Origin of the sequence: Rhodanobacter sp. AS-Z3 (assembly GCF_029224025.1) — a bacterium.
Taxonomy (GTDB): domain Bacteria; phylum Pseudomonadota; class Gammaproteobacteria; order Xanthomonadales; family Rhodanobacteraceae; genus Rhodanobacter.
Window position 1 is genome coordinate 856,372 of sequence record NZ_CP119392.1, and the last position, 57,671, is coordinate 914,042.

44 protein-coding genes, 1 tRNA gene and 2 pseudogenes (2 of these 47 only partly in view) are annotated in these 57,671 nt (G+C 63.8%); 23 read left to right on the forward strand and 24 right to left on the reverse strand.

Annotated elements, in window-relative coordinates:
- A protein-coding gene (locus PY254_RS03615; RefSeq protein WP_281014112.1) for an efflux RND transporter permease subunit crosses the window boundary here: on the forward strand, nt 1-2,176 show its 3' portion. It extends 1,001 nt beyond the left edge of the window; 2,176 of the gene's 3,177 nt are visible here — the last part of the coding sequence; its start codon lies beyond the left edge, outside the window; it ends in the stop codon at nt 2,174-2,176.
- 336 nt (nt 2,177-2,512) lie between these two features.
- Here PY254_RS03615 and bioC read toward each other — a convergent pair whose 3' ends face one another.
- The 5 genes from bioC to bioB are packed head-to-tail and all read right to left on the reverse strand — an operon-like array spanning nt 2,513 to nt 7,246.
- Entirely contained in the window at nt 2,513-3,391 is an 879-nt protein-coding gene (bioC, locus tag PY254_RS03620) for a malonyl-ACP O-methyltransferase BioC (RefSeq protein WP_281014113.1), read from the reverse strand.
- Nucleotides 3,388-4,173 carry a pimeloyl-ACP methyl ester esterase BioH gene (bioH, locus tag PY254_RS03625; RefSeq protein WP_281014114.1) on the reverse strand — a complete coding sequence of 262 codons (786 nt, stop codon included), beginning with the start codon at nt 4,171-4,173 and terminating at the stop codon, nt 3,388-3,390. Before bioH ends, bioC begins: the two co-directional genes overlap by 4 nt.
- Nucleotides 4,170-4,946, reverse strand: a complete 777-nt coding sequence (locus tag PY254_RS03630) for a sulfurtransferase (RefSeq protein ID WP_281014115.1) — start codon at nt 4,944-4,946, stop codon at nt 4,170-4,172. The genes bioH and PY254_RS03630 overlap by 4 nt, the downstream gene beginning before the upstream one ends.
- 28 nt (nt 4,947-4,974) lie before the next feature.
- The gene (bioF, locus tag PY254_RS03635) at nt 4,975-6,180 is read right to left on the reverse strand and encodes an 8-amino-7-oxononanoate synthase (protein WP_281014116.1); all 1,206 of its coding nucleotides are present in this window, start codon (nt 6,178-6,180) and stop codon (nt 4,975-4,977) included.
- 25 nt (nt 6,181-6,205) lie between these two features.
- Entirely contained in the window at nt 6,206-7,246 is a 1,041-nt protein-coding gene (gene bioB / locus PY254_RS03640) for a biotin synthase BioB (RefSeq protein ID WP_281014117.1), read from the reverse strand.
- Nucleotides 7,247-7,395: 149 nt separating this feature from the next.
- Here bioB and PY254_RS03645 point away from each other — a divergent pair, with 149 nt between their 5' ends.
- Nucleotides 7,396-7,602: a hypothetical protein gene (locus PY254_RS03645; RefSeq protein WP_281014118.1), complete on the forward strand. Its 207-nt coding sequence runs from the start codon at nt 7,396-7,398 to the stop codon at nt 7,600-7,602.
- A gap of 12 nt (nt 7,603-7,614) precedes the next feature.
- The gene (locus PY254_RS03650) at nt 7,615-8,331 is read left to right on the forward strand and encodes a ComF family protein (RefSeq protein WP_281014120.1); all 717 of its coding nucleotides are present in this window, start codon (nt 7,615-7,617) and stop codon (nt 8,329-8,331) included.
- A gap of 103 nt (nt 8,332-8,434) precedes the next feature.
- On the opposite strand, the gene ubiA is transcribed toward PY254_RS03650, so the two are convergent.
- On the reverse strand, nt 8,435-9,328 hold the full coding sequence (gene ubiA, locus PY254_RS03655) for a 4-hydroxybenzoate octaprenyltransferase (RefSeq protein WP_281015147.1): 894 nt from the start codon (nt 9,326-9,328) through the stop codon (nt 8,435-8,437).
- A 446-nt stretch (nt 9,329-9,774) separates the two neighbouring features.
- Between ubiA and PY254_RS03660 the strand changes: the two genes are divergently transcribed.
- Nucleotides 9,775-10,863: a GGDEF domain-containing protein gene (locus PY254_RS03660; protein WP_281014121.1), complete on the forward strand. Its 1,089-nt coding sequence runs from the start codon at nt 9,775-9,777 to the stop codon at nt 10,861-10,863.
- Nucleotides 10,864-10,906: 43 nt separating this feature from the next.
- Here the strand turns inward: PY254_RS03660 and ilvA are convergent, their stop codons facing one another.
- The 9 genes from ilvA to PY254_RS03705 form a co-directional block, all read right to left on the reverse strand.
- Complete coding sequence (ilvA, locus tag PY254_RS03665) at nt 10,907-12,460, reverse strand: threonine ammonia-lyase, biosynthetic (protein WP_281014122.1); 1,554 nt, start codon at nt 12,458-12,460, stop codon at nt 10,907-10,909.
- Nucleotides 12,457-12,705 (reverse strand): acetolactate synthase small subunit, encoded by a 249-nt coding sequence (gene ilvN / locus PY254_RS03670; RefSeq protein ID WP_281014123.1) that lies wholly within the window; start codon nt 12,703-12,705, stop codon nt 12,457-12,459. The genes ilvA and ilvN overlap by 4 nt, the downstream gene beginning before the upstream one ends.
- Before the next feature lie 23 nt (nt 12,706-12,728).
- The gene (gene ilvB, locus PY254_RS03675; protein WP_281014124.1) at nt 12,729-14,585 is read right to left on the reverse strand and encodes a biosynthetic-type acetolactate synthase large subunit; all 1,857 of its coding nucleotides are present in this window, start codon (nt 14,583-14,585) and stop codon (nt 12,729-12,731) included.
- Nucleotides 14,586-14,650: 65 nt separating this feature from the next.
- Nucleotides 14,651-15,655 (reverse strand): ketol-acid reductoisomerase, encoded by a 1,005-nt coding sequence (gene ilvC / locus PY254_RS03680; protein ID WP_281014125.1) that lies wholly within the window; start codon nt 15,653-15,655, stop codon nt 14,651-14,653.
- Nucleotides 15,656-15,869: 214 nt separating this feature from the next.
- Nucleotides 15,870-16,967 (reverse strand): 3-isopropylmalate dehydrogenase, encoded by a 1,098-nt coding sequence (gene leuB / locus PY254_RS03685; RefSeq protein WP_281014126.1) that lies wholly within the window; start codon nt 16,965-16,967, stop codon nt 15,870-15,872.
- Complete coding sequence (leuD, locus tag PY254_RS03690) at nt 16,964-17,608, reverse strand: 3-isopropylmalate dehydratase small subunit (RefSeq protein ID WP_281014127.1); 645 nt, start codon at nt 17,606-17,608, stop codon at nt 16,964-16,966. Before leuD ends, leuB begins: the two co-directional genes overlap by 4 nt.
- On the reverse strand, nt 17,605-19,035 hold the full coding sequence (gene leuC / locus PY254_RS03695; RefSeq protein WP_281014128.1) for a 3-isopropylmalate dehydratase large subunit: 1,431 nt from the start codon (nt 19,033-19,035) through the stop codon (nt 17,605-17,607). The genes leuD and leuC overlap by 4 nt, the downstream gene beginning before the upstream one ends.
- Nucleotides 19,032-20,030: a branched-chain amino acid transaminase gene (locus PY254_RS03700; protein ID WP_281014129.1), complete on the reverse strand. Its 999-nt coding sequence runs from the start codon at nt 20,028-20,030 to the stop codon at nt 19,032-19,034. Before PY254_RS03700 ends, leuC begins: the two co-directional genes overlap by 4 nt.
- Entirely contained in the window at nt 20,027-21,691 is a 1,665-nt protein-coding gene (locus PY254_RS03705; protein WP_281014130.1) for a 2-isopropylmalate synthase, read from the reverse strand. Before PY254_RS03705 ends, PY254_RS03700 begins: the two co-directional genes overlap by 4 nt.
- A gap of 104 nt (nt 21,692-21,795) precedes the next feature.
- Between PY254_RS03705 and PY254_RS03710 the strand changes: the two genes are divergently transcribed.
- Entirely contained in the window at nt 21,796-22,095 is a 300-nt protein-coding gene (locus PY254_RS03710) for a hypothetical protein (RefSeq protein WP_281014131.1), read from the forward strand.
- Nucleotides 22,096-22,135: 40 nt separating this feature from the next.
- Here the strand turns inward: PY254_RS03710 and PY254_RS03715 are convergent, their stop codons facing one another.
- The 6 genes from PY254_RS03715 to PY254_RS03740 all read right to left on the reverse strand — a co-directional run bounded on the left by PY254_RS03715 (nt 22,136) and on the right by PY254_RS03740 (nt 27,599).
- Nucleotides 22,136-22,582 (reverse strand): hypothetical protein, encoded by a 447-nt coding sequence (locus tag PY254_RS03715; protein WP_281014132.1) that lies wholly within the window; start codon nt 22,580-22,582, stop codon nt 22,136-22,138.
- A gap of 88 nt (nt 22,583-22,670) precedes the next feature.
- Nucleotides 22,671-23,321 carry a hypothetical protein gene (locus PY254_RS03720; protein WP_281014133.1) on the reverse strand — a complete coding sequence of 217 codons (651 nt, stop codon included), beginning with the start codon at nt 23,319-23,321 and terminating at the stop codon, nt 22,671-22,673.
- Nucleotides 23,322-23,504: 183 nt separating this feature from the next.
- On the reverse strand, nt 23,505-23,987 hold the full coding sequence (locus PY254_RS03725) for a hypothetical protein (protein ID WP_281014134.1): 483 nt from the start codon (nt 23,985-23,987) through the stop codon (nt 23,505-23,507).
- Nucleotides 23,988-24,193: 206 nt separating this feature from the next.
- The gene (gene thrC, locus PY254_RS03730; protein WP_281014135.1) at nt 24,194-25,516 is read right to left on the reverse strand and encodes a threonine synthase; all 1,323 of its coding nucleotides are present in this window, start codon (nt 25,514-25,516) and stop codon (nt 24,194-24,196) included.
- Nucleotides 25,513-26,505, reverse strand: coding sequence for a homoserine kinase (locus tag PY254_RS03735; RefSeq protein WP_281014136.1), 993 nt, complete (start codon nt 26,503-26,505; stop codon nt 25,513-25,515). Before PY254_RS03735 ends, thrC begins: the two co-directional genes overlap by 4 nt.
- Nucleotides 26,502-27,599: a homoserine dehydrogenase family protein gene (locus tag PY254_RS03740; RefSeq protein WP_281014137.1), complete on the reverse strand. Its 1,098-nt coding sequence runs from the start codon at nt 27,597-27,599 to the stop codon at nt 26,502-26,504. Before PY254_RS03740 ends, PY254_RS03735 begins: the two co-directional genes overlap by 4 nt.
- Nucleotides 27,600-27,620: 21 nt before the next feature.
- Here PY254_RS03740 and PY254_RS03745 point away from each other — a divergent pair, with 21 nt between their 5' ends.
- The 3 genes from PY254_RS03745 to PY254_RS03755 are packed head-to-tail and all read left to right on the forward strand — an operon-like array spanning nt 27,621 to nt 30,094.
- Entirely contained in the window at nt 27,621-28,025 is a 405-nt protein-coding gene (locus PY254_RS03745; protein ID WP_281014138.1) for a hypothetical protein, read from the forward strand.
- 27 nt (nt 28,026-28,052) lie between these two features.
- Nucleotides 28,053-28,808: a c-type cytochrome gene (locus PY254_RS03750; protein WP_281014139.1), complete on the forward strand. Its 756-nt coding sequence runs from the start codon at nt 28,053-28,055 to the stop codon at nt 28,806-28,808.
- Complete coding sequence (locus tag PY254_RS03755; protein ID WP_281014140.1) at nt 28,805-30,094, forward strand: cytochrome c; 1,290 nt, start codon at nt 28,805-28,807, stop codon at nt 30,092-30,094. The genes PY254_RS03750 and PY254_RS03755 overlap by 4 nt, the downstream gene beginning before the upstream one ends.
- 148 nt (nt 30,095-30,242) lie before the next feature.
- On the opposite strand, the gene PY254_RS03760 is transcribed toward PY254_RS03755, so the two are convergent.
- Nucleotides 30,243-32,240, reverse strand: coding sequence for a bifunctional 2',3'-cyclic-nucleotide 2'-phosphodiesterase/3'-nucleotidase (locus PY254_RS03760; RefSeq protein WP_281014141.1), 1,998 nt, complete (start codon nt 32,238-32,240; stop codon nt 30,243-30,245).
- 216 nt (nt 32,241-32,456) lie between these two features.
- On the opposite strand from PY254_RS03760, the gene PY254_RS03765 reads away from it, so the two are divergent.
- The 4 genes from PY254_RS03765 to PY254_RS03780 all read left to right on the forward strand — a co-directional run bounded on the left by PY254_RS03765 (nt 32,457) and on the right by PY254_RS03780 (nt 37,905).
- Complete coding sequence (locus PY254_RS03765) at nt 32,457-34,124, forward strand: sulfatase-like hydrolase/transferase (RefSeq protein ID WP_345781825.1); 1,668 nt, start codon at nt 32,457-32,459, stop codon at nt 34,122-34,124.
- A 78-nt stretch (nt 34,125-34,202) separates the two neighbouring features.
- Nucleotides 34,203-34,946: a lysoplasmalogenase gene (locus PY254_RS03770; RefSeq protein WP_281014142.1), complete on the forward strand. Its 744-nt coding sequence runs from the start codon at nt 34,203-34,205 to the stop codon at nt 34,944-34,946.
- The gene (locus tag PY254_RS03775; RefSeq protein WP_281014143.1) at nt 34,943-36,205 is read left to right on the forward strand and encodes a sterol desaturase family protein; all 1,263 of its coding nucleotides are present in this window, start codon (nt 34,943-34,945) and stop codon (nt 36,203-36,205) included. The genes PY254_RS03770 and PY254_RS03775 overlap by 4 nt, the downstream gene beginning before the upstream one ends.
- 194 nt (nt 36,206-36,399) lie before the next feature.
- On the forward strand, nt 36,400-37,905 hold the full coding sequence (locus tag PY254_RS03780; protein ID WP_281014144.1) for an amino acid permease: 1,506 nt from the start codon (nt 36,400-36,402) through the stop codon (nt 37,903-37,905).
- A gap of 26 nt (nt 37,906-37,931) precedes the next feature.
- Here PY254_RS03780 and PY254_RS03785 read toward each other — a convergent pair whose 3' ends face one another.
- Nucleotides 37,932-39,008, reverse strand: coding sequence for a GGDEF domain-containing protein (locus PY254_RS03785; RefSeq protein ID WP_281014145.1), 1,077 nt, complete (start codon nt 39,006-39,008; stop codon nt 37,932-37,934).
- Nucleotides 39,009-39,290: 282 nt separating this feature from the next.
- Here PY254_RS03785 and PY254_RS03790 point away from each other — a divergent pair, with 282 nt between their 5' ends.
- The 10 genes and pseudogenes from PY254_RS03790 to recD all read left to right on the forward strand — a co-directional run bounded on the left by PY254_RS03790 (nt 39,291) and on the right by recD (nt 56,804).
- Nucleotides 39,291-41,189, forward strand: a complete 1,899-nt coding sequence (locus PY254_RS03790) for a M61 family metallopeptidase (protein WP_281014146.1) — start codon at nt 39,291-39,293, stop codon at nt 41,187-41,189.
- 152 nt (nt 41,190-41,341) lie between these two features.
- Nucleotides 41,342-41,418 (forward strand) — tRNA-Arg (locus PY254_RS03795).
- Nucleotides 41,419-41,775: 357 nt separating this feature from the next.
- A complete protein-coding gene (locus tag PY254_RS03800) occupies nt 41,776-42,219 on the forward strand; it encodes a hypothetical protein (RefSeq protein ID WP_281014147.1) in 444 nt (147 codons plus the stop codon).
- A complete protein-coding gene (locus PY254_RS03805; protein ID WP_281014148.1) occupies nt 42,212-43,531 on the forward strand; it encodes a PQQ-dependent sugar dehydrogenase in 1,320 nt (439 codons plus the stop codon). Before PY254_RS03800 ends, PY254_RS03805 begins: the two co-directional genes overlap by 8 nt.
- A gap of 42 nt (nt 43,532-43,573) precedes the next feature.
- Entirely contained in the window at nt 43,574-45,694 is a 2,121-nt protein-coding gene (locus tag PY254_RS03810) for a TonB-dependent receptor family protein (protein WP_281014149.1), read from the forward strand.
- A gap of 33 nt (nt 45,695-45,727) precedes the next feature.
- Nucleotides 45,728-45,874: pseudogene (locus PY254_RS03815) on the forward strand (IS30 family transposase); the annotation flags it as partial.
- 68 nt (nt 45,875-45,942) lie between these two features.
- Nucleotides 45,943-47,025 carry a hypothetical protein gene (locus PY254_RS03820; RefSeq protein WP_281014150.1) on the forward strand — a complete coding sequence of 361 codons (1,083 nt, stop codon included), beginning with the start codon at nt 45,943-45,945 and terminating at the stop codon, nt 47,023-47,025.
- A 505-nt stretch (nt 47,026-47,530) separates the two neighbouring features.
- Nucleotides 47,531-51,283 (forward strand): exodeoxyribonuclease V subunit gamma, encoded by a 3,753-nt coding sequence (gene recC / locus PY254_RS03825; RefSeq protein ID WP_281014151.1) that lies wholly within the window; start codon nt 47,531-47,533, stop codon nt 51,281-51,283.
- Nucleotides 51,280-54,939 carry a UvrD-helicase domain-containing protein gene (locus PY254_RS03830; RefSeq protein WP_281014152.1) on the forward strand — a complete coding sequence of 1,220 codons (3,660 nt, stop codon included), beginning with the start codon at nt 51,280-51,282 and terminating at the stop codon, nt 54,937-54,939. The genes recC and PY254_RS03830 overlap by 4 nt, the downstream gene beginning before the upstream one ends.
- Nucleotides 54,936-56,804: an exodeoxyribonuclease V subunit alpha gene (gene recD, locus PY254_RS03835; RefSeq protein WP_281014153.1), complete on the forward strand. Its 1,869-nt coding sequence runs from the start codon at nt 54,936-54,938 to the stop codon at nt 56,802-56,804. Before PY254_RS03830 ends, recD begins: the two co-directional genes overlap by 4 nt.
- Before the next feature lie 28 nt (nt 56,805-56,832).
- Here the strand turns inward: recD and PY254_RS03840 are convergent, their stop codons facing one another.
- On the reverse strand, nt 56,833-56,985 hold the full coding sequence (locus PY254_RS03840; RefSeq protein ID WP_345781833.1) for a DUF3309 family protein: 153 nt from the start codon (nt 56,983-56,985) through the stop codon (nt 56,833-56,835).
- Between the two features lie 203 nt (nt 56,986-57,188).
- On the opposite strand from PY254_RS03840, the pseudogene PY254_RS03845 reads away from it, so the two are divergent.
- Nucleotides 57,189-57,671, forward strand: a pseudogene (locus tag PY254_RS03845) (type 1 glutamine amidotransferase domain-containing protein); its annotated part runs 54 nt beyond the window's last position; the annotation flags it as partial.

Genomic DNA, 57,671 nt, shown 5'->3' on the forward strand with positions numbered 1-57,671 from the left:
GGTGGAGAATCTGTGGGGCAAGCTGCTTGAAGAGTTCCTGATCGTTGCGTTGGTCTGCGTGTTGTTCCTTGGCCATTTGCGTTCGGCACTGGTAGCCGTCGTTACCCTGCCGCTGGGCGTACTGACGGCGTTCATCGCGCTGCACCTGCAAGGCGTGTCGGCCAATCTGATGTCGCTGGGCGGTATTGCCATTGCGATTGGTGCGATGGTCGATGCCGCGGTGGTGATGATCGAGAATACGCACAAACATCTGGAGCATTGGCGCGACGCGCATGCCGGTAACGAGCCCCAAGGCACGGCACGCTGGTCGCTGATCGGGGAGGCCGCTGCCGAGGTGGGGCCGGCGCTGTTCGTCAGTCTGCTGATCATCGCGCTGTCGTTCATTCCGGTGTTTGCGCTGGAAGGGCAGGAGGGAAAACTGTTCAAGCCGCTGGCCTTCACCAAGACCTACGCGATGGCGGCGGCCGCCGGCCTGGCAGTGACTTTGGTGCCAGTGTTGATGGGCTATCTGGTGCGCGGACGCATTCGAGCGGAACACGAAAACCCGCTCAACCGAGGCTTGATCGCGATCTATCGACCGGTTCTGGAAGCGGTGTTGCGCTACCCGAAGGCAACCTTGGTGCTGGCCGGTTTGTTGATGCTCACCGCGCTGGTTCCGCTCAGCCGGCTTGGCAGCGAGTTCATGCCGGCCATGGATGAAGGTAGCTTGCTGTACATGCCCACCGCCTTGCCCGGACTTTCCGCCGGCAAGGCAGCGCAGCTGCTGCAGCTGACCGATCGCATGATCAAGACCGTACCCGAGGTCGATCACGTGTTTGGCAAGGCCGGCCGCGCCGATACCGCCACGGACCCCGCGCCGATGGAGATGTTTGAGACCACCATCACCTTCAAGCCGAAAGACCAGTGGCGGGCAGGCATGACCATGGACAAGCTGAAGGTCGAACTCAACAACGCCGTACGGGTACCCGGCCTGACCAACCTGTTCGTGCCGCCGATCCGCAACCGCATCGACATGCTGGCGACCGGTATCAAGAGTCCGATCGGCATCAAGGTGCTGGGTGCGAATGTCGACGCGTTGCAGGCGGTGGCCGACCAGATCGAAGTGGTGGCGCGCAAGGTGCCGGGCGTGAGTACGGCGATTGCCGAACGCGCGGCCAACGGACGCTACGTCGACGTGCATATCCGCCGTGCCGACGTGGCGCGTTACGGCTTGTCCCAGCAACAGGTGCAGGAGCTGATTGCTACGGTTGTCGGTGGAGACCCGATCGGACAAACGCTGGAAGGGCGCGAGCGCTATCCGATCGTGTTGCGCTATCCGCGTGCCGAGCGTGATTCGGTGGCCGCTCTGCGTGCGTTGCCGATCGTGGCAGCCAACGGTGCGCAGCTGACCCTGGCGCAAGCTGCCGATATCCGAGTGGTAGCCGGGCCGCCGATGCTCAAGAGCGAGAATGGGCAGCTGGCGACCTACGTCTACGTCGACACCGCCGGCCGCGATCTGGGCGCGGTGGTGACCGATCTGCAACACGCCGTGGCGCAGCAGGTGAAATTGCCCGCGGGGGTCACCGTGGCGTGGTCGGGCCAATTTGAATATCTGGCGCAGGCCATGCGTCGTCTGACATTGGTGGTACCCGTGGTCCTGCTTTTCGTCTTTCTACTGATCTACGCCGTGTTCCGGCGCATGAGCGAAGCGGCGCTGATCATGGCCAGTGTGCCGCTGGCCCTGGTTGGCGGGCTCTGGCTGATCTGGTTGCTGGGACACGCCGTGTCAGTGGCGACAATGATTGGCTTCATCGCCTTGGCGGGCGTGGCTGCCGAGTTCGGCGTGGTGATGATGCTGTATTTGCGCCACGCGTGGGATCGCCAATTGACCCTGGACCCACGTTCAGGTGTTGCCGAACTCGACGATGCGATCCGCGAAGGTGCGGTGCAGCGCGTAAGGCCGAAGGCGATGACCGTTGCCGTCATCATGGCCGGACTGCTGCCGATCCTGCTCGGTCACGGCGCTGGCTCCGAAGTCATGCAACGTATCGCCGCGCCGATGGTCGGCGGCATGCTCACGGCACCACTGCTGTCGATGCTGGTACTCCCGGCAGCGTTTCGTCTGTTGATGCTTCGCCGGCTGCGCGCACAGGCAAGACAGAACATCGTTCCTCAATCTCAATGGCAAGGAAACTGACTGATGAAGGTGGTCCACGCTGCTTCTGGTACTCACTGGTACTCACTGGTACTCACTGGTACTCAGTGGTACTCAGTAGTGCGCTGATGGTGATGCAGGCCCCGTTGGGTGCGCGGCAGCGAGATCGAAACGCGCCTGGTCTGCAAGACGCCGCCCCGGCCGCCGGGGTGCAAGCCAGCGGTGTCGCGAGGGCGATCGCAGTGGCGAAGCCACCATCACGCCGCGGCACGGGACGACCGTTGCCGTGGGCTGGACGCGGCAGACCGGTGCGGTCCTCAAGGTCGCCAGCGGCCGCTTGCCTGCACAAACCTTGTGGCGAGATCTATTTGACGGGATCTACTTTCGCCGTGACCCACGCAGTGAATCAAGCGAGAACGTCGCCACTTCGCCGCCGGGCACGCGGCGTGGCTGGCCCACGGGCGGCCCCCACGCATGTGCGCTGACGACTTCCCAGGTCGCCGGGATACGGCCGTCCATACGCATCGCTTCGTAGGTAGCCAGCATGCGCTGGTAGCGCGCACGACCGGTGAGGCCGCGTGAGCGGGCGCGGTCGGCGTTGGTGGCGCCGAGGCCTTGCAGCTCTTCCAGCAACTTGCGTGGTTCGCTGTAGGTGAGGGTGTAGCGGAACACGTCGAGCACCGGGTCGCGCAGCCCAGCCGTGAGCATGGCGTCGCCGACGTCGTGCATGTCGAGGAAGCGCGCCACGTGTGCTTGCTGGTCGGCTTCGGCCCACGCCGCGCGCAGTTCCATCAAGGTGTCCGGGCCGAAGCTGGAGAACGCCAGGAAGCCGCCGGGTTTCAGCACGCGCATGCATTCACCGAACAGCGCGGGCAAGTCGTCGACCCACTGGAAGCACAGGTTGGAGAACAGCACGTCGACGCTGTGATCAGCCAGCGGCAGCGCGGTGGCTTCGGCGCAGACGCGACGGAATGGCTTGCGCCAACTGCTGTGCTGCTTCGCCGCGCGCAACATCGGCAGGGCGAGGTCGATGGCGATGACTTCAGCCTGGGGATATTTCTGCTTCAACAAGGCGGTGCCGCGGCCGGTCCCGGCACCAACATCGACGACACGCATTGGCGAGTCGAGATAGAAGCTTAGCCGTTCGATCAGCGCGTCACTGACTTCGCGCTGCAGCGCATCGTGCTGTTCATAGCTGTTGGCAGCGTGGCCAAAGTTGCGGCGCACGCGTTGCTGGTCAAGTTGAAAATCGCTCATCGAACCTGCTCAAGGGAGGAAGCAGCCAGCAACGGCTGCAGCGCCTGCACGACGGCGTCGGCATGGCCAAAAAACGGCGCGTGGCCGGCTTGCTGGATCTCAGTGTATTTACCGCCACACTGGCTGGCGGACCATGCCATCGCCTGTGGCGGCACCAGTCGGTCGCGTCTGCCACTGATCCACGCACTGCGTACGCCCAGGTCAGGCAGCGCGGCGCGGCGGTCGCTGGTTTCCAGAATCCGGATGCCTTCCTGCAGCACGCGCAGATCGGGCTCGCCGCGGGCGAACACCAGTTCGCGCAGATGGCGCAACTCAGCGCGTGGGTCGGCGCTGCCCATCGCTTCCAGCGTCAGGAAGCGTTCGAGCGTGGCGTGATAATCGGCTTCCAGATCACTGGCGAGCTGATGCACCAGTGGCGCATCACTGCCGTTCGGCCAGCTCGCATCGCGCACGAATTTCGGCGTGGCACACAGCATGACCAGGCCGCGTACCTGGCGTGGCAATTCCAGTGCGGCGGTGAGCGCGATCAGTCCACCCAGCGACCAGCCCAGCCAGATCGCCGGCGGGGTTTGCGCGGCAATGGCGGCAGCGCAGGCGCGCGGTTCCAGCGGCAGGCCGCAGTCGCGTGAATAGCCATGGCCGGGCAGGTCGACCACATGCATCGTGCACTGATCTTCCAGTGCCTCGACCAGCGGTTCCAGCACGCCGCCGTGCATTGCCCAGCCATGCAGCATCACCAACTGGGTCGGGCCCTGCCCGCGCTTGTCGATGTACAGACTCACGGCGTGATTTCCTTGCCGTCGCGGCGCGGCGCGGGCATCGGCACGTCAGTCGGCGCCAGCTTGCTGTCTACCGCAACACGCCCATCAAACACGAAGCAGTCACCTTGCCAGTGCGTGCCGTCGGTGTCTTCCAGATATTTCAGGATGCCGCCTTCCAGCTGATAGACGTGCTGCATGCCCAGTTCCTGCATGTGCAACACCGCCTTCTCGCAGCGGATGCCGCCGGTGCAATACGACACCAGGGTCTTGCCTTCGTAACGCGCGCTGTCGGCGGCGATGGCGGCAGGGAAGGCGGTGAAGCTGGCAATGCGATAGTCGACGGCCTGGGCGAACTTGCCAAGATCGGTTTCGTAATCGTTGCGCGTATCCAGCAACACCACTTCACGGCCATCGTCGTCGTGACCCTGATCCAGCCAGCGTTGCAGGGTTGGTGCATCCACGGCAGGCGCGCGGCCACCTTCGGGGCGGATCGCGGGCGCTTGCATGGTGATGATCTCGCGCTTCAGGCGCACCCGCATGCGACCGAACGGCACGCTGTCGGAAAGCGATTCCTTCGGCGCGATATCGGCGAAGCGCGGGTCCTCGTGCAGACTGGCCATGAAGCCGTCGATCTGCTCGCGGCTGCCGGCGAGGAACAGGTTGATGCCTTCCGGCGCCAGCAGGATGGTGCCCTTCAAGGCCAACACCTCGCAACGCTCGAGCAGTCGCTCGCGCAGCGCCGGCAGGTCGTCCAGGCTGATGAACTTGTAGGCGGAGATATTGACGATCGACATGTGCGGGAGTCGGCAGAGCAGCCGCTGATTATACGGCTTCGCCGGGGCCGACCCTGGACGGCGGGTCGAGCTTCAGCGTTTCCAGTACCTGCAACAGGCGCTCCACATGTGCCTCTTCGTGTGCCGCCGACAGCGTGATACGCAGCCGCGACTGACCGGCGGGTACGCTGGGCGGGCGGATCGCGGTGACCAGCAAGCCTTGTTGTTCCAGTGATTGCGCGGCCGCCAGCGCGGCTTCGGCGCTGCCCAGCAGCAGCGGTTGGATGGGGCTTTTCGATGCCGCCAACGGCAGGCCCAGTTCGCTGGCGCCGCGGCGAAATTGGCTGATCAAGGCCGTCAGTTTCTCGCGCCGCCAGTCTTCGCGCCGGGCTAGTTGCACTGATTCCAGTGCGGCCGCCGCCAGTGCCGGTGGCATCGCGGTGGTGTAGATGTAGGGACGCGCGAATTGGATCAGGCCTTCGACCAAACCGCCCGAGCCCGCAACGAAGGCGCCACTGCAACCCAGCGCCTTGCCCAGCGTGGCCATCAATAGCGGTACCTCCTGCTGGCCGAGCCCGGCCGCGCTGACGCTGCCCGCGCCGTCGGCACCGAGCACGCCGAAACCGTGCGCATCGTCGACCATCAAGCTGGCGCCTTCAGTGGCGCACAAGGCCGCCAGTTCGGGCAAGGGCGCCACGTCGCCATCCATGCTGAACACGCCATCGGTGGCGAGCAGGGCCGCGGCATCCGGGTTGGCGGCCAACTGGCGGGCGGCAGCTGGCACGTCGCCATGCGGATAGCGTTTCAGTTCGGCGCCGCTGAGCTTTGCACCGTCGAGCAGGCAGGCATGATTGAGCTTGTCCTGCACGCACACGTCGCCCTCTTTGAGCAGCGCCTGCAACACGCCGAGGTTGGCCATGTAGCCGGTGGAAAACAGCAGGGCGCGCTCGCGCCCGGTCCACGCGGCCAGCGCTTCTTCCAGTTCGGCATGTTCCCGCCGATGGCCGCAGATCAGGTGCGCCGAAGTACTGCCGACACCCAGTTCGCGGGCGGCGCGGGACAGCGCTGCGACCAATTGTGGATGTTGTGCGAGACCGAGGTAGTCGTTGCTGCAGAACGACAGCAGACGCCGATTGCCACTCTCCAGCCAAGGTCCATCGGCATGCTCGATGATGCGCAGGCGGCGCAACAGCCTGGCGTGCTCACGTGCGGCCGTGTGCGCGGCAAGGCGTTGCAACAGGTCGGTGCGGGCCATGCTCAGGCTATCGCGGGCTGCGCGCTCACGCCGCCGCGCTGCAGCCGCAGCCACTTCCACAGGTGGTTGAGCTGTCACTGATATCGGCGTGGACCGTACCGGTGGATTCGTGCACTTCCATCGGATGCAGGTCGAGCCGGCGGAACAGGGCACGATCCGCTTCCACATCCGGGTTGCCGGTAGTCAGCAGTTTTTCGCCGTAGAAAATCGAACCGGCACCGGCGAAGAAGCACAGCGCCTGCACCGCATCGTCCATTTGCTGACGGCCGGCAGACAGCCGCACGATCGACAATGGCATCAGGATGCGCGCCACCGCAATCGCGCGCACGAACTCGAACGGGTCCAGCGGTTCAGCATTCGCCAGTGGCGTGCCGGGCACCGGCACCAGCTGGTTGATCGGCACTGATTGCGGATGCTCGGGCAGGTTGGCCAATGCCTGCAGCAGGCCGGCGCGCTGCTCGCGCGTTTCACCCATGCCGATGATGCCGCCGCAGCAGGTTTTCAGGCCGGCGCCGCGCACTTGTTCCAGGGTGACCAGCCGGTCCTGATATTCACGGGTGTGGATGATTTCGCCGTAGAACTCCGGCGCCGTGTCGATGTTGTGGTTGTAGTAGTCGAGGCCGGCATCCTTCAGTGCTTGCGCGTGACCGTCGCCAAGCAGGCCGAGGGTGGCGCAGGTTTCCAGGCCCAGGTCTTTCACCGCGCGCACGATCGCAGCGACCCTGGGAATGTCGCGATCCTTCGGTCCGCGCCATGCCGCGCCCATGCAGAAGCGGCTGGCACCGGCGTCCTTCGCGGCGCGTGCGCGCTGCAGCACGTCATCGATTTCCAGCAGCTTTTGCGCTGCCACCCCGGTGTCATAGCGCGCTGCCTGCGGGCAGTACGCGCAATCCTCCGGGCAGCCGCCCGTCTTGATCGACAACAAAGTCGACACCTGCACGGCGTTCGGATCGTGGTGCTCGCGATGCACGGTGTGCGCGCGGTGCAGCAGTTCGTTGAACGGCAAGGCGAACAGCGCGGTGACCTCGGCGCGGCTCCAGTCGTGGCGGACGGCGGTTTCAGCCATGGAAGGGCAACTCGCTTCAGGGGCAAGCGCGAGAGTTTGGAAGTCGCCCTTGATCGTGTCAACCAGATGAACGGTTTAGGAGTTGACGAGACGCGAGCGCCTGCCTGCCGCTACCATCGGCCTACGCCAGAAAAATCGGGAGTCGTCGGATGAGTGAGGGCCAGGGAAGTACGGGCAACGTGCTCGCGGCGATCTGCAGTTTTTTCATTCCGGGCCTTGGCCAGCTGGTGCAGGGGCGATTGCTCAAGGCCTTCATCATGTTCGTGCTGGCGGCCTTGCTGTGGATCGTGCTGCTCGGCTGGCTGGTCCACCTGTGGTCGATTCTTGACGCGGCGATGTACAAGCCAGCGCGCTGATTTTCGATAGACATGGGCTTTCTGGCCATACCATGGCGTCGATTTCGGCGCTTCGTGCTGCCGCTGCGTTGCCTGTTGTGCAACGCGTCTGGCGAGCACGATATCGATTTGTGCAGCGCCTGCGCCGCCGAGCTCCCACGCAACAGCAGTTGTTGTGCGCGTTGTGCGCTACCGCTGGCGGTGCCGGCGGCACTGTGTGGCGAGTGTCTGCGCAGCCAGCCGCCATGGGACGCCGCCTGGGCGCCATTCCGCTACGGCTGGCCGCTGGATCGACTGGAATCGCGCTACAAGTTTTCCAGCGATCTTGCCGCCGGTCGGGTTCTGTCCACCCTGTGGCAGCGCGAGCGGCCCCCGCTGAACCTGCCGCAATTACTGTTGACGGTGCCGCTGCATCGCAGCCGTCTGCGTCGTCGGGGTTACAACCAGGCACTGGAACTGGCGCGGCCACTGGCACGTTCGCTTGGCCTGCCGCTGCGACATGACGCGTTGCTGCGTCGTCGTTCCACTACCGCGCAAACCGAACTGGATGCGATCGCGCGTCGTCGCAACGTGCACGGCGCCTTTGTGCTGCGCGAAGGCGTTGCACTGCCGGCGCATGTGGCGATCCTCGATGACGTAATGACTACCGGCGCCACGCTCGCTGAGTGCGCGAGGGTATTGCGCCGTGGCGGTGTTCAGCGGATCGACGTGTGGGCGCTGGCGCGGGCGCCGTCGAGGAGGAACGAGTAGAGGAGCGAGAAGTGAGAAACGAGCAGTGAGAAACGAGAGAGCTGCGCGTTGCACTGAAACTACTCGTTTCTCGTTTCTCGTTTCTCGTTTCTCGCTTCTGCTATCAGCGCACCGCCAGTGCCAACACGATGCCAATCCACACCGTCAGGCCGAGCCAGTTGTTGTGGCGGAATGCGGCGAGACAGGCTTCACGGATGCGGTCGCGGATCAGCCAGTGCTGGTAGCCGAACAGGCCGGCAGCCGCCAGCAAGCCCAGCCAATACGGCCAGCCCAGTGCCGCGCGCTGGCCGACAAAGACCATGGTCAGCAGGAAGGTGCCCATCAATACGCCAAGAATCGGCAGGTCGGCATCGCCGAACAGGATCGCGGTGGATTTCGCCCCGGCCTTGAGATCGTCCTCGCGATCCACCATGGCGTATTCCGTGTCGTAGATCACCGACCACAGGATATTGCCGATGAACAGCAGCCAGCCCAGCGGCGGCACCGTGTTCGTTACCGCAGCGAATGCCATCGGAATCGACCAGCCAAACGCCGCGCCCAGCACCACTTGCGGCATGTAGGTGAAACGCTTGGTGAACGGATACAGCGCGGCCAGCGCCGCGCCGGCGAACGATAGCTCGATGGTCAGCTTGTTGGTGAACAACACCAGTACGACCGCCACGGCGAGCAGGGCGCCAAACACGATCAAGGCCTCGTTCGGTGTCACCCGTCCGCTGGCGATCGGTCGGCCCGCCGTGCGTGCCACCAGCGGATCAAGCTTGCGGTCGGCATAGTCATTGATCGCGCAACCTGCCGCACGCATCACGAAGACGCCCAAGGTGAAGATGATCAACGGCTTCCACGGAGGGAAGTCGCCAGCCGCCAGCCATAGCGCCCACCACGTCGGCCACAGCAGCAGCAATGCACCGATCGGCCGGTCCATGCGGGTCAGCACCAGGTAATCGAGTGCCTTCTCGCGCTGTTTTGCGGGCAGCTTCTGCAACAGCCATTTCAGCACCCGGGTCGCGCGGGTCGAGCTGTCTGCTGGTTGCGCGGCCGGCTTGCGTGTCGGCCGGGCTGTGCCGGGGCGTGGTCGCACCGCCGGGGACGGCGAGGCGGCTTTTCCGGATTTTCGCTTGCGGGAAGTCGGTGCCATCTGCGCAGTTTAGCGTGGCTCGCGCCCCCGGGTTGCGGCATGGCGCACGCAGACGCAGTGGCAGCCGAGCCAGCATGGATTGTGTGAGCTGCGGCCACGCACGCTTGTTGTACTCTCGATACTTTAAAGCTGGCCACTTTTGTGCCGATAACCGTCACGAAGCGGCCACACCTTGACGGTCGCCAGCGCGCAACTGCCGGGTGCGCAGAATCTCGGCGTGGGTGAGGTCGATGGTTGCCAGACAGCATAATGATGCAGATGTCACGTCGGATCACGCTGGCGCACCAGCCAACGCCGTGAAGGCGGGCATGGGCGACGTGGGATTGGCTGATGCCCCGACGGCGGGCCCCATTCCGCCTGCGCGCCTGTTCGATGCCATGGCGGCGCTCACCCGGCCACGTGAGGCGGACGCGCTGGATTGCAGCCTGGTGCTTTCACTGGCCGAGCTGACGTCCGCGCAGCATGTCGTGCTGGCTCGCCAGGCTGCCGAAGGCGCTTATGTGGAAACCATCGTGCACTGCAGGCCCGATCCCACGGGTGGCTACAGCGTGCAGTTGATGGACGTGAATGAAAGCGATCCCGCTTTGAAACTGCTTTATCGATGCCTGCATCAACATGAACCGCAGACGGCCTTGATCCAGGGGCTGCACCGCCTGGTCGTGCCGATCCTGTGCGACGACAAGGTGATCGGTGCGATGCAGGTGGACAGTGCCGTGTCGCCGCAGTCGAGTCGTCCGCTGATTGACGGCTTTGCCCGCGTTTACGCGAACTATTCAGCGCTGCTCCACGAGAGCGAGCGCGACAAGCTCACTGGCTTGTACAACCGGCGCAGCCTTGATCGGCAGTTGCATCGGATGCTGCAAAAACTTGCCGCCGCGGTACCGGAGCCGCCGCTGCCGCCGACCGTGAGCGTGGAACACCGCCATGCGGCAACGCCGGATCGGCAGCAGGTCTGGATCGCGATTCTCGACATCGATCACTTCAAGCGGATCAATGACAACTACGGGCACATCTACGGTGATGAAGTGATCCTGCTGCTCGCCCAGCAGATGCGCGCGTGCTTCCGTCGTTCCGATGTGTTGTGCCGTTTTGGCGGCGAAGAATTCGTCATTCTGTTCAATGCCTCGGATGAGACGGTGGTCAAGGCGACGCTTGAGCGTTTTCGCCAGCGCATGGCCAACTATGTGTTTCCCCAGGTTGGTACCGTCACGGTCAGCATCGGCTACGCCAGCGTAGGTCAGCAGGACTATCCCGCCGGTGCGCTGGATCGCGCCGACAAGGCGCTGTACTACGCCAAGCAAAATGGTCGGAATTGCATTCATGGCTATGAGGCGCTGCTCGCCCGCAACCTGCTGGTGGAGGACGTCGTGACAGCGGGCAGCATTGACCTGTTCTAGGTCATGCCAGCAGCGCAGTTCGTTGCCACATCGCTGGCCACCCTCAGTGGCGCAACAGCAATCGATAAGCAGGGTGCGTGCTTTCGTCCACATGCGGATAGCCAAGCGTGGACAGAAAGCGCTGAAATAGCGGCTGCTCGGCGGCAGGCACCTGGATGCCGACCAGAATGCGGCCGTGGTCGGCGCCGTGGTTGCGGTAGTGGAACAGGCTGATGTTCCAGTCCGGATGCAGCTTGCCCAGAAAATGAGTGAGCGCACCGGGACGTTCGGGGAATTCGAAGCGGTACAGCAGTTCGTCCCGCGCCAGCGCGGAGCGGCCACCGATCATGTGGCGCAGGTGCAGCTTGGCCAGTTCGTCATCGGTGAGGTCAAGCACCTCGAAGCCCTGTGCATGGAACGATGCAGCCAGTGCCTCGCGTTCGGCGCGGTCGTTGATCCGCACGCCGACAAAGATATGCGCCGCATGCGCGTCGCTGATGCGGTAGTTGAATTCGGTGATGTTGCGTTGGCCAAGTGTGGCGCAGAAGCGGCGGAAGCTGCCGCGTTCCTCCGGAATCGTCACCGCAAATACTGCCTCGCGCTGCTCGCCGACTTCAGCGCGCTCGGCGACAAAACGCAGGCGATCGAAATTCATGTTGGCGCCGGAGACAATCGCCACCAGTGCGCCACTGCCCGGCCCCCGCGTAGCCACGTATTGCTTCAGCCCCGCGAGTGCCAGCGCACCGGATGGCTCGGCGACGCTGCGGGTGTCGTCGTAAAGGTCGCGGATCGCCGCGCAGATCGCGTCGGCATCAACACGCAGCATCGCATCGACATGCTGCTGGCATAGCGCAAAAGTGAGTTCGCCGACCTGCTTCACCGCGGTGCCGTCGGCGAACAGGCCAACCTCGTCCAGCGTGATGCGCCGGCCGGCATGCAGCGAACGGGTCATCGCATCCGAATCGGTCGCCTGCACGCCGATCACCCGCACCTCCGGCCGCAGTGCCTTGATGCAGGCGGCCACACCGGCCAGCAGCCCGCCACCGCCCACCGGCACGAACACCGCCTGCAACGGGCCAGGATGCTGGCGCAGGATTTCCAGTGCGATGGTGCCCTGACCGGCGATGACTGCCGGGTCGTCGAACGGATGCACGAACACCGCGCCACTGTCGGCCTGCAGGCGCGCCGCGGCAAATTGCGCGTCGCTATAGGAATCGCCGACTAACACCACCTCGACCCATGCGCCGCCGAAGCGGCGTACCGCGTCGATCTTCACTTGCGGCGCCGTCACCGGCATCACGATGGTCGCGCGGATGCCCAGTTTCGCCGCCGCCAGCGCCACGCCCTGTGCGTGGTTGCCGGCCGAGGCGGCGATGACCCCACGTGCACGTTGCGCGGCATCCAGTTGCACCATCCGGTTGTACGCACCACGCAGCTTGAACGAGAACACCGGCTGCTGGTCCTCGCGTTTCAGCAGTACCTGCTGGCCGAGTCGCGCAGCCAGCAACGGTGCCGCTTCCAGCGCGGACTCGTGCGCTACCTCGTAGACGCGCGCCGCCCGGATCTGCGCCAGCAGGTCGCTTCCCACCTCGACACGAGCTGGCGCAAGTGCATTCACGCGGCGAGCGCCGTCGCTGGATGTGCCACTTGCACCACATCGACCAGCTTGCGGGTCTGCTGCAGGATCTGCCGGAGTGCGGCGTCGTCGCATTGCAGGCTAAGCGTCAGCCGCGAGACGGACGGATCGTGGGTGGCCGCTACGGTCAGCGTGTCGATGTTGTAGCCGCGCGCGGCGAACAAACCGGCCACGCGCACCAGCGCGCCGGCTTCGTTTTGCAACAGGATGGACAAGGTGTGATGCATGACGGAACCCTCGATGATGTTGCTCAGAACATGTCGGATGGCGAGGCCTCGCCGGCGGCGGGCTGCGTGCGCGAGGCAATGAAATCGCCGGTGATCATCTGCGCGTAACTCGCACCGGGACCGACCATCGGATACACGCCGGCATCGGGATCGATCATCACTTCGAGGAAGGCCGGTCCTTCGAAGGCGAGGAACGCGGCGATGGTGGCTTCCAGGTCCTCGTTTCGTTCCAGTCGACGTGCCCAGCGGAAACCATCGGCTTGCGCGGCGAGCACGAAATCCTTCTTGTGCAGGCTCTTGTCGGACGAGGCGAAGCGGCCTTTGAAATACAGCTTCTGCCACTGCCGCACCATGCCGTCGCCGACATTGTTGAGCACCACAACCTTCAGGGGAAGATCGTACGTGGTGACGGTTTCCAGCTCGCCGATGTTCATGCGAATGCTGGCGTCGCCATCGATATCGATGACCAACTTGTCGCGATGGGCGAACTGCGCGCCGATCGCCGCCGGCAAGCCAAAGCCCATCGTGCCCATCGAGCCGGAGGTGAGCCAGTGGCGCGGCGAACAAAAATCGAAGTACTGTGCCGCCCACATCTGGTGCTGGCCTACGCCGGTACTGACGATGGCGCGGCCCTGGGTATGGCGGTTGATCGCCTCGATCACCGCATAGGGTTGCACCAGCGCGCTGGCGCGGTCGTAGTTCATCGCATGCACGCGCTTCAGTTCGGCCACGTGTGCGTGCCAGGAGTCGAGCTGCGGACGGAAGTCGTGGGCTTTGCCGTAGGCGGTCAGCCGTTCCAGCGCGCGCGTGAGCGGGCCGACGTGGTGCCAGTCAACCTGCCTGACCTTGCCGATCTCGGCCGGGTCGATGTCGACCTGCGCGATGTACTTCGCGCGTGGCGCAAACTTATCCGGCACGCCGGCCACGCGGTCATCGAAGCGTGCACCGAGCGTCAGCACGAAGTCACAATCTTCCACGGCATAGTTGGCGTACGCCGTACCGTGCATGCCGAGCAGATGCAGCGCGAGTGGATTGGTACTGTCGAAGGCGCCCAGGCCCATCAGCGTGGTGGTGACCGGCAGGCCGAACGCGTCGACGAACGCGCGCAGCGCATCCGCTGCCGTCGCGGCAATCACGCCGCCGCCGGCATAGATCAGCGGACGCTTTGCCTGCATCAGCGCGGCGAAAAACGCCGCGCAGTCGGCATCGGCGAGGGTCGACTGTTCCACCGCGCGCAGACGGGCACGGTAACCGGCCAGCGCCAACTCGCCACTGCCGTGCCAGCTCAACGCGGTGTTCTGCACATCCTTCGGCACGTCGACCACCACCGGGCCGGGGCGGCCACTGCGCGCCAGCGTGAATGCTGCACGCACGGTGGATTCCAGCTGGGTCGCATCGGTCACCAGGAAGACGTGCTTGGCACACGCACCCATGATGTTGCTGACCGGCGCTTCCTGGAACGCATCGCTACCAATCGCTGCCGTTCCGACCTGACCGCAGATCACCACCAGCGGAATCGAATCGGCCATCGAGTCGCGCACCGGAGTGACCATGTTGGTGGCACCCGGTCCGGAAGTGACCACGGCCACGCCGACCCGTCCCGAGGCACGCGAATAGCCGGCTGCCATGAAGCCCGCACCCTGTTCGTTGGCCGGCACCACCAGTGGCATCGGTTCACTGCCATCGGCGCGCAAGTGTTCTGCGTTGTAGCGAAAAACGGCGTCATACACCGGCAGAATCGCGCCGCCGGAATAGCCGAACATCACGTCCACGCCTTCATCGGCGAGTACCTGCACGATCACTTCGGCGCCGCTCATGCTCTGGCCGGCAAGCGGGTGCCGGTCGTGGGTGGTGTCGGCTTTCAGTGCTTGTGCATTCACGAATACATTCCCCAAAAGTGTGTCTTGCGCCGGTGCCTGTGTCGCAGGCAGCGGCGCAATGAACATCAGCCGGCTTTTTTCAGCGGCGTGGTGGTGGCAGCAGCCGGCTGCAGCCATGGCATTTGCGCGCGCAATTTCGCGCCAACCTGCTCGATCGGATGCTCGAGATCGGCCTTCTTGAACTTCTTGTAGTTCGGCAGGCCGGCGGCGTATTCAGCCGTCCAGTTGCGTGCGAACGTGCCGTTCTGGATGTCGGTGAGCACGTCCTTCATGCGGGCCTTGACGCCGGCATCGATCACGCGCGGCCCGCTGACGTAGTCGCCGTACTGCGCGGTCTCGGAGACGAATTCCAGCATCTTGCTCAGGCCGCCCTCGTAGAACAGGTCGACGATCAACTTCAGCTCGTGCATCACTTCGTAATAGGCGATCTCCGGCTGATAGCCCGCCTCGGTCAACGTTTCGAAGCCGGCGATCACCAGTTCGCTGGCGCCGCCGCACAGCACCGCCTGCTCACCGAACAAGTCGGTCTCGGTCTCTTCCTTGAAGTCGGTCTTGATGATCATCGCGCGACCGCCACCGATACCGTCGGCATAGGCCTTGGTCTTAGCCTCGGCATGGCCGCTGGCGTCCTGGTGCACGGCCCAGATGCACGGCACGCCGCGACCACGCTCGTACTCGGTGCGGACAAGTGCTCCCGGACCTTTCGGTGCGACCAGAATCACGTCGATGTCGCTGCGCGGATTGATCTGCTTGAAGTGCACGTTGAAGCCGTGCGCGAAAAGCAGGGCGGCGCCGGACTTGATGTTCGGTTCGATCGCCTCGCGATACAGCGCGGGCTGCACCATGTCCGGGGTCAATACGGCGACCAGATCGGCGCCGCGCACGGCGTCGGCCGGCTCCAATACGGTGAAGCCGTCAGCGCGAGCCTTCAGCGAGGTGGGCCCGTTCGGGCGCAGGCCGATCACGACGTCGAGACCGGAGTCACGCAGGTTGAGGGCGTGCGCGCGGCCCTGGCTGCCATAGCCGAGCACGGCGATGCGGGACGAGGCGAGGGTGTTGTTGCTGCTCATGCGATAGCTCCTTCGATGGATGTTTTGATACGTGTGAGTACGTGGATGTTGGAATGACAGAAAGGAAACGCCCCCGGCACGCCGAGGAGGGTGAGCAGGGCGGAGCAACGTGCGACGCCATCACGGCGACCACGAAGCGACCGAGCCGCTGGCGCGCAGGAGGCCACAGAAAAGGCGAACACATCCGTGTGTCCGCTGGGGAAAACGGGCGGGTTCAACCGCATGCGCGGGCTCCGCAGAAAAAGGCGGCGGCGCTGTCCGCGTGCTCTTCGATCGCTGCCAGCACGGCATCGCGTACCTCTTCAGTACCGGCGTTGCCACCGATGTCGCGACTGCGCGGACCATGGCGCAGCACTTTCTCGACCGCGGCTTCCACGGCAATGGCTTCGGCGTCCAGCCCCAGCGAGTGCCGCAGCAACAGCGCGACCGAGAGGACCGCGCCGATCGGATTGGCGATGCCCTGGCCAGCGATATCCGGTGCGGAGCCGTGGATCGGTTCGTACAGCCCGGTCTTGCCATCGCCGAGTGAAGCCGACGGCAACAGTCCCAGTGAACCGGCCAGTGCGGCGGCCTCGTCGGTGAGAATGTCGCCAAACAAGTTCTCGGTAACCACCACGTCGTAGCGGTTCGGACGAGTCAGCAACAACATCGCCATCGAGTCGACCAACTGGTGTTCAACGGTCACGTCGGGATAGTCGGCGGCGAGGCGTTGGACGGTACTGCGCCACAGCCGCGAGGTTTCCAGCACGTTCGCCTTGTCGACCGAAGTGAGGTGCTGGCGTCGTTCGCGTGCCAGTTCGAACGCACGGCGCACGACGCGCTCGATCTCGGCCACGGTGTATTTGCATTCGTCGGTGGCGGTGTCGGCGGTGCGCGTCTTTGCACCGAAATAGGCGCCGCCGGTGAGTTCGCGCACGAACAGCACGTCGACATGCTTCAGCCGGTCATTCTTCAGCGGCGACAGATTCGCCAGCGAGGGATGCACCTGCAGTGGACGCAGGTTGGCATAGACGCCAAGCGCCGCCCGCAGCGCCAGAAGGCCTTGTTCGGGCCGCACGGGCGCATTCGGGTCGGACCACTTTGGCCCGCCGACAGCGCCGAGCAATACCGCGTCGGCAGCCTGACAGGCACCCAGTGATGCAGCGGGCAGCGCTTCGCCGGTGGCATCGATCGCGATGCCGCCGATCAGCTGCTCGTCGAAGCTGAAGTCATGCTCATAGTGCGCCGCCACAGCTTTCAACACGGCAACGGCTGCAGCGGTGACTTCGGGGCCGACGCCATCGCCGGGCAGGGTAACGATATGCGCCTTCATGGGTTTACTCCGTTTGATCGCAGCCGGTTTTGTTGAAAAGTGTGGCCATGGATGGCCGCTTCTTGACGTTCGCGTTCACGGACGAACGCATCAATTTGATCGGCCTGCTGCAGCAGATAGCCCAGTTGATCGACGCCGTTGAGCAGGCAATGCCGCGCGAATGCTTCCAGCCGGAACGGAATGCGTCCGCCGTCGGGCAGGGCGATGAACTGCTCACGCACGTCAATGGTCAGTTCGATACCGGGGTGATCGAGCAGCCACTGGTGTTCGGGTGCGCTGACCACGATCGCCAACAGGCCGTTCTTCAGCGCATTGCCGCGGAAGATGTCCGCGATCTCGCTGCACAGCACCGCGTGGATGCCGTAATCGAGCAATGCCCACGGCGCGTGTTCGCGTGATGAGCCACAACCGAAGTTGCGCCCGGCGACGAGGATCGCGCAGCCGTGTGCTTCCGGTCGATTCAACGGGAATGCCGGGTTGTCGCTGCCGTCAGCCTGGTAGCGCCAGTCGTGGAAACACAACTTGCCCAGCCCGTCACGGGTGGTGGTGGTGAGGAAGCGCGCCGGGATGATCCGATCGGTGTCGATGTTTTCATCGGCCAGTACGGCGGTGCGGGAATGGAGGCGGGTCACGGGCTTCATGCGACTTGCTCCTGGCGGTTGTTGTCATGCGCGGCGTATTCGCGTGGATCCGCAATACGCCCGGCGATCGCCGACGCAGCCGCCGTGGCGGGACTGGCCAGCACGGTGCGCGCACCCTTGCCCTGGCGACCTTCGAAGTTGCGGTTGGAGGTACTGACGACCAGTTGTCCCGGCTGTGCCAGGTCGCCATTCATGGCAATGCACATCGAGCAACCCGGCTCGCGCCACTCGGCGCCGGCGGTGGTGAACACGTGATGCAGGCCTTCGCGTTCGGCATCGCGGCGCACCGCTTCGGAACCGGGCACCACCAGCATGCGAACGCCGTTGGCAATCTTCCGGCCATGCAATACGCGCGCAGCTTCGCGCAGGTCGGACAGGCGCGAATTGGTGCAGCTGCCGATGAACACCACATCGACCGGCGTACCCTGCATCGGTTGGCCGGCGCGGCTCTGCATGTAGTCGAGTGCGCGGCGCTCCTGTGCGTTGGTAGCGGCCGGCACCGGTGCATCCATCGCGATCGCCATGCCCGGATGGGTGCCGTAGGTGACGGTGGGCTTCACCGCTGTGGCGTCGATGCGGACTTCGCGGTCATAGCTTGCGCCGTCATCGCTGCGCAGCGCGCGCCAGGTTTTCACCGCGGTATCCCATGCGGCGCCTTGCGGCACGCGTGGACGATCTTTCAGCCAGTCGAACGTGATGTCGTCCGGCGCAATCAGGCCGGCGCGTGCGCCCGCTTCGATCGACATGTTGCAGACGGTCATGCGCTCGTCCATCGACAGCGCTTCGATCGCCGCGCCGCGATACTCCAGCACGTAGCCGGTGCCGCCATCGACACCGATGCTGCCGATGATGTGCAGGATCAGATCCTTGGCGCTGATGCCCGCAGGCAATTGGCCGTCCACATGGATTGCCATGGTCTTCGGCTTGCGTTGCAGCAGGCACTGGGTCGCCATCACATGGCCGACCTCGGTCGTGCCGATGCCGAACGCGAGTGCACCGAACGCGCCGTGGGTCGAGGTGTGGCTGTCGCCGCAGACAATCGTCATGCCTGGCTGCGTGGCGCCCAGTTCCGGGCCGATCACATGCACGATACCGCGATCGGCACTGTCCCAGCCGTGCAGCTCGACACCGAACTCGCGGCAGTTGGATTCCAGCTGCACCACCTGTGCCTGTGCTTCGGCATTCGCATAGGGATGGCTGCCGTCCGCATTCTTCGGCAGGGTCGGGGTGGAATGATCCAGTGTGGCCAGCATCCGGTCGGGCCGGCGCAACTGCAGCCCACGCTCACGCAATTCGCTGAATGCCTGTGGCGAGGTGACTTCGTGCACCAGGTGCAAGTCGACATAGATCACCGCCGGTGTGTCAGCCGTTTCGGTGGTGACGACGTGGGCGTCCCAGACTTTCTCGAACAAGGTCTTTGCACTCATGCCGAAGCCCTCATTGCTTCCTGCGCGGGTCCGTGAGCGCGCGAATCATCATTCGATGAAGCGTGATGGCAGGTTTGCGCATCAACAAACTCCAACCAGCCCCAGCGGTCTTCGGTACGGCCATCGAACAAGCCGAAAAACGCCTGTTGCAACGCCTTGGTGATCGGACCGGGTGCGCCTTTGCCAATCGCCTTGCGATCCACCGAACGCACCGGGGTGATTTCTGCGGCGGTGCCGGTCATGAACACTTCGTCCGCCGAATACAGCGCCTCGCGCGGCAGGTCACGTTCCTCCACCGCGATGCCCAGGTCGGCGGCCAGGGTGATCACGCTGTCGCGGGTGATGCCGGCCAGGATGCCGGCGCTCGACGGCGGGGTGAACAACTTGCCGCGCTTGACCACGAAGATGTTCTCGCCCGCGCCTTCGCTCAGCAGGCCGTTGTGGCCCAGCGCGATGCCTTCGTCGTAGCCGTTGCGACGTGCTTCCAGCCCAACCAACTGGCTGTTGAGATAATTGCCGCCGGCCTTGGCCCAGCTGGGAATGGTGTTCGCCGCAGGGCGATTCCACGAGGAGACGCAGACATCGGCCCCGTGCTCCATCGCGTCACCCAGGTAGGCGCCCCAGTTCAGCGCGATCAGTGCCACTTCGACGGGCGCACCCGGCTTGGCCAGCACGCCGAGACCACCGGCGCCACGAAATACGATCGGTCGCACATAAGCGGACGGCATCGCGTTGGCGCGGATCAACTCCACGCAGGCGGCGTTGATCTCGTCCTCGCTGTAACCGACTTCGATCTCGTACACGCTGGCCGATTCGAACAGGCGACGGGTGTGGTCTTCCAGACGGAAAAATGCCGGTCCATTCGGCGTGGCGTAGACGCGCTCGCCCTCGAATACCGATGAACCGTAATGCAGCGCATGCGCACTGACGTGGACGTTGGCCTCGGCCCAGGGCTTGATCTGCCCGTTGTGCCAGAGAAAAGGTGTATTGCTCATGCAGTAGTCCCCTTGTGCGCGCGTCCGTGCGCGCGAGAATCAATACGCGGCCCTCCATGGCCGCACTGTTCAGTAAGAGCCGTCGACAAAGGGTCCGACGCAGACTGGCGGTCGATACGGTTGACGATGACCAGCGCGGCGAGCGCGGCGGCCTCGACGATGTCGGTACTGCTGCCGTGACCGCGCCATGTGCGTTCGGCATGGCGGGCGCTCAACTGCGCATGGCCCAGCGCGTCGGCGCCTTCACCCATGGCGTCAATCTGGAAGCGAGTCAGTTCCAGTGGCGTGCCTGTAGCCCGTTCGATCGCACGCAGCACCGCATCCACCGGGCCGTCACCGATCGCCGCTTCGGCGGCCTGGCGACCGTCGTCATGGCTCAGCTTCACCGACGCCGATGCGCTGCCACCGAAATGGGAGTTGGCGTGTAGCTGCAGCAGATGCCACGGGCCGCTGGCGTTTGGATCGTGGCCCAGGGCCAACGCTTCCAGATCTTCATCGTGCAATTCGCGACCGTGGTCGGCGAGGATCTTGAAGCGGCTAAAGATGTCGTCCAGCGCGGCATCGTCCGGCGTATAGCCCATCGCTTGCAGCCGTTGGCGCAGCGCGGCGCGGCCAGAATGTTTGCCCATCACCAGGCTGGTCGCGGCAATGCCGACGTCCTGCGGCAGCATGATTTCGTAGGTGCCGCGATGCTTCAGCATGCCGTGCTGATGAATGCCTGATTCATGGGCGAACGCGTTGGCACCGACGATCGCCTTGTTGCGCGGCACCGACTGCCCGGTCAGTTCGGTGAGCAGGCGCGAGGTGGGATACAACTGGCGGGTGTCGATGCCGGTGTCGACGCCGAAGTGCGCTGCGCGCACCTTCAGCGCCATCACGACTTCTTCCAGCGCGGCGTTGCCGGCGCGCTCGCCAATGCCGTTGATGGTGCACTCCACCTGACGTGCGCCGGCGCTCACGGCGGCCAGACTGTTGGCCACGGCCATGCCCAGATCGTCGTGGCAATGGCTGGAGAAGATCACCCGTTCCGCACCGACTACATGGCGGCGCAGGTACTCGAACAACGCGACGATTTCCGACGGCGTGGTGTAACCGACCGTGTCCGGCGCGTTCAGCGTGGTGGCACCGGCGGCAACCGCGGCACTGAACACTTCGGCAAGAAACTCCGGTTCCGTGCGCAGCGCATCCTCGGCGGAAAATTCCACTTCATGGCACTGCTCACGTGCCTTCTCGATCGCGCGCACTGCCGTGTCCAGCACCTGTGCCTTGCTCATGCCCAACTTGTGCTCGCGGTGCAACGGGCTGGTCGACAGGAACAGGTGGATGCGCGAATGTCGGGCCGATTGCAGCGCACGGGCGGCGCTGTCGATATCGCCGTCCTGGCAACGTGCAAGACCGCAAACGGTGGTGTTCTTCAGCGCGGCAGCGATTTCCGCAACTGCAGCAAAATCATCGGGCGAAGCCTGCGGAAAGCCAGCTTCAAGCACGTCCACGCCAAGCGCTTCCAACTGCTGCGCCATGCGCAACTTGGCGCGCCGGTCCATCGAGAAACCGGGCGCCTGTTCGCCATCGCGCAAGCTGGTATCGAAGATCCGCACGCGTTCGGCGACTACGTCGTCGTCGCTGGCGGGGGAGTGGTGCTGATCAGGGTTTTTCATCATGGCTCCGCTGTGTGGGCGTCGCCGAAGGCATAAAAAAACCCCGCATCCGTTTCCGGGTGCGGGGTTCTTTGGGTGTTTTCAGGTTTTTCTAGCTACCTGGACACATGCCCTCAGCCCGCACCTCCGTTGGTAATAAGGAGTACGAGTACAAGGATAATAACCAGCGTGCCGCGAGCCTGCAGCAGGCCGGCAACCGTCAGAAGACGGTTTCCATTGGCGATGCTGCGGTGGCTGTTGCGCTGCGACATGAGATCGAAACTACGGCAGTTCGGTTGGCGCTGTCAACACTTTTTTCGGCTTATGCCAAATTCCGCATCAAATGGACGTACAGACGTCCGGATGTCCAGATGAAATTTCGGGTCCTGTCATCACGAAAAGGCTCGCTCGATGGATGGGTAGCGTAGTTTTACCGCCTATTTGCCCGGAATCTATGCGGCGATCAGCTTAGTGGTGTCCGTCTCGGCGCACATTTGATTTCATGTGCAACTGTTCGCCCTCGTAATCTATCAACGTCTGGTTGGCCAGCATGTAGTCCTTCTTGGCCAAAGCGTTCTGGAGCAGGGCAGCGATCTCCTGATCACTCTTTCCGCTCAAGGGTTCGTGATGGGCAGTTGCCACAAGATTTGGCTTGTACGCGTTAGCTACAGCCTTGGCGGCGTGCGGTGACAAGCCAAGGCTTTGCCATTCCAGGGTGAGGCTGTCACGAAGCCTGGTCAGGTCGGTCAGGGACTTGACGTAGTTTTGGCGATAGCGTTGTTGAAAGTCGTCATTCACCGACTGATAAGTACTCATTGTGTTCTGCTGAACGTCGTAGGTTGCCTGGGTGTTCTGTGCATAAACAGAAGAGCACGCCAGCGCACAAAGCATGGCAATGATGGTCGTTTTTTTCACAATGAACTCCTTAGTCGCCGGGTTGCTTCTTGGATTGAGGGCTGGACACGCGGAAGACGTGCTTCCCTGGTTGGTTGCCGGCTAGATCTCAGTGACGGCCAGTCGGAGACGTGTTTGTTCCCATGTGCAACTGCTCGCGCTGATAGTCGATGAGTGTCTGGTTGGCCAGCATGTAATCCTTCTTGGCCAGCGCAGCCTGGAGCATGGCCGCGACCTCTTGCCCGCTCTTGCCATGCAAATCGGCGTGGTGAACGTTTCCGGCAAGATTCGGTTTGTAGGCGTTCGCGACGGCCTGGGCAGCCTCGGGCTTCATGCCCAGGCTTTGCCATGCTTCGGCGAGTTTGCTGCGAAGTTTGTTCGTATTCGCCACCGAGTTGACGAAAGCCTGACGATCTTGTTGGCGGAAGTCGTGGTCCACGCTCTGCTGATTGCGCATCGTGTTTTGCTGCTGGTCGTACGCCGAGTGCGAAGGCGTCTCGGTGGTCTGCGCATGCAGGGAGGCGAAGCCCATTGCGGCGACGATGCAAATCGAGGTCGTTCGGATCATGAAGTTGTTCCCCTTGTTGAACTGTTGATTTCGGAATGAAAGACGCGGTGCCCCCGGGTTTAGCACCTTTTGTCTGGCCGGTGCAGCAACCTGCGCGCAGCGCGGCCAGTCAATTTTCGAAACGTAATGCCGGCAGACCAGCGGTGCAAGTGAGTCGGGTGCGTCGGATTGCTCTGTACGAGCCATGGCCATGGCACATCTTCTGATGGCTGCGGAGTACCGCACGATCGAAAAATCTCGCCCTTCGCACCGTCAAGACGGGGTCGGCATTGTCAGCCATCGGCGCTTACTGCCCAGCCCTAAAAGACAGGCCTGCCCACATCGAAGGTGCAGGCAGGCCTGGGTTCTGATGCAGCCGCATCACCATGCAACGGATCAGTGCATTCCGTCCGGCGACGTGTCTGTTCCCAGTCGAGTTCTCTTGGTCTGGAAATCGATGAGCGTCTGATTGGCCAGCAAATAGTCTTTCTTGGCCAATGAAGACTGGATCATCGCGGCGATTTCGGCGTCCGTCTTGCCTTGCAAAGAGGCGCGCCTCGAGTTCAACGAGAAGTTCGGGTTGTAAGCCGCCGCCACCGCCTTGGCCGCTGGAGCCGATAGGCCGAGTGATTGCCACGCCTCGGCGAGCTTTACCCGGAGCTTGGTCAGGTTGGCCAAGGAATTGACGGCGGTCAGATGGTCGTTGCGTTGCAGATCGTTGAACAAGTTTGCCCGCATGCGGGCTTCATTCTGGTCGATGTTGTGCGCGGAGTTATCGAGCCTGCTGGCGTCAGTGCCCTTTTGCGCATCCGATTCCTGCGCGTGCAGTGCGGGCGCGGCCAAGGCGGCCAGCGCAAAAGCGATTATCAACTTGTTCATGTGGTGATCCCTCCATAGAAGTGCAAACGTAGCCGGCGAGACCGGCACCAAGCGATTTACCCCTGCTGTCAGTCTGCGTGGGTTCCGATCGGGAGCCGCTACGCAAGCTGCGTTAAAAAACTAAACCCGCAAGTACTCAAATGCAAGTGCCGTGGACTGCAGCAAGGCTGGCTTCGTTGTTATTGGGGTCTGAACGGCTGAATCACTTATCTGTCTGCGTGTTGCCGCAACCATCGCTTCAGCCTCTCGTCGTCGGCGGGAATGCTTTTCGCCGTCGCCGACCTTTCCAGCATCGTCGCCAGCGCGGAGGGGACCGCAATCGGCTGGCCAAGCAGCGGTTCCAGTACGGTCTCGAACTTGGCCGGATGAGCCGTGGCAACCACAGCCCACGGGCGGTCGTCACTTGCCGGGTGGCGGTCGAGCAGGGCGAACGCGGTGGCCGTATGCGGGCAGACGACTTCACCGTGTTCGTGGGCATGGCGCAGTAACGCGGCGCGGATGGTCTCGTCATCCACGCTTTGCGCGTGCAACAGGGCGCGTAGTTGCGCTTCGTCGGGGAAGGTCCAGCGCAGGCGCTCGAAGTTGCTTGGGGCGCCCACATCCATCGCATTGGCAATCGTCGCCACCGCTTCGCGTGGCTGATATGCCGCGCCGGCGAAGAACTCGGGCAGGGTGGCGTTGGCGTTGCAGGCCAGTTGCACGTCGCCGATCGGCAGGCCCATCCCACGTGCCCACAGGCAAGCCATGGCATTACCGAGGTTGCCGGTGGGCACAATGAAGTTGAGTGGCGTGCCGTGTTCGCGCCACCAGTTCAGCGACGCGTGGGCGTAGTAACTCATCTGTGGCAGTAGTCGGCCGAGGCTGATGCTGTTGGCGGAGGACAGTGGCACGTCTGCTTGCAGCGCGGTGTCGTTGAGCGCGGCCTTGACCATCCGCTGGCAATCATCGAAGCGCCCGGCCACGCGCAAGGCCTGCACGTTGTCACCGAAGCAGCCGAGTTGATGGGCCTGGCGCGGTGAGACCAGTCCGTCGGGATACAGGATCACCACGCGCAGGTTGGGCTGGCGGTGGAATGCCGCCGCCACCGCGGCGCCAGTGTCACCGGAGGTGGCAACCAGGATCGTCAGCGCGCGCGTGTCATCGCGCGGCAGTCGGCGCAGGCAGGCGGCGAGGAAACGCGCGCCGAAATCCTTGAAGGCCGAGGTCGGACCGTGGAACAGCTCCAGCATCAGCGTATGCGGGTGTGCCGGCAACGGCCGCAGCGGCGCATCGAAGGTGAATGCCTCGGCGCAAATCGCCGGAAGTTCGTCGGTCAGCGCATCACCGGCAAAGAACGGGGCCAGCAGGGTGGCGGCAGTATCGGCCAGCGAGCCGTGCGGGTCGAAGGCAGCCAGGTCGATCGATGGCAGTGCTGCGGGCACGTACAAACCACCGTCCGGCGCAAGACCGGCGGCGATGGCCTGGCTGATCAGTACAGTCGGTGTGGCGCTGCGAGTGCTGTGGTAACGCAACGGTTCGAGCGCGCTCATGCAGCTGCCTCAAGAGAATCGATCAGTGCAGCGGCCGGTCCGTTGATCGGCGATACCCACACATCGCTGTCCAGTCCGCCGTCGGCGAACGCGGACTGCATCGCCAGGCTGGCGGCTTCGGCGTCGTGCCGGTTGTCGTACCAACCAAACACGCTGGGACCGGCGCCGGAGATGCTGGCGCCGAGTGCGTGATGCTCGAGTGCGGCCTGCTTCACCTGGGCGAAGTGCGGGATCAGCGGTGCGCGGCGTGGTTCCACCAGCACGTCTTTCAGGCCCTCGCGTACCAGCGAGGCGTCGCCGCGGTAGCAACCGGCCAGTACCAGCGCGAGATTGGTGCTCTGTGCCACGAACTCGCCCAGCGCGTAGTTGCCGACCAGGGCGGCGCGCGCGCGGCGCGTTTCCAGCACCACGTGGGGATGCACCAGCGCGCAATGCCACGCGTCCGGCACATCGATGCGCAGCAGCCGGTCGTGCGTGGCCAGCACCAGCCCGCCGAGCAGCATTGAGCCAAGGTTGTCGCCATGTCGGCTGCCGCTGGCCACCGCCTCACCATCGAGCGCGAACGCATACAGCGCCTCGCGTGAAAGCGGCTGGTCGAGCAGCGCGTTGGCAGCGACCAGTGCGGCCACGCACGACGCGGCCGAGCCGCCCATGCCCGAGCCCAGCGCGATGCCTTTGTGCAGGATCAGCTCGAAACCGTAGGGCAAGTTCAGCGCGGCTTGAAGCGATAGCAGGGCGGTGCCGGCGGTGTTTGCCTGCGGGTCGGTCGGCAGTCCGCTGACGCAGCCGTGGATGGCGGCGATGCGCACCACCGGTTCGTCGATGCGACGCACTTCGGCGCGATCGCCAGCGCCGCTCAGGCTGTGTCCGAGCAGGTCGAAGCCCACGCCGACGTTGCCGACGCTGGCGGGCGCGAAAGCGCAGGCAACTTGGGGACGAGCAGGATGATTCGATGAAGCCATGACGGGTTCCAGCAAGGAGGAGTTCATGCGCGCGCTTCCAGTGACTCGGCGATGCGCAGCAGGTCGGTGAACACGCCGGCGGCGGTCACTTCCGGACCGGCGCCGGGGCCTTGCACCGACAGCGGATTATCGCAGTAGCGGCGGGTGGTGAACTGCACGATGTTGTCGGTCAGTCGGGTATGCGCGAACGCGTGCTGCGCGGGCAGCACGACCAGCTTCACCCGCGCACGGCCCTGGCGATCGAGGCTGGCAACATGGCGCAGCACACCGCCGGTGGCGCGCGCCTCGGCCAGTTTGGCGGCCATCGTCGCATCCAGTTCGTCCAGTCGCAGCATGAATTCGTCACGCGGCAGCGCGGCCAGTGCAGCGGGCACCAGACTCTCCACGGCCACATCTTCCAGCGACAGTGGCCAACCCGCTTCGCGCGCAAGGATCACCAGCTTGCGTGCCACATCGATGCCGGAAAGATCATCGCGCGGATCGGGCTCGGTATAACCCAGTGCATGCGCTTCGCGGATCAGGGCGGAGAACGGCTGGTGGCCGTCGTGACGGTTGCACAGCCACGCCAACGTGCCGGAGAACATGCCTTCCACACTGAGCAGTTCGTCGCCGGTATCGAGCAGGTCGCGCAGTGTCTGCACCACCGGCAGGCCGGCGCAGACGGTGGCTTCGTAGCGGAAACGCGCGCCATCGGCGCAGGCGGCGCGGATCGCCTGCCAGCGTGCCAACGGTCCGCTGCCGGCCAGCTTGTTCGGGGTGACCACGTGCAGGCCCGCGGCCAGCCAGCGCGGATAGTGCGCGGCCACTTCGTCATTGGCGCTGCAGTCGATCAGCAGTGCGTGGCGGCCATCATTGCCGCGTACATGCTCGGCGAACGCGTGCAGATCATTCGGTCGCCAGATTTGCGCGCCATCGTGGCGGCCGTTGAGTTCGGCGTCATCGCAGTCCAGCCACATCTGCTTGCGCGCCACCACGCCGCACAACCTCAGGTCGAGGCCGCTGTCGCGTGCCAGGCGTGGCTGGGCGGCGCGCAATTGTTCCAGCAGTGCACTGCCCACCCGGCCCGGACCGATCACGCCAATCGCCAGCTCGCGCCGCCGACGAGTACCGATGCGCGGCATCGACAGCGGAGGTAATTTGAAATGCTGGACTTGCTCTGGTGCACAGGTAATCACGACAGCCTCTCCGGTGGAGGCCCGTTCTCGCTGGCGCGTCGGTGTGAGCCGGCCCGCCTCTTCGAGGGCGGGCCGTTGTATGTAGAAGACTACCTACGCACGACAACCCGCCCGGAACCCGTGGTACCGGTGCCGGTGGTAATCGTGGTGGTCGTGGTAATCGCAGTGATGACGCTTGCGCCCAACGGCATGCGACCGGTGCGGACCGGTGCGAAGTGCATGCGTGCGAGTGCGGAAATGGGCGACATGGATTCGACCATACGGGCAATGTTGCGCCGCGGTCAACAGATTCATTTGCAACTGTTTCGCGCCACAAACGCCATCAGGCAGCGGCTTGCTGCCCTGCGGCAGGTTGTCGCGAGGGCCAAGTGATGCGCCGCGCGGGCCTACAATCGCCGGATGAATCGATCTCTTCCCCTGCGCACGCTGCTCCGCGCGGCCGTCGTGCTGTTCGCGTTTGGCGTGTGTATTTCAGCGTCTGCCACGCCGCCGCAGAATGCCGCGCCCGCGGTACCCGATACGACCGAACAGCGGCTTGTCGCCTGCACCAGTTGCCACGGTGCGCATGGCGGGGGCGCCGTCGACAACGTGTTGATCCCGCGCCTGGCCGGCAAGCCAGCCGGCTATCTGTTGCAGCAGCTCGAGTACTTCCAGACCGGTCAACGCCAGCACGCGCCGATGGAATACGTGGTGCGTCAGCTCAGTCCGGCTTACCTGCGCCAGATCGCGGAATACTTTGCGCAGCAGGACGTGCCGTATGAAAAACTGCCGGTACCGCCGGTTTCAGTGGAAGGCATGCGGCGCGGCGAGCAACTGGTATTGCGCGGTGATTCCACCCGCGGCGTGCCGTCGTGTGTCAGTTGCCACGGTGCCAAACTCACCGGCGTGCAGCCAATGATTCCCGGCCTGATGGGTCTGTCGTATGACTATCTCAGCGCGCAACTGGTGTCGTGGCGCACGCACACTCGGGCCGCCGAAGGCCCGTATTGCATGGGCGTGGTGGCCAACCGCATGCGTGAATCCGATATCACCGCGGTATCCGCCTCGCTGGCCAGTCAACCGTTGCCAACCGACCTGCATCCGGCGCCCGCCAGCGCGCAGACCGAACCGCTACCCGGCTGGTGTGTCATGGGTCACAGCGAGGTGACGCCATGAGCGGGTTGCGACGTTGGTGGTGGCTGCCGGTGTTGCTGCTCGCTGGCGTGATCGGTTGGTGGTGGTTTTCTCATGGCAGCGTTGCTCCATCGACCCCCGCCCAGCGTGATGCCGATACCGCGGCGCTGAGCGATCCGGCCTTGATCAAGCGCGGCGAATACCTGGCCACCGTCGGTGATTGCGCCGCCTGCCATACCGCCCGTGACGGCAAGCGTTACGCCGGCGGTCGCTCGCTGGCCACGCCGTTCGGTAATGTGCCGGCGCCGAACATCACCCCCGATCCGGCCACCGGTATCGGCGAGTGGGACTTCGACGACTTCTGGCGTGCGCTGCACGACGGCAAGGGCCGGCAAGGACAGCTGCTGTACCCGGTGTTCTCCTACACCTCGTTCACCAAGGTCAATCGCGAAGACACGCTGGCGATCTTCGCCTATCTGAAGTCGCTGCCGCCGGTGCATCGCGAGGATGACGAGCCGGGGCTCGACTTCCCGTATAACCTGCGCAGCAGTCTGCTGGCGTGGCGCGCGCTTTATTTCAAGCCGGGTGTGTTCCAGCCCGACTCGGCCAAGTCCGCCGAATGGAATCGTGGCGCCTATCTGGTGCAGGGACTTGGCCACTGCAACGAGTGCCACACCACGCGCGATTCGCTGGGTGGCATGGACAAGGATCGTCATCTCGCTGGCGGTCAGATTCCGGCAATGAACTGGTATGCGCCTGACCTCAGCACGCAGGCCGGTGGTGGCCTTGCCGGCTGGCGCGCGCAGGACATCGTTGACCTGCTGAAGACGGGTCAGTCGGCCAAGGGTGCCGCCTTCGGACCGATGGCCGACGTAGTGCGCCTTAGCACCCAGCACCTGACCGACGCCGACCTGCAATCGGTAGCCGTCTATCTGCAATCCCTGCCGCCACGTGCGCCGATCATCCCTGCCGTGCCGTTCAAACAGGCGGCCAGTCACGAGCAAGGCGGCAAGCTCTACGCGCAGCGCTGCGCCGATTGCCACGGCGACAACGGACAAGGTGTAGCCGGCGTTTATCCACCACTGGATGGCAATACTTCGGTCACCGAACCGACCGGCATCAATGCGATCCGCAGTGTGTTGCTCGGCGGTTTCGCGCCGGTCACGGCAGGCAATCCGCAGCCGTATTCGATGCCGCCGTTCGCGCAGCAATTGAATGACGAGGATGTCGCTGCGGTGGTGGGCTATATCCGCCAGTCGTGGTCGAACAAGGCGGGCGCGGTGAAGCCGGCGGATGTGAGTACGTATCGGCATACGCCGATCGATTGAGCTACGCCTGTATCCCTCCCCTGCGTGCCCCTAAAGGGACTTCCTTCGGTCGCAGAAAGGGTCGGGGTGGGGTCAGCTCTTGATCTAATCGGCGAACGCTAAAACGGTCAGAGCGGCGGGCAGTTCCCGCCCTAAAAAACCGCGTCACTCAATGCGACAAATCAATCGCGTAAATCGCGGTGCCATCGCCGTTGTCCTTCACCAGACGAACGTTGATCAGCCCGGCAGCCTTTGCCACATCGAGCTTGTTCGCGGCGCCGGTGAACACGATGGGGCCGCGCACTTTCAGCGGCGCGAAGTTCCAGGATGCGGGTTCGAGGTCGGCGACGCTGATCTGCTTCTTGTGCTCGATCCACTTCGCCAGAATTTCGCGCGTGCCATCCGGTGCGGCGAGCACGATGTTGCTGCCATCCAGACCGGGGAAGTGCCCGCCGCCGCTGGCGCGGTAGTTGTTGGTGACGATGATGAACGGGTCGCTCGGGGTGACCGGCTTGCCCTGGTAGGTCAGCGTGGTGATGCGCTGGCCGACCGGTTTGGAGATGTCGATGACGTAGTGGATGCCGCCCTGGATCTGGTCGAAGTTGTAGCCGACGTAGTGGCTGTTGATCAGTTCCTGCTGGCCGGTTTTTGTCGGGTCGATGCGGTTGAAGCGTCCGGCGGATTTTTCCAGCCACGCCTTGAGGCCGGCGCCGTCGGTTTTCACCGCGGCGAGTGTGTTCGGATAGAAGTACAGGTCGGCAGCGCTGCGCAAGGTGAGCGGGCCGGCGGCAACATCGGTGTAGTCATCGGGACCGCCGAAGCCGGTGCGGAACGCAGCGGCGGCGGATAGCACCGGCACGTTCGCCAGTTCCGGATGCGAGCGCGGCAATTCGGTGCGCACATAGTCGGCCTGGGCGGCGTTGACGGGCGCCAGCGCGCTCATGTCGCCCTCGTCGGCGAAGTAGCTGCTCATGTGCACGTGGCTGCTGCCGATCGGCGTATTGACGTAGGCGATCGCGGCTTCATGGATCGGCTGCACCAACGGTGCGATGGCCGGATCAGCCGGCACGCACTGGTCTTTCTTCGGGCAGATCGGGCGCACTTCGCTGTGGCTTTCGTCGTGGTCAACCACCCAGTGGCCGTCGCGGCGATCAAGCACCAGCTGGATCACGCCAAGATCCTTGCCGAAGAAGCCGCCCATCACGGCGGGCACGCCGCGTACCAGGCCCCGCTTCGCGTCAACATCCTTCATGCCGGCGTAATGCGGACCGGGGAATTCGGTATGCGAATGACCGAGCAGCAGCGCATCGATGCCGGGCACGCCGGCGAGATACCAGCCGGCGTTCTCCATCTGCGGTGTGTACGGCGCAGTGTTCAGTCCGCCGTGCAGGATCGCCACGATCAGGTCCGGGTGCTGCGCCTGCAGCTCGGGCAGGTATTTGCGTGCCGCTTCCACCACACCTGTCACGGTGACCTTGCCGGCGAGGTTGCGCTGGTCCCAGTCCATGATTGGCGGCGGGGTGAAGCCGATGATGCCGACCTTCAGTGGCACCTCGATCTTGCTGCCATCGGCGGTATACGCGGTGATGGTTTTCGTTACCACCGTCCACGGCTTGAAGATCGGTTTGCCGTCGCGCGCGCTGTCGACGTTCGCCAGCACCAGCGGGAAATGCGGGCCGGCGCAACGGTTGCTGTGGCCGCCGTCCACGTTCATCGGCGTGCCGGTGACTTGCGACAGGAAGCCCAGACCGTAGTTGAATTCGTGGTTGCCGGCGGTGCCGCCGTCGTAGCCCATCGCATCCATCGCCTTGTAGACGCCCAGTTCCTGGTCGCAGGCAACCGGCTTCACCAGTGCCTGGTAGTCGGCCAGCACGCTGCCCTGGATGGTGTCGCCACTGTCGAACAGAAAGGTATTCGGAAACTCCGTGCGAGCGCGGCGGATCAACGTGGCGGTACGTTCGTAGCCCAGCGTCTGGTCCGGCTTCAGCTTGTAGTAGTCGTAGCTGAGCACGTTCGAATGGATGTCGGTGGTTTCCAGAATGGCTACGTTGGCGCGCGACCCGTCAGGTGCCGCGCTGCCGTGTCCGGGCATGCCGGCACAACCGGCGAGCAGGGCGGCAGCGAGGGCGAGCAGCGGGGTGGCGCGGGGCAGCAGACGTGACGACATGGGAATTCCGGAGCGAAAGCGTGGGTCAGGCGCAGAAATTAGCAGATCGGCGCATGCCAGCGCGATGAATGGCGTTCGTCTGCCCGTGCGGCGGCGCCCGGCAGCAGGTCACGCAAGAACGTAAGATGGCACCCGGTGACAAAGGTTCTTGCAGGGGGAACTGACCAGGCCATGCGTCGAATATCGTTGCGCCCATCACGAACAGGTTGGCTGATCTTGTGCGCACTCGCATGCTTCGCGGTGGCCGTCGCGCTGACCGCGTGGCAGGAGCCGCTGCCGCTGCAGCGGGTCTTCATCACCGCGTTGATGCTGTGCGCCTGCGGTGCACTCGTGCTTGCCTTCGGACGATTCGCCACGGGCGTGCTGGTGGGTGCCGGTTTGTTTGCGTTGCTCAAGGCGGTGGCTGTGTTGAAGCTGCGCTACCTCGACTCGCAGCTGATGCCGGCAGACTTTATCTACTATCTGCGCAGCAGCCTGTTCGACACCTTGCGCCACTATCCGCACCTGTATTCGGTGGGGATCGGCTTGTGCCTGCTGCTACCGCCGCTGTTCTATTTCGTGTGGCGTTGGGATTGGCGCGTGCTGGCTGCGCCGCCACCACGGCGTGCTGCCGGCATGCGACTGGGCGGCATCGCGTTGTGCGCGCTGGTGTTCTGGATTTGCATGCTGCCCACCGGGCCGTTCGCGCAGGCACACTCGCGCAACGCATGGGAGGAAATGTCCGACGATGCACAGCTGACCAACTTCTTCGTCAACTTGCACGACGCCGACGTGCAGTTGCCGTCGATGGCCAGCGCGGCGGTGGCCCAACATGACTGGGGTACGACCGCAGCGGGCAGCCCGGGCAGTCGCCCGGCACCGTATCCGGACATCGTGCAGGTGCTGGAAGAAAGCACCTTTGATCCCTCGAACTACACCAGCTGCAACGTGCCGCAGTGCCGGGTGGCGATGTTTCAGCCGGACGCCCGCAGCCGTGGCCACGGCGTATTGCGCGTGCATACGTTTGGTGGCGGCACCTGGGTCAGCGAGTTCGCGGCGTTGACCGGCATGCCACAGGACATCTTCGGGCCGGGCGGCATGTACGCGCCTTATGTGCTGGCGCCGAATGTGCACGACGCGCTGGCGCTGCAGTTGCGCCGGCTCGGCTACACCACCATTGGCGTGTATCCCACAGCGAGTACCTTCATCAACGGCAACAATGCGTATCAGGCCTACGGCTTCGATCATTTGTACGGAGCGGCGGAACTGGGTCTGGACGAGTGGGAAGAAAGCGACGCACAGATGTTCGCTGCAGCGAAGCGCGCCTACGACAAGGTGAAGAAGCCGGGGCAACCGGTATTCGTGATGATTCTCACGCTGAACCAGCACGGCCCACACGACGACGATCCGATGACGACGCTGCCCAAGCCTTACCGCAACCTGCTCGGTGGAATGTCATCGGTCGCCGCGCTGAACTTCGACACCTATTTGTCGCGACTGCACGACTCCGACGTGGCCATGCGTGGTCTGGAGCACACCTTTCTGGATCGACCGCAGCCAACCATACTGGTGCACTTCGGCGATCACCAGCCGTCCTTCAGCGGGCGCATTCGTGACCTTGATCGCAGCACGCCGGCGGCCCTGACGCCCTATCGTGACTACCTCACTTATTACATGGTGAAGAGTAATTTCGCCGGCCCCGCGTTGCCGACGTACCCGATGCTGGACATCGCCTTCCTGCCCAGCATGGTGTTGCAGGCCGCGGGTTTGCCCACCGATGCGTATTTCACTGCCGCCACCGAATTGCGCCAGCGTTGCAACGGTTTGTACGACGACTGCAAGGTTCCCGATCTGCTGGATTCCTACCACGCCTGGACGATTGGTCAGCTGCACGTCTACCAGTGAATTTCAGCGCGTTTCGCGACGAGTCTGGCCGTTGCCGACGTCCAGCTATGATCGGCGGCGTCGCCATCGGAAACACGCATGTCCGCCGCTTTTGAGACCACCCCGGAAACATCATCGCGCGCTCTGCTGCTGGCGGTCCTGCTTGCCGCTGTTTCCGCGGTGGCGGGCGCGCTGCTGATGGCCTCTCATCCACAGCAGGGCTGGCAATGGCTGCACTGGATCGGCAAACCGTTGACGACCGCCTTGATCTTCGTGCTCGCATGGCGCGCGCAGCCGGCGCAGTCGTCGCGCTACCGACGCCGGATTCTCGCCGGCATCGTCTGCTCACTGGCCGGCGACGTGCTGCTGATGTTGCCGGGGGACCGGTTCGTGCCGGGCCTGCTCGCCTTTCTGTGCGCCCATCTGTGTTTCATCCGTGCGTTTGCGGATGACTGCCGCCTCGGCGCGCGTCCGGCATGGTTGCTGGTCGCGCTCGGTGTCGGCGCGCTGAACCTGTTTCTGTTGTGGGATTGGATCAGCGTGCCGCTGCGGATTCCGGTGATCGTCTACGTGGTGGTGCTCGCCAGCATGGCTGGACAGGCGCTGGTGCGCGCCCAGGCGTTTGCTCAGCACGGCGATTTGCGTGCTGTGCCTGCGCGATTGGCCGCCGTTGGCGCGCTGGTTTTCATGTTCAGTGACAGCGTACTGGCGTGGGATCGTTTTCGCGGGCCGCTACCGCTAGCCAGTCTGTGGGTGCTGTCGGCGTACTATCTCGCGATGGGATTGATTGCGCGCTCGGTGCAGTGCGCCGGCTCGGTTGGCAAGGCAGGTACGGCAAGGTGAATACGCAGGAACTCATCATCACGTGGGCGACGCCGGTGTTCTTCCTGTTGATCGGGATTGAACTGCTGGTGGCGCGGCTGCGCGGGCGCAAGGCGTATGCCAGCAGCGATGCAATCAACAGCATCGGGCTGGGCGTGATCTCGCAGGTCGTTGGCGTGTTCAGCAAGTTGCTGACGTTCGGCATCTATGCGTGGTGCGTGCAGCACCTTGCCTTGTTCGTGTTGCCGGAAGACAGCCTGTGGGTGTGGGCCGGCGCGTTGCTGTTCTACGACTTCTGCTACTACTGGCTGCACCGGCTGGGGCACGAAGTGAACATCCTGTGGGCTGCTCATGTGGTGCATCACCAGAGCGAGCATTACAACCTTTCCACTGCGCTGCGCCAGACGGGCAGCGGCGTGTTGCTGAGCTGGCTGTTCTACCTGCCGATGGCGATTGCCGGCGTGCCATTGAAGGTGTTCGTGGTGGTGGCGCTGATCGATCTGCTGTACCAGTTCTGGGTGCATACCGAACAGATCGACCGGCTCGGCTGGTTCGACCGGGTGTTCTGTTCGCCGTCCAATCATCGCGCGCATCACGCGGTGAACGACCGCTACCTGGACCGTAACTACGGGGGCGTCCTGATTTTGTGGGACCGCTTGTTCGGTACCTTCGTCGAGGAAAATGACAACGACCGGCCAGTCTATGGCACGCGCTCGCCGTTGCGCAGCTGGAACCCGCTGTGGGCGAATGCCGAGGTGTATTGGAAAACTGCGCAGGATGCGTGGCATGCCAGGCGCTGGCGCGACAAGGTGCTGGTCTGGCTGAAGCCGCCAGGCTGGCGGCCGGCCGATGTGGCAGCACGCTTTCCGAAGCCCGACTTCGTCATGCCGAGCGAGCGTTTTGATCCACCTGTGCCGTGGCCGCAGAAGCTCTACGTGCTGCTGCAATTTTCCTTGCTGCTGGGCATGGTCACCCAGTTCCTCGGCATGGCCGCTACCGCGAGTCTTGCGGCGCTGCTGGCCTATGCGGTTTATCTGGTGGGCAGCCTGAGCATTTTGGGTGGCTTGATGGAACGCCGCCGTTGGGCACTGTGGCTGGAGATGACCCGCGTGCTGGGTACGGCGTTGCTGCCGGCGTTGAGCGAGCGCTGGTTTGGCATTGGCCATCTGGACGGCCGGGTGGTGCTGGCGATCGGGCTGATTTTCGGGTTCAGTGCAGCCGCGCTCGCTTGGCTCGCGATACGCGAACAGCAGGAACACACCTTTGCCGGCATCGGCTGACCGACATCGCTGTCCATGCTATGCGGCGGTTGCCGTGACCTGCTCTCAGCCCGCACCGCGCCAGACCGTTGACCCCAACCAGTTGCGTCGAATCGTGCCGATCCGGGCTGGTCCTTGCAGATGGATGTTGCACCGCGCTGGGGTTGGCGCTCCGCTTTCGCTATGCTCGTCGCTCGTTTCAAAGGGGGTTCTTCATGGGTTTTTTCAGCAAGCTGGTGCGCCACAAGACGATCGAGCAGTTGCAGTCGGAGGCCGGTACGCGTGGCGACTTCCGCCGGGTTCTGGGCTTGTGGCAGCTCACGGCGATCGGCATCGGCGGCATCATTGGTGTCGGCATCTTCGTGCTGGCCGGGCAGCAGGCAGCGGCCAATGCCGGCCCGGCGGTGGCGATCAGCTTCCTGATTGCCGGCATTGGCAGCGCCTGTGCGGCGCTGTGCTACGCCGAGTTTGCGGGACTGATTCCAGTTACCGGCAGCGCCTATACCTACGGCTACGCGGTGCTTGGCGAGTTCGCCGCGTGGATCATCGGCTGGGATCTGCTGCTGGAATACGCGCTGGTGGTCGCGGTGGTGGCGATCGGCTGGTCCGGCTATGTGCAGGTACTGCTGCATTCGGCCGGCGTGCATCTGCCGGAATGGGCGCAAAAAAGCATGAGCGCGCAGACCATGGAGTACTACCTGCAACAGATCTTCGGCGTGCATGGCTCGACGCCGATTGCCGGGCCCAGCGATGGTCACCGCTTCAACGTGATCGCGGCCGCGGTGTCGGTCGGTGTGGCGATCCTGCTGACCGTGCGTACCGAATGGGGTGCGCGCTTCAATACGCTGGTGGTGGCGATCAAGGTGATCGGCGTGTTGCTGGTGGTCGGCGTGGGCGTGTTCTACATCAATACGGCGAACTGGCATCCGTTCGTGCCGGCGCGGGTGGTTGACGCCGCGACGGGACTGGGCCATTTCGGCTGGCAGGGCGTGCTGACCGGCGCCAGCGTGGTGTTCTTTGCAGTGTTCGGCTACGACACGCTGACCACGGCGGCCGAGGAAGCGAAACATCCGCAGCGCGACCTGCCGCGCGCGGTGCTGCTGTCGCTGGCGATCGCGATGGTGTTGTATATCGCTGTGTCGCTGGTGCTCACCGGCATCGTGCCTTACAGCACGCTCAGCGGTGAGGCGTCGGTGTCCGATGCGTTTGAATCGATCGGTCTGCACTGGCTCAGCATCATCATTGCGGTGGCGGCAGTCGTCGGCGTCACCAGCGTGCTGTTTGCCTTCATGTTGGGTGCGGCGCGGATCTGGTTTGCGCTGGCCCGCGACGGCTTGCTGCCGGGCTGGTTCGCCAAGGTCAGTCCGCGCTTCGGCACGCCGGCGCGACCGACCCTGATCATCGGCGTGTTCACCGCACTGGTGGCCGGCCTGCTGCCGATCGGCGAAGTGGCCGAGCTGGTCAACATTGGTACGCTCAGCGCCTTCATCATCATCTGCGCCTCGATCATGCTGCTGCGTGTGCGCCGGCCGGATCTGCAGCGCAACTTCCGCACCCCGGCGGTGTGGTTTACCGCGCCACTGGGTATCCTGTTTTCGCTCGCGCTGATCTATGGCTTGCCATGGATCACCTACGAGCGTTTCATCATCTGGATGGCGCTCGGGTGCGTGATCTATTTCGCTTACGGCATCCGTCGCAGCAAGATGGCGCTGGAAGGCTGAGCACGCCCGGCTGAAGGCTCGCGCACTCAGTGGACCGTGCTGACCACGCGGTCGCGACCGGCTGACTTGGCTTGCCGCATGGCAAGGTCGGCGCGGATCAGCAGCAACTCGATGGCCTCGGCGTCGGGTCCGCATTCGACCAGACCGATGCTGACGCCAAGCTGCCCGTCAGGCCGCGCGATTGCGTGGACGGCCAGCCGCACTTGTTCGGCGCGCTGGCTGGCCTGGGCCAGGTTGAGACCGGGCAGCAACATGGCAAATTCTTCCCCGCCTATGCGGCCGATCAGGTCGCCCGGACGTGTCTGCACGCGCAAGGTGTCGGCCAGCGAGACCAGCACCGCATCGCCGGCATCGTGGCCAAAATCGTCATTCAAGGTTTTGAAGTGATCGACGTCCAGGTACAGCACGCAAGCGGGGAGCTGGCGGTGGCGGATGTCGGACAGTGCCAGCCGGGAAAGCTGCAGGAAGCGGTTGCGCAACAGCAGGCCGGTCAGGCCGTCGGTACTGGCTTGCTCGCGCAAGCGTCGTTCCAGCCGGAACTGTTCGTACAGCGTGCGTGACATGAAGGTGCGCAATACCGCCGCCAGGGTGATGGCGATGGCCATGTAAACCAGATACTGGATGATCTGCACACGGTCGCTGTTGCCGACCAGCAGCATCGGCAGCGGCCCTAGCGCGCAGACCAGCATGCCGGTGATGAAGTCCTGTCGACGCAACCAGATCACCGATGAAACCACCGGCAGCAACAAGCCGGGCAGGATCATCGTCTGCCGATGCAGGTAGCCGGCGTTGTTGAGGTTGATGCCAAACTCCAGCAACGCCACGAACAACAAGGTCAGCATGCCGAGTGACTCGGGCGCGCACAGCCGGCGGGTCGATCGTGCCACCAGCCACAGCGGGATCAATGGCGTTGCCCGCAACCACCAGGGCAACGGTGGCTGTTGCAGGAAGCTGCTGGCGACCACGGCAACGAGGTAAACCAGGGTCGCCACCAGCATCAGCCCATGGATCATCGGGCCCAGTCGCCGCGCCAGATACCTCTGGTAGTCGCGCCGTGAGCTGGGCTCGTCGATGTGCTGTCGATGGTCGAACAAATGATGCATGCAGCTTCCGCGAGGCCTGTCGTCTTCTGAGCAAAAGGTCAGCAAGATGGATGCCAGAACCATGCTGCGGCGCGCATGACATCGTGGGTGGGGGCGATCGTGACCTTCGGCAGGGGTGAACGCGGCCTTGCCCGTTCTAGCATCGGCGCACTGGAATCCAGTCGTGGCGACATCGCATGGCCTGAATTCCCGGGCCCCGTCTGGCCCGAGCCGTGCCATGTGGCGATGTTTGCCGGGTGCGCCAGCGTTCGCCAGGCTCTTCCCTTTTACCCGGAGAACGTATTGAAAGCTTCACGTCTTGCCTCAGCTCTTGCCGCCGCCAGCCTTGGCCTGGTCAGCCTCACCGCGCTTGCCGATGTCCCTGCGCCGCAGGATGTGCCGTATCAGGGCACCTTGAAGGTCAGTGTGGATGCTACCGACCTTGCCCACCGCATCTTCCGCGTGCACGAGGTGATTCCGGCCCAGCCCGGCGCGCTGACCCTGCTGTATCCGCAGTGGTTGCCCGGCAACCATTCGCCCAGTGGCCCGATCGACAAGCTGGCCGGCCTGGTGGTGACGGCCAATGGCAAGACCCTGACCTGGAAGCGCGACACGCTGAATGTCTATGCCTTCCACGTCGATGTGCCCGACGGTGCCAGCAGCGTCGAAGTGTCGTTCCAGTTCCTGTCGCCGCAGAACATGCGCCAGGGCCGCGTGGTGATGACGCCGGAAATGCTGAACCTGCAGTGGAATGCCAACACGCTGTATCCGGCGGGTTATTTCTCCAAGCGCATCATGGCCGAAACCAGCGTGACCTTCCCCGCGGGTTGGCAGTTCGGCACCGCGCTGGAAGTGGCTTCGCGCGATGGCGATACGGTGCACTTCAAGCCGATTGCGTACAACGATCTGGTCGACTCGCCGATCTACGCCGGCAAATATTTCAAGCGCATTGACCTGGACCCGGGCGCCAAGACACCGGTGCATCTGAATATCGTGGCGGATGCGGCGAAGTATCTGGAAATCACCCCCGAACAGATCAAGGTGCACCAGAACCTGGTGCAGCAGATGTACAAGATGTACGGCGCGCACCACTACAACCACTACGATTTCCTGCTCTCGCTCAGCGACAAGATGAGCGGCAACGGGTTGGAGCATCACCGTTCCAGCGAGAACGGCGTCGGCACTGGCTATTTCACCGAGTGGAAAAAGAACGCACTGCGCCGCGATCTGCTGGCGCACGAATTCAACCACTCGTGGGACGGCAAATACCGCCGCGGCGCCGACCTCACCACGCCGAACTTCAACGTGCCGATGCAGGATTCGCTGCTGTGGGTATACGAAGGCCAGACCCAGTTCTGGGGCTATGTGATGGCCGCCCGTTCGGGTCTGTGGAAGGAAGATCAGGCGCGCGACATGCTGGCTTACGTGGCCGCCACCTACGACAAGGGCCGTCCGGGCCTGGCCAGCTGGCGCAACGTGCAGGACACCACCAACGACCCGATCATCGCCCAGCGCGCCCCGCTGCCGTATCGCAACTACCAGAGCAGCGAGGACTATTACTCCGCCGGCCAGATGATCTGGCTCGACGTCGACGCCAAGCTGCGTGATCTGAGCAAGGGCAAGCATTCGATTGATGATTTCGGCAAGGCGTTTTTCGGCATGGATAGCGGCCAGTGGGCCGTCAACACCTACACCTTCGAAGACGTGGTGAAGACGCTCAACACCCTCCAGCCGTTCGACTGGAGCAGCTTCCTGCGCACGCGACTGGACGGTCACGGCTCGCTGATCGGCGGCATCGAAGGCCACGGCTGGAAGCTGGAGTACACCGACAAGCCGTCCGATGCGGCCAAGGCCATGGAAGCGATGCGCCATTCCGCCGACCTCACCTATTCGCTGGGCTTGTCGGTAGGCAAGGACGGCAGCATCGGTGACGTGCTGTGGGACGGCCCCGCCTTCAAGGCCGGCATCGCGCCGAGCATGACCGTGGTGGCAGTCAACGGTCGTGACTACGATGCCGATGCATTGAAAGACGCCGTCACCGCCTCGGCCACCGACAAGAGCCTGCCGATCGAACTGCTGGTGAAGAACTTTGACCAGTACCAGACCATCCGCCTCGATTACCACGACGGCCTGAAGTACCCGCACCTGGTGCGCGACACCAGCAAGCCGGACACTTTGAGCACCCTGCTCAAGGCGCGTTGATGCTACGGATACCTGCCGCCTCGGGCGGCAGGTATCCGTTCTGTTGCCAAACGCCGGGAGCGCTGCTGCAGGGCTTGCCGCTGCGATGCCCGCCTGCGGCAACTCGGCTATACTGCGCTCCCCGCGGTGCACCGCCCCGCGCGGCCGTACATGCGCCTGTAGCTCAGCTGGATAGAGTACTGCCCTCCGAAGGCAGGGGTCGTGGGTTCGAATCCCGCCAGGCGCACCACTTTCGCGACGTTCCCGTGCCAGACCCGGAGTGCCTCGGTCTCGCTTCGCCAACTCACTGAACAACCTCTCGCTTGGGATGGGTGCGTGGGCTCTCAGCAGCCTGATGTGCAGGCATTGCTTACCTCAGAGGCCCCGATCCGTGCTGGTTGCAGGCTTCTTTTCTGATGACACCGCACCCGTATCCGAGGCTTGACGTGGCTGTGATCAGTTACGCGGCAGCCGTATGTCGTAACACACGCTAGACATTGAATAGACGATCGTGCACGCCATGCCCAGGCAGTAAATCCTTGCCGGACACGCGACCGAGCTAGCCACCGGCGCTCATTCATTCGCACTCCTGTGGAGACAGACGTCCATGCCTACGTTCGATGCACCCCACCGCTCCCGTGTGGCTGACGCCATCTATGGCCTGCTCAATCCGATCCCGTTCGGCTTCTTCGTCGCCGGATTGATCTTCGATATCACCTACGCCAACTCGGCAGTGGTGCTGTGGGGCAAGGGCGCCGATTGGCTGATCACCCTTGGCCTGCTGTTCGCGGTGATTCCGCGGCTGATCAATCTGGTGCAGGTGTGGATCACCTCGCGGCGTTTTGCGACGGGTGCCGACCGGCTCGATTTCTGGCTCAACCTGGCGGCCATCATCGCGGCGATCTTCAACGCCATGGTGCATACGCGCGATGCCTACGAGGTCGTGCCGACCAGTGTCTGGCTGTCGTTGTGCACGGTGATTCTGCTGGCGATCGCGAACATCCTGATGGCTGTGCGACCCACCGTCACCCGGAGTTATGCCCATGACTAAGTTCATTGCCCATGGCGCGCTGGCGCTGGCCTTGCTGGCTGGTCTGAGTGGCTGCAATCAAAAGGCATCGCTGACCCCCGCGCAACAGGCCGGCGACAATCCGACGCTGCCGCCGCCCCAGCGCTTTCTGAAGCCGCCGATGCAGGTGCCGGAAAAGGCTGACTGGAAAGACGGCCAGACGCCCAAGGTGGCGGCCGGCATGCAGATCGAACGGATCGCCAGCGGCCTCAAGCACCCGCGCCAACTCTATGTGCTGCCCACTGACGACGTGCTGGTGGTCGAAGCCAATAGCCCCGACACCGAGCCGGTTACTACGCCCAAGGGGCTCATCGCCGGTCTCGTCATGGGACGTTCGGGCAAGAGCGCCGCGGGCGGCAATCGCATCACCTTGCTGCGCAGAAAGGCTGGCGTCAGTGGCGAGTGGGAGAAGCATGTTTTTATCCAGAACCTGAACTCACCGTTCGGCGTGCAGTTGATCGGTGATTCGCTTTACGTTGCCGATACTGACCGCGTGCTCAAGTTTCCCTATGTGACCGGGGAGACGCAGATCACTGCAGCCGGCACCGAGTTCGCGGATCTGCCCGGCACCATCAATCACCACTGGACCAAGGCACTGCTGGCCAGTCCGGACGGCGGCAAGCTGTATGTTGGCGTGGGCTCGAACAGCAACATCACAGAGAACGGTATGGCCGTCGAATACCGCCGGGCGGATGTGCTTGAGGTGGATGTGGCTACCGGTGGCAGTCGCATCTACGCTTCCGGTCTGCGCAATCCCACCGGACTGCAGTGGGAGCCGACCACTGGCAAACTGTGGGTGGTGGTGAACGAGCGCGACGAGATCGGCCCTGATCTGGTACCGGATTATCTGACCTCGGTGCAACCCGGTGGCTTTTATGGCTGGCCCTACAGCTATTACGGCCAGCACGTGGACGATCGCGTGATGCCGCAGCGACCGGATCTGGTGAAGCTTGCGATCAAACCGGACTATGCGCTGGGCTCACACGTCGCGCCGCTGGGCTTGTTGATCAGCAGCGACAACGCGCTGCCCGCGAAGTATCACAACGGTGCGTTCGTCAGCGAACACGGCAGCTGGGATCGCTCGCCGCTGAGCGGCTATCAGGTGGTCTTTGTCGCGTTTCAGCAGGGCAAGCCGGTCGGTGTACCCGAGCCGGTGGTCACCGGATTCCACTCGGATGACGAGAAGCATCTGTATGGCGCGCCGGTCGGCCTGGTGCAGGACAAGGAAGGTGCGCTGATCATCGCGGATGATGTGGGCAACTCGGTCTGGCGCGTGACGTCCGCAGCGCATTGAGGCTAACGCTGCATGATGCTGCGACTCGGCCGGTCCATCGCCATGAGTGAAAGACGCATGGACTGTCGCTGCGTGGCGCGCTTGTGCGTGTTGTCGCTGGCAGCCGCATCGTTACCTGTCTGGTCGCAGGCATCCGTTCCGCCGACCCCCGTGATCCGTGCCGACGACCTTCCCGGTATCGTGGTGACGGCAACGCGTTCCGAGCAGCAGCCGTTCGATTTACCGGTTTCGATCATCGCGGTGAACCTGCAGGACATTCGTGCGGATACGGCCTCGATCAACCCTTCCGAGTCCTTGCGCGAAGTGCCGGGCGTGCTGGCCCGCGACCGCCAGAATGCGGCTCAGGACGAGCAGATCTCGATACGCGGTTTCGGCGCACGCACCACCTTTGGCGTGCGTGGCGTGCGGCTGTATGTCGATGGCATCCCCGCCACCATGCCCGACGGTCAGGGGCAGTTGTCGAACTTCAGCCTTGGCGCAGCCGATCGAATCGAAGTGTTGCGTGGGCCGTTCTCGGCGTTGTACGGCAATTCGTCCGGCGGGGTCATCCAGTTGTTCACCGCCGACGGTACCGATCCGTCCGAATGGCGTGTGATGTTTGGCGCAGGGCGCTACGGTGGTCAACGTGTCGAACTGGGTACGCGCGGCATCGCCGGTGGCCTCGACTACAACCTCGACGTGTCGCGCCTGAGCGGCGAGGGCTTTCGGCGACACAGTGACGCCGAACGTGAGAACGGCAACCTCAGGCTGCGGTTCACCCTCGCCGAGGGTGATCGGATCACGCTGGTGGCCAACAGCGTTCTGCTGCCGCACGCGCAGGATCCGAAGGGGCTGACGCGCCAGGAATACCAGAGCGACCCACGCCAGGCCGCGCCTTCGGCGCTGCTCTACAACACCCGCAAGCGCGTGCGGCAAAACCAGGCAGGCCTGATCCTGGAACACGACGACGGCCACGCCGGGCAGTGGCGCGCACTTGTCTACTATGGCGAGCGCGCGGTGCAACAGGTGCTGTCAGTACCTCCATCCGCACAGATCAGTCCGCTCAGCGCCGGCGGCGTGGTGGATCTGGCAGGTGGCTATGGCGGCACGGACGTGCGCCGGCGTTGGGATGGTCAGCTCGCCGGGCGCCCGTTCGAACTGGTCGTCGGCAGCAGTTGGGACCGCCAGAACCAGCAGCGTCGGGGCTACGAGAATTTTGTCGGCGGCACGCTCGGCGTGACGGGAGCGTTGCGTCGGAACGAACGCGACGTGGTGTGGGACTTCGATCAGTACGCTCAGGCAAGCTGGCGCCTGTCGCCACGCTGGTCGCTCAGCGGCGGGTTGCGCCATAGCGCCGTGCATTTTGGTGTGGACGATTACTACGTCACAGCGGGTAATCCCGATGACAGCGGACGGCGGTCTTACGCCGCGACCACGCCGGTCGCCGGCGTGCTGTTCCGCGCAGCACCCGATTGGCATTTGTACGCCTCGTGGGGACAGGGTTTCGAAACGCCCACCTTCAACGAACTCGGTTATCGCAGTGATCGCAGTAGCGGACTGAATCTTGGCCTGCAAGCAGCGCGTTCGACGAACTTCGAACTCGGCTCGAAATGGCGTTGGGCCAGCGACAACCGCGTCGAACTGGCGTGGTTTCAGGCGCAGACGCGCAACGAACTGGCGGTGGACAGCAACATGGATGGTCGTACCACCTACCGCAATCGCGGCAGTGCACGTCGACGTGGCATCGAAGCCGAACTGGCACTGTCGCTGGCGCCACGTTGGCAGGCGCAGCTTGCGTACACCTGGCTCGACGCACGCTTCGCGCAACCCGTCTCAGGAACCACCGGCACACGCCTTGCCGGTGTGCCACGCTCGGCGCTCGATGCGAGTCTGCGTTGGGGCGGCAGTCGCGGATGGCATGCGCAGTTGCAACTTTCCGCCATCAGCGCCGTCATTGCCAACGACGCGAACACCGCACGCGCACCCGGCTACGCGCTGGTCGATGCCAGCATGGGCTATATCATGACAGCGGCGCACCTGCAGATCGCGCCGTTCGTGCGCCTGGACAATCTGCTCGATCGGCGCTACATCGGCTCGGTCATTGTCAACGAGTCCACGGGACGTTTTTTCGAACCGGGGCCTGGCCGCACGATCTATGTTGGTTGTCGGCTGACTTTTCGATGATTGCGCAGTCCGGCTGCATCGTTCATCGTGTACTGGCAGCGCGGCAGCAGCGAAAACATCAACGGTTTGATTCGGCATTACCTGCCAAAGGGCTGTAATCTGCGCGCCCACTCCGACGCCGAGATTCAAGCCATAGAAGACAAGCCCAACCAACGATCTCGAAAACGCTGGAGCTTTCGTGCACGACGGCAAGTTTTCGATGCGCCCTTCAAGCGTATTGCACTCCGTAGTTGTAGTCACCGGACTACATGTTTGAACTTCGAAAACACCTAGTCTTCGGTAGTGAAGACCTTGGACAATTCAGCCTGCGCGGCCGATCAGCAGCATCTGGCCTGCTCCGCGTTGGGAGATGCCATGAAGAAATCGGAATGTGCCGGCTGATGGCGACGAACCGGCGAAACTGGGGCGGGTGGCTGCTGGCAATGTTGGCAGCGCTGTTGGCGGTGACTTACCTGTGGCGCCATTTGGAGCGTAGTAGGGAGCCTGCAAGCTCGGTTGCTCAGGTAGCAGCCAGCCATGCCAGTGCCAAGCATGGTCAATTGACATCGCTCGCACCGGCGGTTGTTTCTCGCTCCACGATCTCAGTGGATGGCATGGCCGCCGTTCCTAGTCGGTTTCAATTGGCGAACGTCGGTCGGGTGAGGACCGCGCCCAGCTTCCAGGAGTGGCTGGCTCAGTTCCCGTCGGATCAGCAGGCCAGGATTGCCGCCTTCAACAAGGCCCATTTCGGCGTCTATCGAGTCAACTCCCGTGAGCAAGTAGCGTGGATGGCGGAGAACGGCTATCCCATGCCCGAGGACATCATGGCTGCCGATAGACTGGCTGACCGGGACCTGCTCCAACTGGCGAATCAAGGCAATGACAAGGCAGCGTTTCTGCTGGCACAGCGACAAAACAAGGCACTGGTGGACTTTCTTGCGGACGGCGGCACAAGGAGTGCCTATTTTGACGGAGCGGAGGGTCGCAACAGACTCAATGAACAAATGACGATCGACCAGCTGGTAGAGCAATCAAACAGCCCCTACAAGGGTTACCTCCAGGCAAGCGAGGCTATCAGCGGTTTATATGCGGGCGAACGCGATGCCCAGGATGTCATTGATGCACACGTCATTGCAGGATTGATCTGGGCGCAGCAACTCGGTGATTTACGGGCAGGCAATTTCGTGGCGGACTATGCCATTGGAAACCCGCAGCGCATGACTATTTTGGGTACGGCCTCCATTGTTTCTCTCAATAATTTCGCGGACATGACCTATATGCAACATCACGGCGGACAACGCGCTGGTGCAGCAAGCAGAGGCATTCCGGGGGGCGACGCTCCAGTGAAATGAAAGAAAAGGAGATGTACAACTTCCTTCCCTTTCTTTCAGCCGAACAGAGTCATTATTTCGCAGTCGGATTGAGAGCTTCCACGAGTGCTTCAACGGACGCGCCGAGTAGCCGAACGGTGCTGCCTTCGGGTCGGCTGGCGGACAAGTTTGCCGTCGGAGAGGTTTCTCAGAGCGGCTGCCGGAAAGTTTCCGCCAGGCCTTCTGGCGTCGTGTCGAGAGCTGCCGCCTGAGGATCGCGTGAGCCTCGCTCCGCGATGGCATTCTTGGTTACTGCATCGAGTGGATGAGAGCCTCTCACGATTGTTGCAACGTGAGATTGCTTCCTTCTCACTGGCGCGAGGTCTGTGCGAACACGTGCGGCGATATCTTGCACATCACATCTATTTCTATCCGGCCAGCAGATCGACGAAGCGCTGCTGGAAACGCGGATCAAAATCAGAGGCTGCCCAATACGTTTCGTTGCCTGTTCGTGGCAACGCCGTGGTGGCTGCCGTTCCTTGATGGCATGTCTTGGCGCGAACGTGGTCGTCGCCAATCATTGCAATCCGCCCTGCTGCTGGTGAAGATCACGCAGATGGACAGGAGTACGGCAGTGACGGCAGCAGGCACAGACGGCGAAATTCGCGAGGTAGAGGGTGAACAGCAAACCACCGGCCTGTTGATCTATCGCGCCAGCCGGCTGGAGAAGCTGCTCGATCCGCTGGTGCAGTTGCTGGCGGTGACCCAGCCGGACAACGTGCTGGCGCCGCAAACCGTCATCGCCGCGCATCCGGGCATGAAGCAGTGGCTGAATGGTGCACTGGCCCGCAAGTACGGAGCTGGCGGGATTGCGGCGAATCTGGATATCTTGCTGCCCAGTCCGTGGATTGATCGGTTGGCCCGGCAGCAATTGCAGCAGGCGGCGGTTTCGCTGCCACGCTACCAGCGGCAGCACCTGCGCTGGAGCATCCATGAAGTGCTTGGTGGTGATGTTGTGGCACTCGGCATTACCGATGCGCGCATCGCCAGTTATTTGCAGACGGATGGCACGAACCCTTCAGGGGTGGCCGATCAGGCGCGCCGACGCTTCCAGTTGGCGGACCGGCTGGCGCGAATTTATTCGCAATACCTGGTGTATCGCCCGGACTGGTTGCGCGGCTGGGAGCAGGGTCGTTTCAATGTAGTGACCGGCAATGCGGCCGAACCTGTGCTGGCTTCCACCGAGCAGCGCTTGCTGGCGCCGCTGTGGCAACACCTGCATGAAAAACTCGGCGCACATCGCGGTGACGTGGTGGGTGATCTGATCGATCATCTCGGCCGCACCAGCGCTGCGGGTGAGGTGCTTCATGTGTTTGGTGTCAGCCATCTCGCACCGTCCGAGCTCGCGGTGTTGCGCGCGGTGGCGCGGCATCGTCTGGTCGCCTTGTATGTGCCCGATCCCTGCCGCGAATATTGGGGTGGACTCGGTCGCACGCTGCCGGCCTTGCGCCAGCAAAGTGCCGACGAACAGGCGCGGCTGGATGCGGCGCAGGGCAATGACTACTGGGCCGACCAGGCGCATCCGCTGCTGGCCAGCTGGGGCCGCATGGGCCAGCACTTCATCATGGAGCTGGCGGCGGGCGAGGGCGATGTGTTGTCCGATGTGCGCCATCGCGAGGATGAGCAATCGCTGCATGGCATGAATCGCCTGCAGCGCGTGCAGCAAGGTATCCGTGCGCTTGATCCGTCGCTGATGGATGTGCAGCTGGCAACACCGGTTGATCCCGCCGCGCGGGCCGATGCGTCGCTACGTGTACATAGCTGCCACACGCCAATGCGCGAGCTGGAAATTCTGCGTGATCAATTGCTCGATGCGCTGGCTACCGCCGATGCCGAAGGCAAGCCGATTCGCCCCGCCGATATCGTGGTGATGGCGCCGGACATTCAGCGCTACGTGCCATTGATTCCTGCGGTGTTCGGCGTGGCTGGCCATGCGGGCGGCTTGCTGCCGTACCAGTTGGCCGACGTGGCGGTGTCGCGCAGTCATTCGCTGTTCGGTGCGTTCCGGCAATTGCTGGATCTGCCCGGCACGCGAGTGACCGCACCGGAAGTGGTCGACCTGCTGGCGGTGCCGGAAGTATCGCGGCGACTCAATCTGGATGCCGCGGGCGTGACTGAGCTGGCCGAATGGCTGAAGTCCAGTCGCGTGGCATGGGCGCTCGACCCTGCCTTCCGAGCGCGCTTCGGCGTGCCGCCGATTGCCGAGCATACGTTCGGTTGGGCGATGGACCGCATGCTCGCCGGTTACTTGATGGCCGATGCCGCGGAAGCGGAGCGACAGCCGTCGGTGCGCCTGCCCGACGGCACCGAACTGGCGCCACTCACCGGCATCCACGGTCCGGCGGCGGGCTATCTCGGCGCGCTCGATCATCTGCTGCAGGAAATCCAGACGCTGTGTGATCTGGCCAATGAATCACGCCAGGCCAGCGATTGGGCGGTGGAACTGGAGCGCCGTTTCGAGGCGCTGTTCCGTATCGACCTGATGGATCGTGCCGCGCGTGATGCGAAGGCGATGGTGCTTGGCTTCATTCGCACGCTGGCCAGCGAACCGAAAGCGGCCGGTGAAGATCCGCTGCTGCACTTCAGCGTGGTGCGTGATCTGCTGGTCGAGCGCCTGTCCGGCGTGCCCGAACATCAGCGTTTCCTGATGGGCGGTGTTACTTTCTGCGGCATGGTTCCGCAACGGGCGATTCCGTTCAAGGTGGTGGCCGTGCTCGGCCTCAACGATGGCGACTTCCCGCGTTCGGGCAGCGATGCCGGGCTGGATCTGATGGCGCGTTACCGCCGCATGGGTGATCGCGACGTGCGCAGCGATGATCGTTACCTGTTCCTGGAAACCTTGATGTCGGCGCGCGAGCGCCTGCACCTGAGCTACATCGGCGAAGGGGTGAAGGACGGCAAGCTGCGCAATCCCGCGCCGCCACTGGCCGAGCTGCTGGCCGTGCTGGACGCGGCCGCTGGCCTGCGCCCCGAGGACACCTCGGCAGATCGCCCGTGGCTGCTGCGCCATCCGCTGCAACCGTTCGATAGTCGCTATTTCGACGCGGCTGATGCGCGGCTGTTTTCGTACAACGCGCTGTTCGCCGGCATGCACGGTCGTGGTGACCAGCCCGACGTCGCGCCGTTTCTGGATCATCGTGACATCCAGCCCATCGAGATCGGCCCGACGATCGCCCTGCGCGAACTGCACGCCTACTACCGCGATCCGGCCAAACAACTGCTCGAACATCGTATGCAGGTCAGCCTGGACGCACTCGAGGACGATCGCCTGCCGCAGGATGAACCGATCGAGGCGAGATTCTCCGCGCTCGATACCGTGGCGAAAAAGCTGTTCTTCAACGATGCATTGCCAGGGTGGCCACTCACTGATTGGCCACCATCGCGCGCGCCAGATTGGCTGCGCCTCGGCGGCATCATGCCGCCGGGCCGGGCGGGCGAGCTGGCGTGGCAGCAGGAAAGCAGCGTGGTAGGCCTGCTGCTGAAGGAGCTTGCCAAGCTGACCGGTTTCGAACATGGCGCGCCGCGCGGAGCGAGTTGCGAGATCGATGTGGCGATCGATGGCCGAAGCGTGACCGGCCAGGTGGCACATGTCTATCGCACGACGATCCATGGGCACGAACACTGGCAATTGCTGCGCGTGTTCGGCGGCAAGAACGGCAAGTTGAAGAAAGAGGCCGAGCTGGGTTTCAAGGAACGCGTGCCGATGTTCCTCGATTGGGCGCTGTTGCGCCTGCACAGCGCTCGATCCGGTGGGAGTCTGCCAGCAATACGGCTGTGTCCGCTGCTGGATGGTGACGAGCGTCCGTGGCAGCAAGGCATCCAGCGCTGGGACGAGGTGTTCGTGCAGGCCGACGACACGCAGCGAGCCACGCTGCTCGGCGAACTCGAACAGCGTCTGCAGCAATTGCTGCACTGGTGGATCGAGGCGCAAGCCACACCGCGCTGGTACTTCCCCAAATCCGCATGGGCGGCGATCAGCGAGCGCATCCATCCGAAGAAAAGTGCCAAGGCGGCTGACACGAATGCTGACGAAGAAGAAACGAAAGTCAGCGTCGGTTCCAGCTGGATCGCCGGTCACGGCGGCGTGGGCGAGCGCGATTACGCGCCGGGCTATAGCCACCTGTTGGCCGGCGACGTGGACTTTGCCGACGACAGCGAGGAATTGAAGTCGATGGCCGAATTCGCGATGGACTTGCATCGCTGCATCAGCTTCGAATCCTGTGCAGAGGCATCGGCATGAGTGCCGCAAAGGATCTGCCCGTCACGCCACCGCTCGACTGGCGCCGCCTCAACCTCGACGACGGCGGCCGCAGCTTGATCGAAGCCAGTGCCGGCACCGGCAAGACCTGGACGATTGCGGTGTTGTATCTGCGGCTGCTGCTGGAGCGGCAACTGTCGCCGCGCCAGATCGTGGTGACCACCTTCACCGACGCTGCTGCGCAGGAACTGCGCGAGCGCCTGCGAGGCAAGTTGCAGTGGGCGGTGTTGCGCGCCAGTGACGGAGCTGAAGACACGGTCGATGGCAGCGACGGCGAATGGCTGCTGGGGCGCTGGCAAGAGGATGGCGAGACGCGCGTGCGCGATCTGCAACGTCTGCGCCTGGCGCTGGCCGAGATGGACGTGGCGCCGATCAGTACGCTGCACAGCCTGTGCCGACGCATTCTTGCCGATCATCCGTTCGCCTGCGGCGTGGCCTTCATGCTGGGCGACATGGTAGCCAGTGAATCGTTGCTCGACGAAGTGGCCGGCGACTTGTGGCGACGTCTGCAGCAAGGTCATGCCACCGATGAACTGGTACTGCTGGCTGGGCAGGCGCGCGAGGAGCTTACGCTGCACAAGCTGGGCAAGCGGCTGCACACCTGTCTGGCACCCGGCGTGAGCATTGAGGCAAGGTCCGAGGCTGCGCTTGATGCGGTGCTGGAACCGGCATGGGCCGCGCGCTTGCGTGCCATCGTCACCAACGATGCGTTCTTCACGGCCAGTTGTTCGTTGCGCAACTACTGGAGCGAACTGGCCGACCTGATTGATGACCACAGTAAGGTTCCCGGCGCTCACGCGTACAAGGGGTTGCGGGCCGCGATGGAACTCAAGGGCATTGCGGCCAAGATGAAAGCCGACCCCGAGCTGATCGCGGCGGCCGCGTTTTCCGAGCGCTGCACCGAAATCTTCGACTACCTGCGCGAGCATCCACGCCGCCAGCTCTGGCGCAAGCTGACCGAACTGGCGCGCGCGGAAATGCAGGCGCGTCTTGCCGCGCGGCATCAGATGACGTTCGACAGTTTGATCGAGTCGGTCAGCAGCGCCTTGCTCGGTGAGTCGGCTTCCGCCGGGGATCGGCCGCTGGCCGAGGCCTTGTTCAAGGCATGGCCGGTGGCGTTGGTTGACGAATTCCAGGATACCGACGGCCAGCAGTACGGCATCCTCGACGCGATCTATCGCCAGCGCGACGGCAGTCAGCGCGGCCGGCTGGTGATGATCGGCGATCCGAAGCAGGCGATCTATCGCTTCCGCGGCGGCGACATCCACGCCTACCAGCGCGCCGCGGCGGCCGTCGATGCCGATGGTCGACTGACCCTGGCCACCAATCATCGCTCCAGTGCCGAACTGGTCGCAGCGTTCAATCAGTTCTACGCGGTGGGCGGCAAGTCGCTGGATGCCGATGACAGCAGTGGCATCGCCTACGAACCGGTGCGGGCCACCGATCGACGCGCGGGCAAGCCGTATTCCGTGGAAGGAAAAGCCTGCAGCGCACCGCTGGTGATTCACTACCTGCGCGATCCACCACCATCGCAGCCAGCGCGTCGCGCCGAAGCATTGCAGGTCTGCGCCAACCAGATCGCCGCGCTACTGCAGTCGCGTTCGCATCGCATTGGTGGCGAGTTGGTGCAGCCGTCAGACCTTGCTGTGTTGTTGCCCACGGGTGCGGACATCAGCCATCTGCGCGATGCCTTGCGCGAACGCGGCGTGCCTTGCGTGACCTCGTCGCGCAGCAGCGTGTTCGACACCGATATCGCGCGCGAGCTGCAGATCGTGCTGTATGCGATGGCATTTCATACCGACCTTGGTGCCTTGCGCGCGGCCGCCGCAACGCGCCTGTGGGGCGCGAGCTTCAGCGAGTTGCAGCGCTGGGGTGATGACGTGGCGCAATGGCAGCCGGTGGCGGAAACGTTCCGTGCGTGGAGTCAGCAGTGGAGCGAGCGCGGCATTCTGCATGTGGTCGGTCAACTGATCGATCGGCTGGCCGCGCGCTATCTGGAAACCATGGCTGGCGAGCGCGTGCTGACCGATCTGCGTCACCTCGGCGAGTTGTTGCAAACACAGAGCGAGCAGTTCCCCGGCACCGAAGAATTGCTGGCGTGGTTCGCCCAGTGCCGCGACGATGGTGCGGCGAGTGACAACGACGCCGCCGACGCGGCGCAGCTGCGCATTGAATCGGACAGCGCCCGCGTGCGCCTGATGACCTTGCATGCCAGCAAGGGCCTGGAATTTCCGATCGTGTTCCTGCCGTTGATGTGGAATCACGGCGAGCGTGCCAGCGATGGCATTCCGGTGGTCAACGATCCGCTCAGCGGGCAACGCACGGCGGAATTCTCCGCCGCGGCCAAGGCGCGCGAAGCGCAAGATCTGCAGGACGAACGCTTCCGCGTGTTGTATGTGGCACTGACGCGCGCGATCCATGCCTGCCACGTCTTCGCGCTGCCGCCGGATCGTGCGGCTAGTGGCCGCAGCGAGGCGCGTGTCAGTGGTACCAAACGCAGTGCGCTGGACGTGATGCTGGAGCGCATCGAACCGGTGCTGTTCTCGGAGGCGCTGCAGCAGGTGGCGCCAAACATCCACTGGATTACCGGTTGGCAACCCACGCCACAGCAGAACTTCACCGCGGATGCGGCGCCGGCGCTGGAGCGCCGCGCACGCAGTCTGCCGCCGCCACGTTCCGGTCCGCTGGAAGCCAAGCACAGCTTCACCACGCTCACTCATGGCGATCACCGCGACGCGGTCAATCCCGGCGCCTCCGCTGCTGACGAGGATGAAGCGGGCAATCTCGAATTGGCGGCAGAGGGCGAATGGGTGGAGGCCGTCGGCAGCATGCCGACGCAAGTGGTTTCCGTGTCGGCGGCTGAGCTGGAGCCGCACGCAGACTTGCTCACTTTGGCTGCCGTGCGCGGCACCGACTTTGGCAATGCCGTACACGCCATGTTCGAACATCGCGACGTTGGCCAGCCGATGTCGGCGCAGCGCGAGTTGATTGAAGACTGCCTGCGCGACGCCGGTGTGCGCCGCAAAGACATTGAGCAGTCCGATCTGGTGGATCTGCTGGTCAGCCGCATCCAGGCCGCGCTGGACGCACCGTTGGGCATCGCAGCGTCTCCGTCGCTATGCCTGGCCGACCTTGCTGCCGACGATCTGCGCGCCGAGATGGGCTTCTACTTTTCGCTGGAGCGCGTCTCGATGGCGCGTTTGCGCGCGGCTTGCGCAAACCACGGTGAACCCGACCTGGTGCCGGCCAGTCAGCGTCTGTTGAGTGGCCTGATGAACGGCAAGATCGATCTGATTTTTCAGCATGACGGGCGTTATCACGTGCTCGATTACAAGGGTAACTACCTCGGCGAAACGCTGGCCGACTATCAGGGCGAAGCATTGCGTGCGCAGATGGATGCCAGTCACTACCGCTTCCAGGCCTTGCTCTACACCGTGGCCGTCGATCGCTATCTGCGGCAGCGTCTGGGGGCGAGTTATGAGCGCGGTCGCCAGCTGGGTGAGTGCATCTATCTATTCATTCGCGCCGCCGGTCTTGCTGCCGATGCGGGCATTTGGCGGCACCGCTTTCCCGATGAGCTGCTGGATGCCGTCGGCGCAGTCTTTGCCGATGGCCTGACCACGATGGAGGCCGCATGAACGTGCCTGCCCGCAGTTATAACTTTCGTCGGCTGGTCGGCGAATCGTCGCCGCCCGAAGCGTGGCGCATGCTCGATGCCACGGTGGCGCGCTGGGTGCTCGCGCATGGCGGTTCACCCTTGCTGGCGCAGCTTGCCGGTTGGGCCAGTCATGCGGAAGGGCGCGGTGACAGTGCCTTGTTGTTGAGTGGCGACGGCGCGGGTCGCCACGGCATGCGTGCGTGGTCGACCGAAGAACTCGCCGCGCTGCAAGCCGAGCCGATGGTGGCGCGAGCCGGTGATGTTGACACGGGTGGCACGCCGTTCGTGCTCGACCCGCCGCACTTCTATCTGCGCCGCAACTATCTGCACGAAGCCGCCGTCGCCCGTCATGTGCGCGCGCGTCGCGCCACGCCGCTACCGGCAGCTGGCGCCGAACCCGCGGATATCGATGTGCTGTTTCAGGGCGACGACTCGGCACGAGTGCAGCCACAGCGGCAGGCCGTGGCGCAGGTGCTGGGCAAGCGCTTGTTCGTGCTTACCGGCGGCCCCGGCACCGGCAAGACCACCACCGTGCTGCGCATGTTGATGATGCTGATCAGGGAGCGCGCCACGCGCACGCAGGCGGCACCGACGATACGTATCAGCGCACCTACCGGCAAGGCCGCGCAGCGGCTGTCCGAATCACTGCGTGATGGTGCCGAGCGCATGCGAACTCAGCAAGGTCTGATGGATAGTGGCGAATGGCAGTCTCCATTGGACTGTGCGCTGGCTGCCGAGGCGAGCACCGTGCACCGTTTGCTGGGCAGTCGCGGGCGGCAGGGCGGCTTCACCCATCACGCCGACAATCCGATTGCGGCCGACATCGTGATTGTCGACGAAGCGTCGATGGTCGACCTGGCCATGTTGCGCAACCTGCTCGATGCGCTGCGCGAAGACACCGCGTTGATCCTCGTCGGCGATGCCGACCAGCTTACCTCGGTCGGTACCGGTTCGGTCTTGCTGGATCTGGTCGGTGCGATGGAAGCTGAGCATGCGCCAGATCTGGTGCGACTCATGCATAGCTTCCGTGCCGATCAGTCACTGGTGCCGATCAACCAAGCGATTCGCGCTGGTGACACGGCAGCGTTCGCGGCCGCGTGGCAGGCGGCAGGCACCAAGGCCGTTCGACGCGACGTGGCAACGGCGCGGGACCTGCGCGATGCGCTGGGCAAGTGGAGTACGGCGTTGGCGACGACGCTGCACGATGTTGGTGCATTGGACGTGGTGCGAAAGGATGATCAACCGGCTGTGTTGCGCGCACTGGACGCACTGCGCCGGCGCCAGTTGCTATGTGCGCTGCGCGACGGGGAGTTTGGCGCGGACGCAGCCAACGCGTTCATCGAACGAAAACTGAAAAACCGGGCGGACGTGGCGGCCGATGTCGACTGGTATCCCGGCCGTGCGGTGATGATTGCGCGCAACGACTACACCGTGGGGTTGTTCAACGGTGACGCCGGCCTGTGTCTGCGCGACGAACACGGCAACCTGGCGGTGTGGTTTGAAGTCACCGTGCAGGGCGGCACCGCCACGCGCGGTGAAACATTGGCGGAAGCCCCGGCGCAACATGCCAGTCGTCGCGCGATCAGCTTTGCGCCCGGGGGCCTCCCCGACCATCAGGGTGCGTTCGCGGTGACGATCCACAAGAGCCAAGGTTCAGAATACGATCACGTTGCCGTGCTGTTGCCGGCAGACCCGCAGAACCGGATTCTCTCGCGGCAGTTGCTGTACACCGCCATGTCGCGGGCGAAGCTCAGCGTCGAGCTGTGGGCAACGGATGAAGCCAGTGAGGCCGCGCTGGCCACGCCGGTGCGGCGGGCCAGCGGGCTGGCTGCACGCATCGCTTGATGCGTGCAGCCTTCGCGAACGGTGCGGGTCAGATCTTTCCAAGCAACAACAGCACCAACACGATCACCACGATCAGACCGAGGCCTCCCACCGGGCGGTAGCCCCATGAACGGCTGTAACCCCAGGTGGGCAGCGCGCCGATCAACAGCAGTACAAGAATGATGACAACCAGTAGTGACAGGGACATGAGTGATCCTTGGTTCGCCCACCCCGGATGGGTACGACGACAACCGCGCTGAAGCGGTGCATGCCGACGATCGCAGGACGCAAGTGGATGAACCGTCAAGCGCCAGGGCCGTTTCGATCACGCGACAGTCACGGAAAGCCGCGTGCAGTAGACCCTTGGCGGGGCACCCCTGTCTTTCAAGTAGCCGGAGAACACCCATGCCGTCGTCGAAACTCAATGGGCGCACCGTCGCCATCCTCGCCACGGATGGTTTCGAGCAGTCTGAGTTGGGCGAATCCAGGTTCTTGCTGGAAGCGGCCGGTGCGCAAGCGATGGTGGTGGCGCCCGGTGGCGTCAAGAGCATCACGGGCTGGCGCAAGAAGGACTGGGGCCGGTCGGTGGCAGTTGATCGTGATTTGAAAAACGCCCGAGTCGAGGATTTCGATGCACTGCTGTTGCCTGGCGGCGTGATGAACCTCGACAAGCTGCGCATGAACAGCGACGCGGTGAACCTGGTCAAGGCCTTCGATAATGCCGGCAAGCCAGTAGCAGCGATCTGCCACGGGCCGTGGCTGTTGATCAATGCCGAACTGGTGCGCGATCGCAATGTCACCTCGTGGCCATCCCTGCGCAAGGATCTGGAAAACGCCGGTGCGCGCTGGCAGGACAGCGAAGTGGTGCGCCACGGTCAGTTGATCACC

Excerpts from the sequence above, each read along its gene's own strand:
- bioC (WP_281014113.1), bottom strand. The coding sequence starts at position 3,391 with ATGAGCGATTTTCAACTTGACCAGCAACGCGTGCGCCGCAACTTTGGC.
- PY254_RS03630 (WP_281014115.1), bottom strand. The coding sequence starts at position 4,946 with ATGTCGATCGTCAATATCTCCGCCTACAAGTTCATCAGCCTGGACGAC.
- bioF (WP_281014116.1), bottom strand. The coding sequence starts at position 6,180 with ATGGCCCGCACCGACCTGTTGCAACGCCTTGCCGCGCACACGGCCGCA.
- bioB (WP_281014117.1), bottom strand. The coding sequence starts at position 7,246 with ATGGCTGAAACCGCCGTCCGCCACGACTGGAGCCGCGCCGAGGTCACC.
- PY254_RS03645 (WP_281014118.1), top strand. The coding sequence starts at position 7,396 with ATGAGTGAGGGCCAGGGAAGTACGGGCAACGTGCTCGCGGCGATCTGC.
- PY254_RS03650 (WP_281014120.1), top strand. The coding sequence starts at position 7,615 with ATGGGCTTTCTGGCCATACCATGGCGTCGATTTCGGCGCTTCGTGCTG.
- PY254_RS03660 (WP_281014121.1), top strand. The coding sequence starts at position 9,775 with ATGGGCGACGTGGGATTGGCTGATGCCCCGACGGCGGGCCCCATTCCG.
- ilvN (WP_281014123.1), bottom strand. The coding sequence starts at position 12,705 with ATGCATCACACCTTGTCCATCCTGTTGCAAAACGAAGCCGGCGCGCTG.
- ilvC (WP_281014125.1), bottom strand. The coding sequence starts at position 15,655 with ATGAGCAGCAACAACACCCTCGCCTCGTCCCGCATCGCCGTGCTCGGC.
- leuB (WP_281014126.1), bottom strand. The coding sequence starts at position 16,967 with ATGAAGGCGCATATCGTTACCCTGCCCGGCGATGGCGTCGGCCCCGAA.
- leuD (WP_281014127.1), bottom strand. The coding sequence starts at position 17,608 with ATGAAGCCCGTGACCCGCCTCCATTCCCGCACCGCCGTACTGGCCGAT.
- leuC (WP_281014128.1), bottom strand. The coding sequence starts at position 19,035 with ATGAGTGCAAAGACCTTGTTCGAGAAAGTCTGGGACGCCCACGTCGTC.
- PY254_RS03700 (WP_281014129.1), bottom strand. The coding sequence starts at position 20,030 with ATGAGCAATACACCTTTTCTCTGGCACAACGGGCAGATCAAGCCCTGG.
- PY254_RS03705 (WP_281014130.1), bottom strand. The coding sequence starts at position 21,691 with ATGATGAAAAACCCTGATCAGCACCACTCCCCCGCCAGCGACGACGAC.
- PY254_RS03710 (WP_281014131.1), top strand. The coding sequence starts at position 21,796 with ATGCCCTCAGCCCGCACCTCCGTTGGTAATAAGGAGTACGAGTACAAG.
- PY254_RS03720 (WP_281014133.1), bottom strand. The coding sequence starts at position 23,321 with ATGGCCATGGCTCGTACAGAGCAATCCGACGCACCCGACTCACTTGCA.
- PY254_RS03725 (WP_281014134.1), bottom strand. The coding sequence starts at position 23,987 with ATGAACAAGTTGATAATCGCTTTTGCGCTGGCCGCCTTGGCCGCGCCC.
- thrC (WP_281014135.1), bottom strand. The coding sequence starts at position 25,516 with ATGAGCGCGCTCGAACCGTTGCGTTACCACAGCACTCGCAGCGCCACA.
- PY254_RS03735 (WP_281014136.1), bottom strand. The coding sequence starts at position 26,505 with ATGAACTCCTCCTTGCTGGAACCCGTCATGGCTTCATCGAATCATCCT.
- PY254_RS03740 (WP_281014137.1), bottom strand. The coding sequence starts at position 27,599 with ATGCCGCGCATCGGTACTCGTCGGCGGCGCGAGCTGGCGATTGGCGTG.
- PY254_RS03745 (WP_281014138.1), top strand. The coding sequence starts at position 27,621 with ATGCTGGACTTGCTCTGGTGCACAGGTAATCACGACAGCCTCTCCGGT.
- PY254_RS03750 (WP_281014139.1), top strand. The coding sequence starts at position 28,053 with ATGAATCGATCTCTTCCCCTGCGCACGCTGCTCCGCGCGGCCGTCGTG.
- PY254_RS03755 (WP_281014140.1), top strand. The coding sequence starts at position 28,805 with ATGAGCGGGTTGCGACGTTGGTGGTGGCTGCCGGTGTTGCTGCTCGCT.
- PY254_RS03760 (WP_281014141.1), bottom strand. The coding sequence starts at position 32,240 with ATGTCGTCACGTCTGCTGCCCCGCGCCACCCCGCTGCTCGCCCTCGCT.
- PY254_RS03770 (WP_281014142.1), top strand. The coding sequence starts at position 34,203 with ATGTCCGCCGCTTTTGAGACCACCCCGGAAACATCATCGCGCGCTCTG.
- PY254_RS03780 (WP_281014144.1), top strand. The coding sequence starts at position 36,400 with ATGGGTTTTTTCAGCAAGCTGGTGCGCCACAAGACGATCGAGCAGTTG.
- PY254_RS03785 (WP_281014145.1), bottom strand. The coding sequence starts at position 39,008 with ATGCATCATTTGTTCGACCATCGACAGCACATCGACGAGCCCAGCTCA.
- PY254_RS03800 (WP_281014147.1), top strand. The coding sequence starts at position 41,776 with ATGCCTACGTTCGATGCACCCCACCGCTCCCGTGTGGCTGACGCCATC.
- PY254_RS03805 (WP_281014148.1), top strand. The coding sequence starts at position 42,212 with ATGACTAAGTTCATTGCCCATGGCGCGCTGGCGCTGGCCTTGCTGGCT.
- PY254_RS03810 (WP_281014149.1), top strand. The coding sequence starts at position 43,574 with ATGAGTGAAAGACGCATGGACTGTCGCTGCGTGGCGCGCTTGTGCGTG.
- PY254_RS03820 (WP_281014150.1), top strand. The coding sequence starts at position 45,943 with ATGTTTGAACTTCGAAAACACCTAGTCTTCGGTAGTGAAGACCTTGGA.
- recC (WP_281014151.1), top strand. The coding sequence starts at position 47,531 with ATGTCTTGGCGCGAACGTGGTCGTCGCCAATCATTGCAATCCGCCCTG.
- PY254_RS03830 (WP_281014152.1), top strand. The coding sequence starts at position 51,280 with ATGAGTGCCGCAAAGGATCTGCCCGTCACGCCACCGCTCGACTGGCGC.
- recD (WP_281014153.1), top strand. The coding sequence starts at position 54,936 with ATGAACGTGCCTGCCCGCAGTTATAACTTTCGTCGGCTGGTCGGCGAA.